This is a genomic window from Microbacterium sp. sgz311019, assembly GCF_056135325.1.
In genome coordinates this window covers 168,680-225,465 of the sequence record NZ_JBWAXO010000007.1, presented here as the reverse complement: position 1 = coordinate 225,465, position 56,786 = coordinate 168,680, and the positions used below count along the sequence as shown (strand labels likewise).

Below are 56,786 nucleotides of genomic sequence, written 5' to 3'. Positions count from 1 at the left end.
TGCCGTTCACCGCCTCACCGCAGCAGCCGGAGGCCGTCGAGGTGCGCCGCCCGTCCGACATCCTCGTCGCCCGCATCGCTGCCAAGGACGCGTTCACGGGGCTCTTCATCGCGCTGGCGACCGTCGCGCTCCTGGTCGGAGGGCTGAGCATCGCCAACGTCATGGTCGTGTCCGTCATCGAGCGGCGATCCGAGATCGGCCTGCGGCGGGCGCTCGGAGCGCGATCGCGGCACATCGCCGCACAGTTCCTCGCCGAATCGGCGCTGCTCGCGCTGGGTGGCGGTGCGGCGGGCGCCCTCCTCGGCGCCGGCATCACGATGGTCGTCGCCACCGTGCAAGCCGAGACTGCCGTCGTCCCGCCGCTCGCACTCCTCGCCGCGCTCGGGGCGTCGCTCGCCGTCGGGATCTGCGCCGGCGTCTACCCGGCGGTGCGAGCGTCGCGGCTGCCCCCGGCCGAGGCTCTCCAGGCTCCCGATTGAGCGGTCGGACGCATCAGATCGGGAACGCCTTGATGCGCTGGAGAAGCGCGGGGCCGGTGCGGTCCAGGATGCGTCCGCCGACCGTGACACCCGCGACGACCACGCCTGCTCCGATGACGACGCCGACGACCAGTGCGAGGGCGCCGAGCGGGACGGATGCCGTCGCGATCGCCAGGATCGCCAGCACGGAGGCCGGTGCGGCCAGCACCAGGCATGCCCCCATCACCACGAAGACGATCAGACCGCTGGCGACGCTCTGCCCCGGCACCGTCTTGAAGGGGCTGTCACCCGCGCGAGGAACCGGCACCACGACGAGCGCCGACGACACAGCACAGGCGCCGTACCCGACGAGGAGCAGTCCGAGCGCACCGCCGAGCACCGCGAGGAGGCGGTCGCCGGTCCCCCCGATCGCCGCTGCCACGACAGCGACTGCGATGACGGCCGGCACGCCCACGGATGCGGCGCCCAGCACGCGACCCCAGCGGTCGGCGCGGCCCGTCATCCCGGAGGACAGGACCGCGGCGAACGCGGTGCCGTCGTACGAGACATCGGCATAGCCGGTGATCGCCAGGATGAGTGCGACCACGACGGCGGAGATGCTGAAGAGCAATCCGTGCACTCCCCCGGCGAAGGCGAACAGCAGCGGGAACAGCGGGATGAAGATGAGCTGGCGCAGGTACCGCGGATCGCGCAGCCACGACGTCAGCGAGCGCGCCCACGTCGCACCGACCCCGCCGGTGGGCATGGCGCCGAACAGGCCGAGGGCGCCCGACCTCGCCACGCGCGGCGCCTGATGCGCCAGCGTTCCGGACGAGGCGCGCAGCGCCCACTCCCACGCGACCCACAGCAGCGCCAGGGTCGCCGTCGCGATCGCCAGCTTGCACAGCGCGGGCAGCCATTCCCCCGCCGCGACGTCACCGGGAACACCCCACGGGGCGCCGATCGGCGTCCACGCCAGGATCGCGCCGGCGCGTTCGACCCCGGCCGAGAGCCCCCCGGCGGCGCCGAGCATCCCGAAGATCCCGGTCATGATCGGCCCGGCCATGATCACGAGACCCAGCATGACCGTCCCGATGATCTCGCGGCCGCGCCGCCGCCCCGCGAACCCGGTCGACAGCGTCGTGATGAACCGGCTCGCGACGACGCATGTCAGCACGGCGATCACCACCGCGGGAACGGCCGAAACGGCGGCGGACGGCCAGCGGAACCACAGGACGATCGTCGCCAGAGCCGCCACGGCCGTCGCGATACCGGGTATGCCGGTGAGTCCGGCGCCCGTCAGGACCACCATGACCTGACTCCTCGCGAGGGGGAACGGCGCCAGGCGTCCCGCATCCACCATCGCATCCGTCCCCGCGATGAGCAGCGGGCCGAGCACCCAGCCGAGCACGAGGACCGAGCCGCCGACGACCGCGACGGTGCGGGCCGTGGCGAGGTCACCCAGGACACTCACCGCGACGAGCCCGCTGACCACGATCGCAAGCAGCCACAGCGCACCCACGATCCCGAAGATGAAGCCCACCAGCTGCCACGGGCTGCGGGCGAGGGTGTTTCCGAGGAGGCGGTATCGGAGTCTCAGGACTGTCGCAACCACTCCGGCCCCTCTGAAGTGTGCCGCCCGCCGACGAGCGTGAGGAACCGGGCCTGCAGGCTCTCGCCCGCGCGGACCTCCTCCACCGTTCCCGCGGCGCGCACGCCGCCGGCGACCATGACGGCGACGTGATCGCACATGCGCTGGACGAGGTCCATCGAGTGGCTCGAGACGACGACGCTGCCGCCCGAGGACGTGTAACTGCGCAGCACGTCCTCGATGTTGGCCGCAGAGACGGGGTCGACGGACTCGAAGGGCTCGTCGAGCACCAGCAGGCGGGGCGCGTGCACCAGGGCACACGCGAGGGCGACCTTCTTCGTCATGCCCGCCGAGTAGTCGGCGACCATGGTCCCCGCCGCCTCGCGGAGATCCATCAGATCGAGCAGGTCGGCGACGCGCGGCGCGATCTCCGGACGCGGGATGCCGAACATCATGGCCGTGTAGGTGATGAGCTGCTCACCCGTGAGCCGGTCGAACAGGCGCACCCCGTCGGCGAGGTTGCCGATGATCCGCTTCGCCTCGACCGGGTGCTGCCAGACGTCGATGCCATGGACCTGCGCAGTGCCGGCATCCGGGCGCAGCAGGCCCGTCGCCATCGAGAGCGTCGTCGTCTTGCCGGCGCCGTTGGGGCCCACGAGTCCGAAGAACGAGCCCGTCGGCACCTCGAGATCGAGGCCGGCGACAGCGACCTTCTCGCCGAATCGCTTGACGAGTCCGGACAATCGGAGGGCCGGGACGCCCGGAGTCTGCTGCACAGTCACGACCCTAACGATTCCCGAGAACGGGCGGCGCGGATGCTGCGCCCACGGCGCGGCGACACCAGACGCTGACCGGCACGGCCCGATCGGCGAGGGATCCGACGGCGAGCGGGATCTGCCGAAGACCGCCTGTCATCGTGCCCCCGGCGGCGATATGCTCGCACGTGAGGTCGGTCTCGCCCGCTTCGCAGGGGGATGTGATGGGTGAATCAGCGATAGCTTCATCGCCCCGTACCGCGGGGCCCGTCCCGTCTGCGGCTCGCGCCGCGCACGGTCGCCGTCTTCCCGAGCCCGGGGACGCAGCCGAGCGCGAACCGGCCGCACAGCATGCGCCGTCCGGCGACGCGGGCTTCTCGCGCCGTGCCTCGAGAGCGCTCGACGCCTCCTTGAACTGGCCGGGCGATCTGCTGCGGATCAGCCGCCCGCACGAAGCGTCGGAGCGGGAGGCGGACCGGGTCGCCGACGCCGCGATCGCATCCCTCGCGACGGGCCGCACGACGGCGATCGACGAACGAGCCGAAGCGACGTCGGACGGCACGCTGGATGCGGCATCCAGACGCATGTTCGAGCCGCATTTCGGGGACCTGTCCGCTGTACGCATCCACACCGACGCGGCGGCGGCGGAATCCGCCCGGAACCTCGACGCGAACGCGTTCGCGGTCGGCGACGACATCTCCTTCGCCAGCGGAGCATTCGCGCCCCGCACGCCCGACGGGCAACGGCTGCTCGCCCACGAGCTCGCGCACGTGAAGAGCCGCGTCGCAGGGCCGCGAGTCCTGCATCGCGACCTCGCCGGGTACACGAGCGAGCACGTCGAGGTGGAGTCGAGCATGATCGACCCCCTGGCTCCCACACCCCCGATCCTCGACGTGACCTCCGCCGATGCGGCGGCGCTGTCGTCGGCGCTCTCCGCCCTCATCACGGCGGGCAAGATCGGCAGCGCGACCCGCGGAGACCTGCGCAGGTTCTGGTCGACCGGCGCGACCCTCTCCGACGTCGAGGCCGCGTTCACCGCAGCCGGCTTCCCCCGGGCGCACGACATGGCCGTCTCCCTGCTGGACGGCACGCGCATCGCGATCTATTCGCGCAACGAGCGGGTGTACATTCCGGGGCTCATCTGGGACACGAACATCTCGAACACGACCCAGAACGTCTCGGTGCAGACGCACCGCGGATTGACGAACGCCGAGCGGACCGCCGCGCAGGAGGTGTTCGGCACGAGCCTCAACTACGACGCGATCGTGCTCGACGAGGACCCGGTCATGGCCATCGGCGGCTTCGCCCGCACCACGCCGTGGGAGATCAACTTCCCGGTCGGCACGCTGTCGGGCGGCCTCCCGCTGAACTGGCTGCTGCACGAGATGGGACACACCTGGGAGTACGCGCACGGCGTCAGCCTGAGCACCACGCTGTATCACGCGATCCGGGGCGTCTACGCCTACGGCGGCGAGACCGAGCTGGCCGCGCGCACCGCGAGGGGCCAGGGTCTCGCCTCCTTCAACACGGAGCAGCAGGCGGACATCGCGAAGGACGCCTACTACGCGATCCACGGCACGGGGACGCTGTCGGTCTACCAGCCGTACATCGACGAGTTCCACGCCGGCTATCGCCCCTGACGCGGCTACGGCACGCAGCGGTCGTGCGCGTACGGGAACGGGCTGGGCAGCAGAGCGGGGCCCGCCGCCGACGCGTTCAGGACGTCGCTGACGTAGATCAGCCTCGCCCGGTAGGCGCCGGCCGGCTGCGTGTCGGTCACCCGGACGCCGCAGTGGAACGGCCCCGTCAGGGACAGTCCGCGCACACTGAGCCACGGACCCAGACGGCCGTAGATCCGCACCGCCTCCACGTTCGTCGGGGTGAACTGGGCGACATCCGTCGTCTTCGCCCCGTTCCGCTCGAGGACGGCGGTGTTGTCGTGGATCGTCAGGTTCAAGAAGCTGCCGACGTAGATCGCGTGACGCGACCGATTCCAGAAGAACGGGATGCGGCAGCGGATCGTGTTGTCGCTGACGGTGACGGCACCGGCGTTCTGGGTCGCTCCGTTCGCCGCGCCGAGTCCGACGTGGATGCCTTCGATGACCGCGTCGATCAGGTTGCGGCGCACGGTAACGATGCCCGCCCGGTCGCCGCCGACCACGATGCCCTGCGCCATGGCGCGGTTGTTGATGCGCACCCCGGTGAAGAACCGCGCGTTCGACTGCGACAGCGCCAGCGACTCGGGCGCCAGGATGGCCCGGCGGATGAACTTCTCCATGCCCTGACGTGGGGTCAGCCCGGCGAGTGCGGCGGCGGAGGTGTGCGAGCTGAACTGATCCGCGATGTTCTGCATCTGCGACGGCCCGGCCAGGGCGAAGCTGGCCCCGTTCGGCAGCTGGCGGATGCGCCCCGCGCCCTTCCCGCCTGCCGGAGCCGCCTCCGCGGCGGCTTCCTCCGCAGCGGGCTTGGCGACGCGGCTGCGCGCCGTCCTCGCCGGGGCGGCCGCCTTCCCGCCCGTCTTGCCGCGCGCCGGATCGACGGGCTGCACGCCCCCGGCGACGGCCTCGACGTGCGAGCCCATGAAGCGCGCGACTTCTTTGACCACGAGTGGCAGCAACGACAGCGGGCCGTTGGCGGTGCTCGGCGCGATGAGCCGGATCTCGTTGTCGGAGACATCGACTTCGTCCGCACTCAGCACGAGCACGCCGATCTGCTGATCTCCGACCTCCATCTTGTTGCCGACGACCCGGATCCGGCCGTTGAGCTGATCGGTCGTCGGCGCGCAGTACACCGCCGACTGGGTGCGCCCGACGTTGTCGGGGCAGGCGAGCTCGCAGCTGCGGACGGTCACATCCGTGCACCCGAGGAATGTCACCGCGCCGAACAGGTGCTGCTCGCCCGGCCGGCCCTTCACCGTGTCCGGTGCGGCGCCGCCTTCGGCGCGAAGATTCTCGACGGCGACGTCTCTGCAGTCGACGAATCGGAACGCCGTCTCATGGCCGCTCACGCGCAGCACCGTTGCGGGCCCGACGCCGCTGACCACGATCCGCTGCTTGCCGGTGATCACGACCGGGCTGCCGAGTGCGAACGTCCCCGCGGCCAGGCACAGTCTGCCGCCGGTGTCGGGGAGACGATCCGCCGCCGCCTGCAGGTCATGGCCGGGAAAGGCGGTCACCGTGCAGGTTCCGGGGCGCACATCCGTCAGCGGCACGAACGTCGGCCGGCAGTCGGACAGCACGGCCTTCTTGGAAAGATCGACGACGGCAAGCGATGCGACGGCGTGCCTGACACCGTCGGGCGGGGCCGCCGTGAGCGTTTCGACGGCGGCTGCGGCGCTGCCGCGAATCCGCACCGCCCACCAGTCGCCGGCGAGGTAGTCGCCCGGGTGTGCCGTGAACGCCACGCCGACGTCGGTGCCGGCGAGGGTCGCGGCCACGCCGCCCGCCGCGCCCACCACCTGGCCATCCCAGCGGCGCAGGCAGAGACCGGAGGGACTGCCGGTGACGGAGGCGGCCGACGACAGTGTGATGACGCTGCCGCCCGCGCCGGGTGTGACGGTCGTGGCCATGAAGAGAGGGCCGTTGTCGGCGCGATCGAGCCGGCGGATGAGCGTGCTCACCTCGACGAGGTCGTTCGGCACGAACGTTGTCGAGGGCGACGGCGACAGGGTGACCTGCGTGCCCGCGACCTTCGCGGCGACAGCGGCCGCGCCGTTCTCGTAGGACCAAGCGAAGCGGGCCGTCGCCTCGGTGCCGGAGTCCAGCACCTCGATCCGCAGCAGTCCGTCCGGCAGCATGCCGCGCGGATCATCCGGAGGGGCGCACGGATCGGCCGGAACCGCCGGCGTCGTGCGCACGACGTCGAGCAGGCCGGTGCTGATCGCCGAGGGGAGGTCCGAGGCGGCGCCGCTGCACGTCGTCGACGTGGTCGGCACGGCGTGCACCCGCCATGCGACCCTCGTCCTCGTCACGGTGTCGACTCCGTCGAGAGCCGGATCGAGGAGGTCCGGATCCTCGGCAGGCTGCACCTCCTGGACTGCGGCGTCGAGGTAGACGAGCACCGTCCCGTCGGCCGGCAGCGCGGCGATCTGCTCCTGATCGACGTAGGCCGTGGCATCCGGATTCACGGCGTGCAATCCGCCGACCCACATCTCCCCCGCGCCGATTTGCAGCGTCCCGTCGACGGCGAACGTGATCTCGAACCCGGTGCTGCCCTCCTCTACGCCCGCTTCGCCGATGGTGGCGACGGTGAGACTCTCCCGCTCACGCTGATCCGCATCGACGTTCAGGTTCCAGTCTCCGTCGAGGAGCACCCGGCCCTGCTGCATCCGGGTTCCGATCCACGGCGTCCCGTTGGGGCGCAGTGGCACTGAGGTGAAGTCGCCGGTCACGTCATTCCTCCGGGGGTGTGATTGCCAGATGAGGGTGCACGGTGAGCACCGTCATGTCGGGGAGCCGTTGCGCGAGCCGAAGAGCGGACGGCCCGCGGCGGGCGTGCTGGTAGGCGCCGATCTCGCCGCCGTCGCTCGCACTGCGGAGGATCCGGTCGGCTCCGCGTCCGGACGGCGCCGACAGGAGGGGCGCGTAGTAGCCGACCGATTCGACTCCGGTCGAGACGAGGCCGGGCAGGGGTCCGCTCAGGCACTCGTACGGAACGGGATGCGTCTGGGGCATGTCGTGCGGGCCGAGATGGCAGTACCGCAGGCATCCGGACGATGTGACGATCGAGCGGATGCCGTCGATGAACAGGCAGTCCGTGGCCTGGATCGTGTCGACCGCCGCCACGCCGGCGAACGTGCACCCGCGCGCCGTGAGCTGTGGCGGGAACCGGTCGACCGCTGCGATGGAGGGCACCGCGACCGGAGGACTGCCGGCCGCCCCGCACGGTGCGAGAGGGACACCTGCGCCGTCGACGATGCAGTCGGTCAGCCGGATGCCGAACGCCGACAGATCCGCTCGGACCGGGCCGAGGTGCGAGCGCGTGGCGGAGAGCCGGACGGTCCACGCATCATGTGCGACCGAGAGCGTTCGTCCGGCCGCGGGATTCATCGTCACCGAGGTCAGCGTCAGCGCGGCCAGCTCGCTGCCCGCGGCGAGATCGCCTTCCAGGTAGCACCCCACCAGTTCGACCGTCGCGGCGGCGAGTGCGAAGGTCAGAGCGCCCTCGACGACGGGGGTCAGCCCGGTGGGCGCGATGATGCGCCACCTCAGAGCCGCCGGCGCGCCGGTGACTGCGCCGGGAGAGGCGAGCCGATCGTTGGTCGCGAGCCTGATCTCGACGTCCGGGCTGTCGGCGGTGTCGGCGGGGCGCGCAGCCGGGGTCGGGAGCGCCAGCGCGGCGGCGACGGCCGCAGACAGATCGGCCACGACGAGCTGGCCGGGCGCGTGCGGCGCGCCGCTCGGGTCGACCACGATGACGGTGCCCGCGCCGTCGTCGGGCTCGGCCGTGCTCGCCAGGGCGCCGATGCGGCCGGGCACCGGCCGGTAGAAGGTCGCACGGATCGTGCCGGTGATCGCGGACCCGACGGAGATGACCCCCCGCGACGGATCGACGAGCACCTGGCCTGCTGCCGGCGTCGGTGCTCCGACGTCCGGCAGCCCCGTCAGGCCGATCGACGACCACGGGATGGGCACTCCGTCGACCGTCAGCGACAGCAGCGCCGGGTCGGTGACGGGGTCGTCGGCGAGCGGATGATCGGGGCCGAGCTGCCACACAGCGCCGTAGGCGATGGATGCCGGCGCCAGCGCCTCGATCAACCGCCAGGTCGCACGCAGCGGCAGATCAGCGGGTGCGCGCGGCGGACGGTACGCCGGAGGCGAGCCCGGTGCACGCTCGTCCTCGGCATCGCTCGCGATCTCCAGCGGCTGCGGGCGGAGGTAGAGCGGAGCCGGAACCCCGAGCGGGTGCAGGGCGAACCGCCCGGCGATCGGCAGGGGGCACACCTGCACCCCGTCGAAGCGGAGCACCTGCCAGGGGAAGACCGTGGCGGTCGCCGCCGCCGGGTGGTGCGGCCCACCGGGAGTCGCACTGCGCCGCGCCGGATCCAGCTGACTGCCGACGAGAAGGTGCTCGCCCGCGCGCAGGGAGATCGACGCCGTGCGCCGTACCGGGTGACGGAGCTGCTGGCACCACACGGTCGACTGCCATCCCTCGCTGACCCGTGACGGCCATCCCGTCACGACCTCGGCGAAGTCTTCGAGGGCCGACGGGGTCCCACGTCGGCGATGCAGCGCGGTGGCGGATCCGATCTCGGCGCGTCCGGCGTCCGGCGGCAGACCGAGCAGCTGGCCGATGTAGGGCAGCGCCCAGTCCGCGGCGCTGTCGGGGAAGGCATCGTCGAGCACCCGGTCGACATCGGTCGCCAGTTCGAGCCATTGGCGCTCGATCGCCGCCAGCAGCGCGAGCACGATCGGGGTCTCCTCGCCGACCTGCGCGGCCAGCAGCGCCGGCGGCAGCATCGCGAGGAACCGGCGGGACGGCACGGCATCGGGACCGGTCACGCGCTCACCCCCGCCACGGTCGTGCTGCCGACGTACAGCAGCTCGTAAGGCAGCGCCGGCAGGCGGCCGATCGTCTGGTCGCCCGCGGTCGGCGTACTCGCACCTCCGGTGAGCGACAGGCCCGACACTCCGCGAACGCCGGCGACGGGCTGCACGATCTCGATCACGTCGCTTCCGTCCAACGGAGTGCCGAGCTCCCGGGGCAGCGCGGCGAGCGGGCCGGACGGGCCGAGTAGGGCATCCGAGACGGCTGCGCTCACGGCGCTCGGATCCCGCCGAGGTTCGACGGCGACGGTGCACTGCACGGTCACCGCGCTCGCGACGGCGGCGCACACGCACAAGGGCACGGACGTGTCGCGGCGCGCATCGAGATACCCCCGCAGCGCGACGAGCTCGGGTGGGGTGGGCGGACGCACTCCGCGGGTGGCGGCGCGCAGCACGGCCACGTGGATGCCGCTTCCGCCGCAGGGGCATCCCGCGGGCCCCGCGCCGCGCCACGACGCGCTGTGACTCGTACCGGGGACGGTCAGCGCGAGATCGGCGAGATCGGGCAGGGCGACGACCCGATCGAGGGCACGGATGCGGGCAGCCGCGGCTCGGCGCATCCGGAGCGGATCCTCCTGATCCGCCGCACCCCACGCCGCGCCGACACCGGCGACCTTCCGCACTCCGTTGATGCTGCCGGCGAGCGTGGTGATCTCTGTGCCGTCGAGCTCGCCGGCAAGCCCGCCGCCCACGCGCCAGCGCGCGCTGACCTCGCCCCGCGGAAGCATCCCGTGGACACCGTCGCCGAAGGTGACGACCAGTCGCCCGTCGGCCGCGAGGCGTGTGGTGTACACGGGCTCGTCCGCGCCCCTGCCGTAGAGGCTCGAGACCTCGTCGAAGCGGACGCCGTCGACCGCGACGACGAGGCTGTCGGTGACCGTGCCGTCGCCCGCGACATCGCCGGTGACAGGTCCGCTCACGATGGCCGTGCCGCCGACGGGCGTGAGGGGACCCGACGTGGTCGTGCCGTGCTGGATGGGCACGAGGTTGCCGGTGGCAGCGCCGCTGCCCCTGCTGCGGTCGGCCGAGCCCGCTCGCGCCGTCGTCAGGGTGACGATGCGCCCGCCGTCATCCTGCGTCGAGTCGGCCGAGCTTGCCGAGCATCCGCTGAGCTCCCAGGTCATACCGGCCGCGACGTTCGTCTGCAGCGCGATCCGGTCGGGCAGCGTCTCGAGACGCGGGTGGACCCGCGCGGCGGTGTCGGTCGGCCCGAGCGCCGGGAGGTCGTAGTGCTGCGCGGCGTGGCGGGGATCGGTGAGCAGCACCGTGAGCGGCCCGCCGCTGAGCGCATCCGGCAGCTGGTCGGCCAGGCCGAGCTCGGCCACCCGACGCACGGTACCGGGCGCGACGTGCCAGTCGAGGGGCGTGATGGATGCGATCGTCGTGACCAGGCACTGCCCGTGGGAGCCGCCGAAGAGGATGAGTGTCTGTCCGAGGCTGGCCTCGCTCGCGTCCTCGACGTACACCGACGTCTGGCTGTACGGCGACATGGCCTCGCCGCTCGGGTAGGGAGCGGGCTTCGACTGCGGGGTGCCTCCGCTGTCGACGTAGCTCACCATGTCGAGTCGGCTGGGCACGCGAAGCTCCGCACGGACCCGGTAGGCGCCGTAGCTCACCCCGCTCATCTGCGGCAGCAGGCTGTCCAGCGCGCGGTCGAACGTCAGCAGCTGAGCTCCGAGGTCGTCGGCGCGCTTCGTGACGCGTGCGAGCCCCTTGACCTGCTGACCGGTGAGCCCGACGTAACTGAAGCCGTAGATCAGCGACAGCAGCCAGGCGAGCCACTCCGCCCAGTCGTCCCCCAACGGGCCCGCGCCGCCCTCTTGGACGAATGCGACACGATCGGAGGCGACGAATCCGGGGTCGGTGAGGAAGCGCAGCTCATGCCCGGCGGGGGCTGTGGGCACCGGCACCCCCGTCACCGTCAGCCGAGCCCATTCGTCGCGCAATTGGGTGTCCGTGGAGACCTCGTACGTCTGCGACGGATGCGCGGGCGTGCCGGGGGCCTGAACCTGCGTGCCGGCGGGGACGAGCGGCGCGGCGCCGGGCGCGGTCTCGGTGCGGATCCACCCGTGCGCGGCCGTGCGCTGCGCCGGCCGATATCCGACGAGTTCGACCACCCTGCGCAGGTCGGTCCAGTCCTGTGCCGTCCCCAGATAGCCCTCACCCGAGGTCAGTTCCGCGTAGGCGCAGACGCCGTCCGCGACCCGCGCCCACAAACCGGCGATCTGCACGATCGTGGGGTCGCCCGCGACGTCGAGGGCGTCTCCGAGCGTGCTCCCCGGTCGGGCCGGGTCGGGCGTCTCGGCCAGGCGGGCGAGCAGGTCGTCGCGCAACGCCGTCCGATCGCCGAGCCTGCGACGCATCCGGGACAGCCCGGGCAGCGGGTCGGGAGCGGGCGGAAGAAGCTGCGGTGCGATGATCGGTCGCGATTCCGGCGTGGTCATCAGCGGCCCCCTTCGATGGAGAGCACGATCCGACCGCGGTCGGGGTAGTCGCTGTCGTCGTCGCATACCGCGACCTCGCTCGGACCCATCGCCAGTACGACATCCAGCGTGCCGGCGGGGTCGCTCAGGCGGCGCGCCTCGGTGACCGAGACCGCATCCACCTGGGGCAGCGCGCCGACCGCCGCGATGACCGTCGACAGGTACACGCTCGAGCCCATCGGGTGGGCCCCGGGCGCGAACAGGCCCGGTGCGTCCGGCGCGCCCGGTCGCAGCGCCGCCAGGATGGCCGCGCGACTGGCCGCGGGGTCCGAGCCTGGGTACAGGCACACGGTCAGGGCGATGAGGATGCCGACAGGGGTCGCGACGACGCTCACCACCTCGGTGCCGCACATCCGGACCGCGTCGAGGGTCGACTGCACGCTCGAGGCCACCGCGGCCTGGGCCACGAGATCGCCGCCCGCGCCCTCGTCCGTCTCCGGTGTCTCGTAGGCGACGACGCCGACCGGCCACGAACCGGACCACGACCGGGTCGCACTCGCGCGGATCACCGTCGGCACGTCCACGGCGAACGCCGGCAGGTCGCTGATGAGCACGGCTCGACGGGGGTCGGCCGAGTAGGCCTGCGGAGCATCGCGTCGCACATCGTCCAGCGACTGAGCGGCGACGCCGCCGCTGCCCGGCGTGATGTTGCGCGCCCGCACCGGGTCGCCGTCGGCGTCGGCGACATCGATCCAGATGCAGGGATCGCCGACCGCTGTCGACGAGCGGACGAGCCTGTTCGTCGTGTTGGCCGCGGCATTGCCGTCGGGCCCCGCGCCGACTTGATAGCGCGCGTTCACGGCGCTGCCGGACGGCGGCGTGAGGCCGAGGACGCCGGTGCGGAACCGCAGCCGCGCCGGCAGCTCGTCGTCGGCGTCGACCACGACGCTGAAGCCGCCAGCGGGCGCCCGCAGCAGGCTCGTCACGCGGGCCGCCGGCACGATCGACCCATTGGGCAGGGTGACCTGGACGTCGAGCTGCCACGGCCGCCCGCCCGGACGATGCGAGAGCCCCGGATCAGCCTCCGGACCGGCCGCGACCATGAGGTAGTCGGCGACCTGCTCGGTCGCAGGATCCGCCGGGAGGCCGGTCACCCGGTCGACGGCGGCGAGCGTCGCCGGTCCGTCCGTCAGCAGACCGTGGTGCGCGCTCACGAGTCCGAGCCGCGCGACGCCGACGCGTGCACCCCCGCGCGCCTCCACGCTGCACGGCACCGGGGCGGTGAGCGCGTCGGCCTCGTTCCAGAACACCCGGACGAGATCCACCGTCGGATTCAGCGGATCCGTGAACGGCGCGATCGACGTCACCTGCACGACCTGCGCCGGGCGGCTCGCGAGAGGCTCTCGCGGCCAGGCGTCTGCGGCCGTCTCGACCGTGCCGGCGGCCCACTGGGCCTGCCTGGTCGGATCATCGACGGCGACGACCTCGAAACCCAGCAGCGACCCGGCGGGCAGCCACTGCGCGAGAGTGACCGCCCCCGACACGGGCGGTCTGACGAGCACGGCGCTCGTCGCACCTACGGCGAGCTCGGCATCATCCTCCGTCCAGTCGTACAGGGCGATCTCGGCCTGGCTGGAGTACACGCGCATCGACGACTCGAGCGTGAAGCAGGTCGCGAGCGGGGTCACCGCGGTGCCGGCATCCGTCGCCACATCGCCGGCCTCGACGTCCGCGTGCGGATCCTGACCTGTGACGTGGCCGACGACGACCTGCACCGTCGTCGCCGCGCTGATCGCGGGCTGCACGGGGAAGTCGACGGCGCGCGCGAGCCGGGTCACATTCGCACGGCGCCGTGCCGAGGCCAGCCACATCTCGGTGGCGGTGCGGTCCAGACGGTAGTGGAGCAGGTCGCCGAGGTGCGCGAACAGCTCGATGAGCGCGATGTCGAGATCCGCGATGGAGGTGTCGGCGGTCGGATCCTCGAACTGGAGCCGCTCCAGCAGCGTCGCCCGCAGCGCGGTGTAGTCGCGGGCGAGGGTGTCGTAGTCGGGCGCGGCGAGCCGCCTCGGAGCAGCGGGCACATCGACGCAGTCGCCCACATCGCCGCACTCGGGGCGCAGGTGCAGGGAGACGAACACCCGGAGCGGATCGACGGAGAACCCGAGACCCGCCAGTGCGGCCGGGTCCAGACGCAGCTGGTACGCGCCGCGTCCAGGCAGCACGTCGTCGAGCGCGAGGGTGAGGTGCGAAGGAATCGGCGTGCCGTCGGCGTCGACGGATGCGGCGACCGACGCCACACTCTGCACGGTCGGCCGCGGGGCTCCCGGTGCCGGGCGCAGCGACCACAGCGCGGCATCGAGCAGCGCGCCGGGTGGATCGCCGTAGAGCCACACGTCGATCATGCGATTCGCCCCCGCGAGCCGGCAGGCTGCGGCGCGCAGGCCGATCACGCCGTTGACGTCGTCGAACAGCGCCTTCGGCCGCTCGACCGGGGTGGCGACCGGCTGCTCCGGCAGCGTGTACTGGTCGGGCGTCGTCACGGGGCACCTCCGGGCAGGACGGTGACCACCGTGCGCGGCTCGCCGGCCGGCAGCGGTCGGTAGCTGACCTCGGCCGAGAGGGTGGATTCCTCGATCCCGACGGCGACGTCGAGCACCTGGATGCGATCGCCGAGCGCATCCATCAGACTGCCGCGGATGCGGGCGACCACGGTGGGCTCGAGACCCGGCGACAGCGGCTCGAACAGCGTCGACGCACCGAGACCCGCGCCGAAGCCCGGATGGTGCAGGCGCTCGTTCGGACCCGTCAGCAGGACGATGCGGACGAGGTCGTCCAGATGCTCGACGTAGGTCGCGGGGGTCAGACGCCGACCCCCCAGTCGCCACGGTTGACGAACGATCATCATGCCCCCGATGCCGCACTCTGCCCGGGGACGAGCACCACGGGCCCCTGGGGCGCACTGGCCGGGCTCATGCACATGCCGACGCTGTTCACGGTCAGGATGGGCGTGCCACCGGCCGTGCAGACGCTGGATGCCGTCATCCACTGCACGGTCAGGCACGGACTCGGGTTGGGGCCGATCGTGAAGGGGCAGCCCGCGATGGTCACCGTGTCGGACTGCGTGCAGATCGTCGAGCCCGCCGATGCCGCGGTCTGACTCGGCACGATGGTGCCCTGGCCGCCGTGCGGGCAGGTGATCGTGGCGCTCGTCGTGAGCAGCGGCGCACTCATTGCGTCACCTGAAGCGATCCGCCGTTGACACTGACGATCGTGCTCTGCAGCTCGATCTTCGCGCCCTGACCGTTGTCGAGCGTGATGCCGTTGGCGTCGAGGGTGATCTTCGCTCCGCCGGATGCGGCCAGGGTGATCGAGCTGCTGTCATCCGACACCTCGATCTTGTGACCGTTCGGTGTCACCAGCAGGATCGTGCCCGGCCCTGCTCCGCTGACGCCGTGCCCGCTCGCCCAGGAGGCGCCCGACCAGATGGGCGGGCGCCCGAGGTCGCCGCCCGGCCATTCGATCCAGACGGAGGCGCCGACGGGCGGCACCAGTGCGAGGCCGACGCCGTCTCCGGCGTACGGCAGCGCGGGCAGCGCCCAGCCCGTGCTGCCGGCGAGCACATCCGGCACCTGCACGTTGATGCGGCACAGGCCGTCGGGATCGTTGTTGTCGAGAACGATCCCGGCGAACTTGCCGAGATACCGGTCAGCCATGAACGGGCCTCCGCTCCCTGGGGCAGGTCACAGTGACACCGCCGCTGAGAGGGCGCCCAGCAATCCGCCTGCGCCGCCAGGAGGGTCCTGATCGCCGAGGGCGTTCCGGGTCAGAGCCAGCGCCTGAGTGTGCCCGGCCGGTGAGATCGTGTGCCGCACCGATTTGACCAGCCACTTCCCCGACACGAGATCGCCGAGCCCGCGCACCTGCACCGTGCGCCGCGCCCGCACGAGGGGCATGGCGGGTCCTGTCAGCGACACCGACAGCGACGCGCCGAAGGCACTCCGCTCGGCCAGCACCCGTGCAGCGACGTCCGCCGGCTGGCTGCCCGCCACGTCGGTCGGGTCCCGGAGCACCGAGACCGCTCCGCCGAGGGACTGCGTGCCCATCGCGTTGCCCCGGCCGTCGTTGCCGGTGACCTGCTGGTCCCCGGATCCTTCCGTGCCGTGGGTGAAGTTGACGCGCTGGCCCGAGACGAGCTGCACCTGGACGGTCGCGGTGCCGCCGAGGTCGCCGTAGCCGAGGTCGAGCGTCCCCGAGACGTCGGCCGTCGGGTCGATGTGATCGAACACCGCTGTCTGCACCCCGTCGACGTTGTCGACGTAGACGTCGAAGTCGTTGCGGCCGGCCAGCGTCTTCAGGTACGACCAGTCGGTCGCGCGCTGGTGCCGCGTCAGCCTGTCGCTGCTGTCCGGCGTCGGGGTCGAGCCTGCTCTGACAGGCCCGATGGGTGCGAGCAGCTGCATCGCGACGTCGGCATCGCTGACACCGGCCCAGTCGTGGTCCTTCTCCTCGCGGTCGAGGTCGGCGCTCACGTCGAGTCCGGCGATGGTGAGCGTCGACAGGGCCCCGGCGGCGAGACTCCATGACGCGCTCGTGACGCGCGCGGGAACGACGAGCGCGTCGGAGCCGCGCGTGATCCTGACCTCGAACGGCGCGAAGGGCTGCACGAGCGGATCGATTGGCGAGGTCCAGTGGCTGGTGGCGTCGGTCTCGACGCTGACGACGATGCTGACCTGCGTCTGGCTGCCGATCGTCTCCGACACGTCGACGCTGCGCACGCGGGTGAGATCACCGTCGGCGAGCGGGCGCCCGCCGACGGTGACGCTGACACGCGACTCAGGCATGGGGCACACCGATCGTCGTGCCGGGCTCGGTGGTCGCCAGCGCGTCGGACTGCGGGTTGGTGTCGGCGATCCGCCACCAGCCGGTGCTGTCGCCCAGTGTGGTGTTCGCCAGCAGGTCGAGACGATCGCCCTCGCGGACGACGTAGCGCACGGCCTCCGGCAGCTCCGGCGCGATCCGGGGCACGCCGAGCGCGCGCATCGTGCCGTCGTCCTGCGGCACGGCGATCGTGGCCTGGCCGGTATAGCGAGATGTGGTCACAGCATCAGCTCCACCCCTTGGGCCACTCCGACGACGGCCAGCGCGCTGCGCGCCGCCTGGTAGGCGTTGGCGAGGAAATTGGCCATCTTCACATCGGACGGCAGGTCGGATGCGCGCAAGACGGTGACCGAGATGTCGACGTCGGCCTGCACCGGCAGCAGGGACGAGTTGAAGCCCTTCTCGCGCGCGCTGAAGCTGTCGATGCGGACGGGCACGATCCGCGCAGGACTCCAGGCGAGCACGACCAGCGGCAGTGACGGAGCCGGGATCGGCGCGGAGGATGACCCACCGCCGCCGGCCAGTGAGCCGACCGCCCCTGCCACGGCCCCGACGAGGGCGCCGAGCACGCCCGCGGACCCCGCCGGTTCGAGCATCGCCTCGAGCGTCGCCAGCAGCGGCTGTACGCCCATCGCACCGGTGATGGGCTTGTCGACGGCGTCGATGCCGTCGAGCTCGATCTTCATCGTGTACTTCTCGACCGGCGCGTTCGCGACTCGGAGAGCGGGACCGCCCGCGGTACCCGAGCTGACGGTCAGCGTCCGCGTGATCTCGGACGGGTTGTACTGGAACGGAACGAACGTCGGGACGAGACCGATGTCCGGGTCGCTGAAGGAGACGAGCATCCCACGCATCATGAGGGGTCCTCCTTCCGCGACTCGCCGAGGGGCGATGCGTTCGTCGCGGCGCGCACCGCATCGCGCACGGCGCGGGCGAGGGCCGCTTCCGCACCGACACCGAGAGCTCGTCCGGCAAGACCCGCTTCGATGGCGGGACGCAGCAGGCCCGGCTCCGGCATCCGCTCCACGGCGATGTCGAGACGGTCGATCCTGATCGGCGAGCTCATCGCTGCCTCCAGGTGCGGCCGTTCTTGCCCATCTCGCGCTGCACCGCACGGGACAGGTGGGCCTCCGTCACGGCGGTGCCGTCGGCCGTCGCGAACACGAGGGCGGCGAGCGCGGCGGCGCGGATCGAGGCGCCCGACAGGTCGGCGACGGCGAAATCCTCCAGGCGCACGCCGTGTTCGAGGCGACGGTCCGGCAGCAGGCTCTGCCAGATGGCGAGCCTCGCGTCGCGATCGGGCAGGTCGAACCGGACGGAAACGCGGATGCGCCGCTGGAACCCCTCGTCGAGCGAGGCCGGGCGGTTGCTCGTCAGGATGACGAGTCCCTCGTGCAGCTCGATGCGCTGCAGCAGGTGGTCGATCTCGAGATTCGCATAGCGGTCACGGGCGTCGTTGACCTCGCCCCGCTTTCCGAACAGCCCCTCCGCCTCGTCGAACAGCAGCACCGCTCCCCCGCGCGCCGCCTCGGTCAGCACGCGATCGAGGTTGCGCGAGGTCTCGCCCAGCCACTTGCTGACGACGTGGGCGAGGTCCACGGCCCACAGATCCCGGTCGAGCTCGGCGGCGACCGCCTCGGTGGCCGCCGTCTTGCCGGTGCCGGACGGTCCGTGGAAGAGGGCGATGACCGCGCGCCCCCTGACCGCTCCCGCAGACAGCTCACTGGTGACCGCGGCACTGTGCCGGGCGTGCGCGAGCGTATCGGCGAGTCCCGCCCTCGTCTCGGGCGAGAGCACGAGGTCGTCGAGACGCGACGACGGCGGCAGCAGGCGCGCCATGCCCTCGATGCGGTGCTGCGGATGCGCGCGCACGACCTCGTGCAGATCGGCCACGGTCACGTGCCGCTGGGCGGTCGCCGCGGCGATCTCGGCACTGCGGTGCAGGGTCTCGATCGTCGTCTCGGGCAGCCGCATGCGGGCCGCGAGCTGCTCGGATGCCGACGTGTCGAGACCCGATCGCGACAGCACCCGACGCCAGGCCCGCTGCACGCTGTCGTGGTCGATCGGGGGCACATCGACCGTCTGCCACCCCGGTGCGACCGCAGCACCCGCCACGGCCAGTCGCACCTGCGCGGCAGGATGCTCGCCCTCGCTCGCGGGCAGCACATGGCCGAGGCGAGCGAGCAGTTCGAGCTCGGCCACGGGGCGCTCCTCGGCCGCGTCGCCCGCCCGTTCCAGCGGCTCGAGGTGACGGCCGAGGGCGGCGGCGGCCGCGGCCGCGACGGTCGCGGCATCCGCGGGATCCTCGGTGCGGAGGCAGACGCGGTGGCCCTGCGCGAGGAGCGTCACCGTCCGGGCGACGGCATCCCGCAGTCGCGGCGCCACACCGTCGACCGTCGTGGGCTGCGGACGATGTCCGGAGAGGACGAGCGCCGCCGTCGCCGTCAATCGCACGGGGCTCTCGGCGTCGCGGACCGGGCGGAGCACTCCCGCCGCCACCAGACCGGTCTCGGTCGGGAGCGCCAGTGGGATCTCGTACCCCCGCGATCCCAGGAGCAGCCGGATGACCGCGAGGCTCGGGTAGCGCCGGGCGATGTCGTCGTGGAGGTGCCCGAAGGCGGCGGCCAGTCCCGGGTCGGCGGCCGACCACCACGCGGCAGCGACGAGCGCCTCCTCTGCGGCCGTGCCGCACAGCCTCGAGAGCAGGTCGCCGCCGCGGCCGCCGAGTCCGACCCGCTCGCGCGCGACGGCCGAGCGGGCACGGGCGATCGGAGCGTCGGATGCGAGGTCCGCCAGCGCCTCCTGGAGCATGGCCCGATAGCTGAGCAGGATGGTGTCGGTGGTGATGCGCTCCTCCGCCGTCCGGTTCGACTCCTCCGGCACGGCGGTCACGCTCAGAGCGGTCATGGCGCCACCGCCAGCTGCGTCGGCGCACCGGTGACGGTGCCGGAGGTGAGGCTCACCGGGATCTGCTGACCGGCATAGTCGCCGACGCCCGCCGGCACCACGGCGCTCACGGTCGCCGCAGTCACCCGTGTGTACCCGACGGACATTCCGAGGAAGTTCACCTCTCCGACATCGAGCACGTGCGCGACGGTGAGGGTCACGGACTGCGTGGGATGCAGCGGCCCGCTCGCGGAGATCACCGCGGGCGCGACCGTGAAGGCGATGGATGCTGCGCCCGCCGGCAAGCCGTTCGCGACGTTGGCGATGCCGATGACGCGACGACCGGGCACGAGCTGCCCATTCGGCAGTGTGACGGTCACACCGCCTGACGCCGGAAGCGGAACGAGTCGCCACGGGCCCGTGCTGTGGGTCGTCCCCGGGTTCGGTCGCCCGTCGGTCGGGTCGTCGGGGTCGCCCGTCGCCCGCGACATCTCGATCGTCACGTGGTCGGACAGGCCGGTCACCGCGATGAACACCGGGCTTCGTGCATCGCCCCGCGCCGGCACGATGCCGCTGATCCTCGGGCCGACCGACGGGATCACGGCGACCACGGGTTCGAGCACCGGCGGACCGGGGGCGAACGGCACCGGAGACGGCACGATCACGAGGCTGACCTCGTATGCGACGGACAGGCGCAGCGACTTCAGCCCGCTCCCCCACAGTCCGGTCAGCGTCTCCAGGGGCACCTGGTCGAGGGTGATGCGCAGCGGCTCGACGAGACCGTCGAGTGCGTCGGTGAGGTCGGAGACCGTGCGATCGGGCGAACTGACGACCGTCTGCGGTCCGAGGATCGCCGACTCGTGCATGACCACCATGACGGCGGTGAGCGCGTCGTGGACGGGCTCGATCTCGTTGCCGTTCGCGGTCATCTCGCCCGGGTCCGCGGACAGAAGGTAATGCAGGGTCAGCGACAGCGGCGGCTTTCCCCGGCGGGTCGTGAAGCCGGTCTGCGGCGGCTCCATGTTGAGGAAGGCGGGGGCCGGGGTGATACGGTAGAGGAACCAGTTGAGCCGCGGGGCGGTCGCGGGGCGGTCCAGCGGCCCGCTCGTGACGCCGATGCTCGTGGGCACGGCATCCTTCGTCATTGCGAGCAGCACGGTGTCCACACCGGAGAGCACCGCGGGCGGGGTCGGGAACACGCTCATGCGGTCGCCGTCCGGCGGGCCGTGAGGCCGTGGGCCCAGGGGGCGAGCAGCGCCAGCGGATCGGGCGCTTCGGCGGGGGCAGCGACATGCACGTGGATCTCGCCGATGGACACCGGAGGAATCGGCTCGGCGACAGGGGCCCGATACACCGCCGCGATGACGTTCACGGATTCGTGGTCTGTCGGTGGCGCCGGCAGCTCGCTCGAGGTCTCCGTGGCGTCGGGCTCTGAGCGCTCCGGCTGCCGCCGCACGATCGGGACGTCGACGGGCTCGCGGACGACGCGTTCGGTCAGCGTCGCCAGCGGAGGCACGGGCGCCGACGGCGAATCCTCGACGACGGCCGTCGGGGCCGTCGTCAGGTGCGCGGATCGCGGCGAACGGAGGGCGACGGAGTCCGCAGGCAGATCCGGCGCGATGACCCGCGTTCGGGGCGAGGCGGGCGCCGACGGCGTCTCCAGCGGTGCAGCGACCGGCATGGCCCACACCGGTCCTGTCTCGACGGAATCGGATGCCGCTCGCGGCTTCGCCGGCTCCGTGGGAATCGTCCCGCCCTCGGCACTGCTCGGCGACGCAGGCACACGGCCCTCGGCCGCCGGGACGCGTGCGCGGGTTCGCGCGGCGATGTGCGGCGGCTGCCCCGCTTGCTGGACCGCCTCGGCGCCCGACGGAGCCGTCGTGTCGAGGGAGGAGGGAGGCTCGGGGAACAGCATCCGTCCGGGCATGATCGCCGGGCGCCGACTGCGTGCGAGCAGCGCGCCGACGGCACCCCCCGCGGAAGCCGACCCGCCGTCGGTCATGATCGGCCGCCGCGAACGAGAGTGGCGAGCCGGCTGCGCCGTGCCTCGGGCAGCGCCTCGATGGTCGGCAGATCCCAGCCGTAGCGCGAGGCGAGCAGATGGACTTCGATGTCGGCCTCGGCGATCGCCGCGGCGACCGCGGACGTGACGAGGTGCTGCACGTCGACGAACTCCGCGATGCTCGCGCCGCACTCGGTGCACGCTCCACGGACCACGCCGTTCAGCGACTGCTCGGCGTTCGCCAGAGCCTCGGGATCACGAGCCCGCCCGTCGGGCCCGATCGCGCATCGCACGGCGACCACCGCCCCCGCGGCCGCCGTCGCGGCCGGCAGGTCGAGCAGATCCTGCGGTGTCGGCTCGCGCAATCCCGCCCCGGGACCGCACCACGCGGAGCGCGGCGCATACTGCGGAACATCGCGCAGGCCGAGCGGCAGTGCGTTGAGCACACCGCACACCGGACACGCGCGGACGAGCTCCAGGTCGTAGCCCAGCATCACGTGATGCGCCTGCAGCAGCAGGCGGTCGATCACCCCCAGGGGAAGCGTGACGGGGTCGGCGACGCCACATCCGGTCAGAAGGGCGAGAGCCTGCTCGAGTTCGGAACCGGCGGCGTCGAACTCGCGGAGCAGCCCCAGGCGTGACGGGCGTGCGCTCAGAGCGGGAAGCCCACGACTCGTGCCCACGGCCTCAGACGCTCAGCTCTTTCGGCTCGACCACCGACGTGTCGCGCTCCCAGCCTTCGGTCTCCAGCTTGATCGACTGGATCGCCGTTGCCGCGGTCGAAGCGTCGAGCGCGGGCAACGCCGTGTACTCGCTGACCCAGCAGCGGTAGAGGTGGTAGCTCAGCACCTGCTGGCCGGCCTCGTTGAAGACGTCGACGGTGATGTCCTTGCGGAAATCCGGCAACGATATTCCGGGCGAGGTCAAGCTGCTGACCTTGTTCGCCCACGCTTCGAAGGCGGGGTCGTGCGTGACTCCGCGCTCGAGCGTCACGGACGTGTACGTCGTGAGACCGGGGCTGCGACGGTCGTGGGACGGGTCGCCGCCCACCCGGTGCGACACGGGTGCCGTCGTCCTGGTGAGCGGGCTCATCTTCGACAGCCCCGCCACATAGACCCCGTCCCACTTCACGCGGAACATGTGCGTCTTGTAGGGGTCGTACCGCGTCGGGTTGACGGTGAACTCGGCCATGTCAGGCTCCCGCGTTGATGATCTGGGTGATGGTGATGACCACGAACTCCGCCGGCTTCAGCGGTGCGAAGCCGACGACGACATTCACGCGGCCGGCATCGATCTCGGTCTGTGGGTTCACGCTGCTGTCGCACGTGACGAAGAAGCTGTCGGACTCCGCGCGCGACTCCGACTGCTGGAAGGCGCCCTGGCGGAAGAGGCCGCGCATGAATCCGCCGACGGCGAGCCGCAGCTGCCCCCACAGGACGGGATCGTTCGGCTCGAAGACCGCGAACTGGGTGCCGAGGTAGAGGCTCGACTCGATGTAGTCGGTGAGGCGGCGGATCGGCACGTACTTGAACGGATCGCCCCGGAGGTCCGAGCCGGCGAGCGTTCGCGCGCCCCACACCACCAGTCCGGCACCGGGGAAGCTGCGCAGCACGTTGATGCCGAACGGGTTGAGGTCGCCCGACACCTTGTCGCTCGTCGGCTGTGTGACCCCGATCGCCCCCGCGACGCCCGCCGCGAGGCCGGCGGGAGCCTTCCACACGCCGCGCTCGCTGTCGGTGCGGGCCATGACACCGGCGATCGCGCCGCACGGGGGCAGGCCGGACGGCGTGGAGTCAGGCGTCACCAGACGCGGCCAGTACAGGGCCCCGTGCGGACCCTCCGCCGCGAAGTGCCCGGCGGCGGTGAGGGCCGTCGCATCGGTCACGCTCGGGTCGGGGTCCACCAGGAGGAACGCGTTCTGCTCCTTGCAGTAGGCGAGTGCGGTGCTGACCGCGTCGATGTCGACCGTCGTGACCCCTGGCAGGCACAGCAGATTGAAGCGCGGGAAGTTCAGAACGTCCAGCGCGAGCATGCCCTCACCCGGGGTCGCGGAGACGATGCTGTTCGCATCGACCGCCGCGCCGTCGGAGCCGGATGCGAGCCCGGTGGCCGCAGCGACACCGGGACGATCCGCGGCGCTGCCCGAGATCTCTGTACCGCCCGAGGCGAGGCCCATGGTCAGCAGCGTGCTGGCGTCATTGGCGCCCGACAGCATGACCGTCACCGCGCTGTCCGGACCGGGCGTGTTGCTCTCGAGCTTCAGCCTGCCCCCGTCGTCCGATGGGGTCACGCCGATCGCCGCATTTTGGACGGCCGTGACGAGGTCACCCGTGTTGTGGGAGTCGCCGGGTGCGCCGCCGGGGAACAGAGTGATGTCTGTCGGTGCGCCGCCGTCGACCGCGATCCGCAGTGTGCGGCCGGCAAGCCCGGTGACGCCGCCGGAGAGGTCGTTCTGGCTCTCCGACGTGCCGGGCGAATCGGTGGTCTCGGCGCCGGTCACGGTCGCCGACACCAGCGAGCTCGCCGCGAGCGCCGTCGCCACGTACTGCGGGCTGTGCGGCGACATCGAGAGTTCCTTGAACGTCTCGCTCGCGAGCACCGAGGCGGAGCCGACACCGGGTGCGTAGCTGGTGAGCACGAGGTCGAACCGGTCGTCCGGGTTCACCGTCGACGCCGTCACCTCGACGAAGACTCCCGACTGCGATGCGCCGGTGCCCGTGCCGTTCGCCCACGCTCCCCGGCTCTTCGCCGTCAGCGTGACGGTGACGCCGTTGTTGGGCCCGAAGGTCGCTGTGGCTGCATCCGCGTTCGACGCGAGCGCCCGGACGACGATCGCCTGGCTGCCGCCGTTGGCGAAGAAGTGCGCCACCGCGTACCCCATCGGATGATCGGTGGCATCGACGGGATCGCCGAACGTCCGCACGAAGTCGGCGTAGCTGCCGATCGCCGTCGGTGTGTCCGACGGCCCTTTCCGGGTTGCGCCCACGAAGGCGGTGACGGAGGTGGACACCCCGGAGATGACGTGCGAGCTGGACATCTGCTCGACGATGTACACCCCGGGGTACGTGGTCTGAACCGGCATGGAACGCCTCCATCGACGGGAGTGGCCTGAGGCGACCCAGCCTTCCGTACGGTGCGCGACCAGACCGTGGCGAGACCGTTCGCGTCGTGTGTCCGCGCGTGCATCAGGGCGTTCGCGGACCGTTCGCGGTACGTGATCGCGAGGATCTCACGCGTTCACCGTCGCCGGGTCGCCATCGCCGGGTCGCCATCGCCGGGTCGCCGTCGCAGACGTCGATCAGTTGGCGATGTCCCGCGTGCTCAGCAGCGGGCGCACGAGTGCTTCCATCCGCAGGCCCGGACGAAGCCGCAGCTCACGCCACAGGAGGCTGCTGTAGTCGGCGTAATGCTGGGCGGCCGCGGCGTGATTGCCCAGGGCGATGTGCGCTTGGACGACCAGTCGATGCGCGCTCTCCCGCAGGGGCTCGTCTCGGGTCGCATACAACGCGATGGCGAGGGCGCTGTGCGGCTTCTCCTCGTCGAGCTGGGCCACCGCCAACGCCTCGAGGCAGAGCAGGCGAAGCTGACGGAGCTCGTCGCGGACGGGCGTGAGCCACGCGTCATCCCAGTCGGGAAGAAGGTCGCCGCGAAGCAGCGCGAGCTGCTCGCGATCGGCGAAGGTGCACTCGCCGGCCACGACCCGCTCGACGAGCACGCGCTGGCGCCACAGGTCCACGTCGACGTCCGGTGCGAGCGCGAGCGTGTGCCCGTCGCGCATGATGAGATCCGGCGCCTCCGCCTGAAGAAGGCAGAGGACCCGGCGAAGGCTCCCCGTCGCGCGGGCCTGCGTGGAATCCGGCCACAGACAGCCGGCGACGTGATCGCGCGTGTGGCTTCGGTTCTCGACGGCGAGGTAGGCGATGAGGCGTCGGGCAGGCCTTCCCGTCTCGACGCTGCCCATCGGCAGCTGCAGCCGGAAGTGATGAAGCAGTTCGATGCGACACTCGGGCACCGCCGAACGCTCGGAGAACAACGACTGTACGACCGCCACTGCGCACCCCCCGCGCCAGGTCCCCGGCGCGCCTGCATCCCCCGCCGAGACAAGTCAACGAGAGCACCGTACTCGCGCGCGGGGCCACTCCGAAAGGTCGATGACGAACAGAGTCGAGAAATGCGAACGCCTCGCGGGGGCATCAAGCCCGGCGAGGCGGTTCGTCGCAACCGAAGACACGCCGGGATTCGAACCCCAAGCCAAGAGGCTCATGCCCCCGGCTCCCGCGACCATGCGGAATGACGCATCCGATAGGAGCACGGTAGCGAACGCGACAGCACGCCGCAAGCGACCCTGTCAGTCCGGCAGCGCGTGCTCGGCCCGCGCCCGTGCTCAGTCTGTGATCGGCGACGCGTTCGCGCTGTGGAGGTCCGTGGGGCTCCGACGGAGGCCCGCGAGTCCTCCGATGAACAGGGCGACGCCGAAGGTGAACTCCTCCGCGCTGTCGCGATCGCTCTCCGGTGAGAGGCCGGCGGCGGGCACGACCACGCCGAGGCTGTCGTACTGCATCCGCTGCTGTTCGTGCGACACGTGCCCGATCACGAAGTGCAGGAGGGCGGCCGCGGCACGCGCGGCGAGGTCGGCCGCGTACCCGTCCGCGATGATGGCCGCCGTGAGCCGGTCGCGGGCGGTGGTGCTGCCCAGGCCGAGCGCGAGGGTGCTGGAGACGACCTCCGCACCGTCGCGGTACGCGAGCAGCGCGTCGCGGAGCGCGGCTGCCTCACCCCGGGTGTGCGACTTATCGGTCCGCTCGCTGCGTGAGGCAGCCTGGGCGACGATGCGGTCGGCGAGCTCGGCGAGCAGGCTCTGCTTGTTCGGGAAGTGCCAGTAGAGCGCGCTGGGCTGCAGGTCGAGGGCGCCCGCGAGTCGGCGCATCGTGAGCTCGGGCAGCCCGTCGTCGTCGAGGATCCGCAGCGCTGCGCGGGCCACATCGTCTCGCGTGTGACGGCGTCCGCTTTCCATCCCGGCCATCCTCCAACTATAGTGAACGCCGTTCAGGTGAACGGTGTTCAGGTCGATGCCGTCGACCGACCATGAAGGAGACGCAGATGACCGATCAGCCCCGTTCGCGACGGATGGATGCGACGGACTTGGCTCGCGTGGCCGTGTTCGCCGCGATCGTCGCGGTCCTCGGTCTCCCGGGAGGCTTCACGGTGTTCGGCGCGGTGCCGATCACCGCGCAGACGCTGGGCGTCATGCTGGCCGGCGCGATCCTCGGGCCCTGGCTCGGCGCCCTGTCGATGACGGTGTTCCTCGCACTCGTCGCCGTCGGACTGCCGCTGCTGGCCGGCGGACGAGGCGGGATCGGGGTGTTCTTCGGACCCTCCGCCGGGTATCTGGTCGGATGGATCGTCGGCGCCCTCGTGGTCGGCCTCATCGTGCACGCCGGCGGTCGTAAGCCCGTGACGTGGCGCACCTTCGCGGGCGCGGTCACGGGTGGGATCCTCGTCGTCTACGCGCTCGGCATCCCGGTGCAGAGCCTCGTCACACGCCTGCCCCTGGCCGAGACCGCGCTGATGAGCCTCGTGTACATCCCGGGTGATCTGGTCAAGGCCGTGATCGCGACCGCGGTCGTCATGACTCTCGTGCGCGCGTACCCCCGGGCATTCCGCCGGACGTGGCCGGCGAAGGTCGCCGCATCCGCGCCCGCGGAGCCGGCGCGCGTGCCGTGATCGTCCCGGTCCGCGGCGGCACCGAGGGGATCCTCGAACGCCTCCGGGCGATGCGTGCAGCGGGAGACGTCCCTCTGGTCGGTGACGAGCGCTGGCCGCATGCGCAGTGGGACGCCGTGCGATCCCTCGCCGCCGACGCCGAGCCGCCGGTGGAGGCCGCCTGGGCCACGTTGACATCGGGCAGCAGCGGGTCGCCCCGGATCGTGCTGCGCACCGCCGCGTCGTGGTCGGCGTCGTTCGCCGCGGTCGGCGAGGCGATGGATGCGAGCCCCGACGACACGGTGCTGCTCCCGGCGCCGGCCGCCGCATCCATGACTCTGTTCTCACTCGCCCACGCGCTCGAGGGCGGACCGCGCCCGCTGCTCAGCGCCGAGGACCGGAACGCCGCGACCCTCTTCCACGGGACGCCACAGGCTCTGCGCGCCGTCCTCGACGCCGGGCCGCCCCCGCTGCTGCGGGTCGCCCTGGTCGGCGGCTCTCACGTCGATGACACCGTGCGCGCGCAGGCGCATGCGGCCGGTATCCGGCTCATCGCCTACTACGGTGCCGCGGAGCTCTCGTTCGTCGCGATCGACGAGGGAGACGGCCTTCGTGCATTCCCCGGGGTCGAACTGCGCATCCGCGGAGGCGAGCTGTGGGTGCGCTCCCCGTTCGTCGCCCTCGGCTACCTCGGCCACGGCGGCCCGCTGCGGCGTGACGGCGACTGGGCCACGGTCGGCGATCGCGCGGAGGTGATCGACGGCCGGCTGCGCCTGCTCGGTCGAGCGGACGACGCCATCCTCAGCGCGTCCGCGACGATCGTGCCCGAGGAGGTCGAGGCGGTGCTGCGATCGGTTCCGGGTGTCCGCGACGCCATCGTGTTCGGTCTGCCGCAGGATCGCGTCGGCGCCCTGGTCGCAGCCTTCGTCGAACTGGATGCCTCAGGCGCATCCGCCCAGATGGAGAACCTCCGCGCGGCCAGCTCGACTCGCCTCGCCCCCGCGCACCGCCCCCGGCGGTGGTACCAGGGCGAACTCCCCCGCACCGCCTCGGGCAAACCCGCCCGGGCCGAGGCGATCCGTCGAGCGCTGGCCGGGGAGGTGGATCGACTTGCCGTCTGACCGGGCTCCCGTCGTCATCGCCGCGCGGCGCACGCCGATCGGCACCCGCGGCCGCGCTCTCGCCGAGCTGGACCTCGCCGCGCTGGCCGCTCCCGTCATCCGGGAGGCCCTCGCGGATGCGGAGGCGATCCTGGGTGCGCCGGTCACGGTCGCCGACGTCGTTCTCGGCAATTGCATGGGACCGGGCGGCAATCCGGGTCGCGTGGCGGCTCTCGCCTCCGGCCTCGGCATCCTCGTTCCGGGCGGCACGGTCGATCGTCAGTGTGGGAGCGGCCTTGCCGCGATCCTCGATGCGGCCGCAGCGACGCTCGGCGACGAGCGGATGCGCATCGCCGGTGGCGTCGAGAGCGCGTCCACGGCTCCCGTGCGCTCGATGGGTGGCGTCGCCTACGCCAAGGCGCCGTTCGCGCCGAACGGATTCCCCGACCCCGACATGACGCGCGCCGCCGAGGATCTCGCCGCGGAGGACGAGATCCCGCGATCCCGGCAGGACGCTCATGCCGCGCGCAGCCACGCCCGCGCGCGGGCCGCCCGGGCCGCCGGCCGCTTCGACGACGAACTCGTGCCGTTCGCCGAGCTCGATCACGACGACGCGATCGGCGCCGCCGAGCGGCTGCTCCCCCGTCTCACCCCCCTCTTCCCGGGCGGGTCGCTCACCGCCGGGACGGCGACGCGCATCGGCGACGGCGCCGCGGCCGTCCTCGTCGTCCCCGCGGGCACGGCACCCGGTCTGGCGCTGCGCGCCTCTGCCATCATCGGCTGCGACCCCGCACTGCCCGGCATCGGGGCCGCCCCCGCAGTGCGGGCCGCCCTCGCGTCCGCCGGCACGCGAGTCGAGGACATCACCGCGTTCGAGATCGTGGAGGCCTTCGCCGCACAGAGTCTCGCCGTGCTCGATCGGCTCGGCATCGCCGAAGACGATCCGAGAGTCTGCGCCGACGGTGGCGCGCTCGCCCTGGGGCATCCGTGGGGAGCGAGCGGAGCGGTCGCCGTCGTGCGCCTCTTCAGTCGGCTCGTGCGCGGCGGCGCACCCTCGGGGACGCTCGGGGTCGCCGCAGCATCCGTCGGCGGGGGCCTCGGCATCGCCGCCGTCCTGGAGGTGGTGCGATGAGCATCCGGCTCGAGGCCGTGTCGGTGCGTCTCGGGGATGCCGACGTCCTCCGCGACGTGTCCGCCGACATCGACGCACGCACGGTCGCCGTGATCGGCGAGAACGGGTCGGGCAAGTCCACGTTCGCCCGGCTGATCGGCGGTCTCGTCGGTCGCACCGGCGGCACGTTGCGGATCCTCGGACTCGACCCCGCAACGCACGCCAAGCAGCTCCAGCGGCGGACAGCGCTCGTGTTCAGCAACCCGGATGCGCAGATCCTGATGCCCACCGTCGCCGAAGATGTCGCGTTCTCTCTGCGCGCAGACCGCCTGCCGACCGCCGAGGTGCGGGAGCGCGTCGCCGCCGCGCTCGACCGATTCCGTCTCACCGAACTCGCCGACCGCCCCTCTCACGACCTCTCCGGCGGACAGAAGCAGCTGCTCGCCCTCTGCGGCGCCTTCATCCGCAGACCGGAGCTCGTCGTCGCCGATGAGCCCACCGCCTACCTCGACGCCCGCAACGCGCGGCGCGTCGCCGATCATCTGTTCGAGGACACCGGGCATCGACTGGTGCTCGTCACGCACGACCTCGAGCTCGCGCGGCGATGCGACATGGCCGTGCTCTTCGCCGGGGGACGCCTCGTCGCCGCTGGCGAACCCGCGGCGATCGTCGCCGATTACGAGGCGATGCTGCGATGCTGACCCTCTATCGACCGGGTGACGGGCCGCCGCATCGCATGCCCGCGGGGCGCAAGACCCTCCTCGTCCTCGCCCTGGTGCTCGGCGTCTCCTTGCTGCCCTCGTCGTGGTGGGCTGCCGCGGTCGCGGCCGCCGTGACACTCCTCGCGTATGTGCTCGCCGGTCTGCGCGACGGGATGCTCGGCATGCACGAACTCGCGCGCCAGGTTCTCGCCCTGCGCTGGGTCCTCGCGATCACGATCGTCAGCCAGCTCATCTTCCTCGGCCCCGAACCCGCGGTCGCGAACACGGCCCGCGTGGCCGCCGCCGTCGTCCTCAGTGCGCTGCTCGTGCTGACGACCCGGGTCACCGCACTTCTGGACGCTGTCGAGCGCGGACTGCGCCCGCTCGCGCGTCTGCGGCTCGACCCGCAGATGGCGGCCCTCGTGCTCACCGTGACCCTGACCACGATCCCGACGCTCGCCCGGCTCGCCCGGGAGGTCCGCGACGCGCAGCGCGCCCGCGGCGCCCGCGGAAGCCTGCGCGCGTTCGCCGTGCCGTTCCTCGTCCTCGCGTCCCAGCACGCGTTCGAGCTCGGCGACGCCCTCACCGCCCGGGGCATCCGATGATCGATCGCCGGCCGCGTGTGCTCGGAGCGGTCGTCGACGAGCAGACCCGCTGCGTCCACTACTCGACGCCGCTCGACATCGTCGCGATCGAGTTCGCCTGCTGCCGTGAGTTCTACCCGTGCCACCTCTGCCACGCCGAGACCGCCGATCATCCCGCCAGGCAGTGGCCTCTCACGGAGCGCGACGAGCGCGCCGTGCTCTGCGGTGTCTGCGGGCGTGTTCTCACCATCGCCGAGTATCTCGAAGCAGATCGCTGTCCGGCCTGTCGCTCGCCCTTCAACCCGCGCTGCACGCTGCACACCCACCTCTACTTCGAGGTGGAGTCGCCGGCGACTCAGGCGGCCTCCTGGAGGCCTGCCGAGATCAGGTCGGCGAGTGCAGGCAGGTCGGCGGCATCCGACCCACCGGCGGACGTCTCCGACGGGCCGGGAGCCGCGTCGGCCTCCGCGGCGATGTGATCGTGCAGAGCCGGAGTCATGATGATCGCGACCCATGCGGTCGCCGCGGCCCGCAGCCGATGTGACGCGATCGGGTGAAGGATGCTCGCCCGCAGGACATGCTCGACGAGGCTCAGCAGCTGCCCGCGGTAGTCGCGCAGACTCGCGTGCACCTCGGGATGCGTGCGCTGTTCGCGCCACACGATGACACGTCGCACCGCCGACTCGTCCTGAAGCCGGCGCAGTACCCGCGACACATTCAGGAGGGCACGCGCCGGGTCGCCGCGGGCGATGAGAGCGGTCGCATCGATGGGATCGAGCTCGAGCCGCTCCCCGACCAACGCCCGCAGGAGGTCGGTCTTGGTGGGGAAGTAGTAGAACAGCAGCCCCTTCGGCACACCGGCGGACCCGGCGATCGCCGCCGTCGGTGTGGCGTCGAAGCCGCGCTCGGCGAACAGGCGCTCCGCAGCATCCAGAATGAGCGTCCTGCTCTCCCTGCTTCGAGTCATCGTCGCATCCTCACACGTGCGACCGGGACGCCGGCCTCAGCCGTCGTCCCAGTCTCTCGAACAGATTCAGTGCGGGAGTGAGCGGTCATGCGCGTGCATGGCCGGTCTGATCGCGACCGCCGCAACGATCACGGCGATGATTCCGCCGACCCAGCTGACCCAGGCAGGCCCCATGGTCGCCCCGCTTGCGTACTGGCCGATCCACGGAGCGATGATCAGCAGGACACCGAGTGCCAGCTGCACGTACTCGGTCGCGACGAGACCCGGCATTGCCAGGTTCACGAGGCCGGAGGCGATCAGCAGGATCCCGAGTGTCAGCATCCACGCCATCGAGGCACCGACCTGTGGCATGACGAACGTCGACACCGCGACGAGGAGTCCGACGCCCACGGCCACCCAGTCCTCCCAGCGCATCCATCTCTTCATTCGACTCTCCCTCCTTCACAAGGTGATGGCTCCCGATCGGGGGTCGATTCAACGGTAGATCTGACTGACCGCCCGGTCAAGACCGTCCCCAGCGACGCCGGTCGCAGTCGCCGCCTCAGTCCGCGTTCTCGGGAAGGGCGACCTTCGGCTTCGCCCACGAGCGACCGAGAGTGTCCTTGAGGATGTCGTACTCGACATCCACGTGAGGTTCGATCGCGCTGTACTTGTCATTCGGGGCGCCGATCACCAACTGGAAGCCGAGGCCGCGCCAGGCGCCGATCGCGCGCTTCGTGAAGTGGGCATCCGCCTTGATGAGCGCTTCGTCCATGAACACCGGCGCGTAGCGCGGACGCTCGGAGCCCGCATCCCCCAGCTGATAGCGGAGGGCCGCGCCCACGATGAACGCGATGAGCTCTTGCGACTCTCCGCCGGACTTCTCGCCGATGTGGTCGTAGAGCGCGACGTGGTCCTTGGTGGATGCGTCGACCCGCTCGGCGCTGACCCGCACGTGATTGCGGACGTCGATGAGGTCGCCGAAGTCCGGGGCCGACCGGCGCATCCGGCCGATGAGTCGCGCCATGCGTCGGTACACGTTCTCGCGGGCGTCGTCCGTCGACGCGTTCTCGATGAGGCCGCGCACCTCGCGCAACTCGCGACGGAAGCGCTTGCGCGCCTCGGACTGGTTCTCACGCGTCGTGATCTGCAGGCGGTGGTCGTCGTCGTAGAACGGCAGATCCTGCATGATCACGTTGATCGGCTCGATGCGATCGCGGATCTCCCTCAGCGACCGGCTGAGCGTCGAGTCGAGGCTCGTGAGGTCGTTGCCGGAGAGTTTCAGCAGGCTGTCCCGCCACTCCGCCTCGAGCTCGTGGAGGCCGCTCGTCTCGAGCGCCTCGAGGATGCGCTCGAAGTCGCCCACCGATTCGTCGGGGTCCGGGAGCAGGTTGGGATTGGGCCACCGCTCGAGGAAGCCGCTCATGAGGCGGCGCACGTTCTCGCGCTGCTCCTGGTGGGATGCGACGGCGGATGCGCGGTCCTCGTCGAGGCGGTGCGCGGCGGTGGCGAGAGCCGCGTCGAAGCGGGTCAGCACAACGGATGCCGCCGCAGCCGACACCGCCGCCTCCCGGAGCGTGAAGCGGGCGTCGAGGAAGGCGCGCTGCTCGTCGGTGAGCTCGCGCCCCGCATCCATCGCCTGGTCGGTGGTGGTCTGGCTCGCGTCGACCTCGTCGGTGACCTCGGCCCAGCGTGTCTCGAGCTGTTCGCGATCGCCCTCGGCGCGACCGATCTCCTCGCGAAGGCGTGCCGTCTTCGCCTTCGCGTCGGCGATCTGCGTCTGCACGCGCGCGATCTCGGGATTGGCGGCGGCGACCTCGTCGAGCACCGCCGCCCAGCGGTCACGCTCGGACCTCACCGTCTCGACGTCGACCTGCTCCCACGCGATGTCGACGAGCCTGCCGTAGACGGCGAGGCGCCCGTCGATGGAGTCGAGCGCCTCCTCGGCGGTCTGCGCGGCGGTCGATGCGGCGGTGAACCGGTCCCGAGCTGCCTCCAGCCGGGCCGCGAGCTCGCGCAGGCGGCGATCGTTCGAGAATCCCAGGACGTTGTCGCGGCCGTGGCCGCCGTGTGCACCGCGGCTGCCCTGTGAGATCTGGCCGGCGATCGTGAGGGCCATGCGGTGCTGCGAGATCTCGGCGACGGTGTCGACGCAGACGAAGCCGAAGCGCTCCTCGAGCCGCTCCTGCAGCCACCCGGTGAAGGGGGTGCTGCGATAGTCGAGGCGGCCGGGGAGGGTGCGGGCATCCTTCCCGCCGGAGGCGTCGAGTCCTGTGTGGACGCCCTCGTAACGCAACCGCACGGGCACGCGCACCGAGTCGATCGCGGCGCGGAACCGCGCCAGGTGCGCCGTGTCGATCATGAGGGTCGTGGCGAAGCCGCCGAGGGCCAGGTTGAAGGCCTCGCGCCACGGCTCGAACTCGGTGCGCACCTCGATCAGCTCGGCGACGAACGGCAGCTCGTCGGGCTCGAGCCCGGCCGCGCGTGCGACGAGCTCTCGCGTCTCATGCAGAGGGCGTGGGATGCTGTCGTGCCGGCCGGCCGCGCGGCGCACCTCCGCCTCCAGTTCGGCGACCTCTGATGCGGCCGCCTTCCGCTCGGAGACGGCATCAGAGTAGGCGTCACGGGCGGTGCGCTTGGCGTCCGCATCCGCGAGCTCGGCGCGCGCATGCGAGGCGAGCGCCTCGAACTGCTCGCGCGTCGACACCTCGACGCCGATGCGCTGCAGGTCCTCGTCGAGGCGGGCGCGATTGCGGGATGCGCCGTCGACCCGCGCCTCCGCCCCGCGCAGCTCGCGCTGCGCGGTCTCGAATCGGTCGCCGCCGGAGAGTCGCAGGACATCGGCGAGCCCGTCGCGCTCGGTCTCCGCGGCGTCCGCCAGCGCACGCTTCTCGCGCAGCAGGATGTCGATGGCGCGGGTGCGATCGCGCAACTCCGCCTCGGCGTTGCGCAGCAGGTCGAGCCGGCGCTCCGCGCGCCACAGGCTCGCGAGCGACGTCGGGTCGGAGAAGGAGCCGATCGCGTCGATGATCTCCACGCGCTCGGCGGCCGCGGCGATCTTCGTCCGGAGGTCCCGGAGGGGCTCGAGGGCGCTCACCTGCTGCCTGGCCGTGAGCATGCGGGTGCGCGTGCTCTCGAGCTCGTCGAAGTGGGCGACGACCGCGTCGGCGGTGGTCATCGTCTCGGGCTCTTCGAGCACGAGACGCTTGTACAGGTCGTCGACGGTCGTGATCTGCTGGCCTGCCTGGATGCGGGCGAGCAGACTCATCGCCTTCGCCCCGGCACCCGCGGCGCCGATGCCGAGCACCGCGTGCAGGCGTGCCGAGAACTCGCGGTCGGTGCCGACGGGATCGAGGCCGGCGGCCCGAAGAGAGGTGTCGGTCAGGTGCGCCGCGGCGGCCGCTTCGAGGGAGCGGAGGTCGAACGCGCCGTGGACCGTCGCGCGGACACGAACGGTGTCCTCCAGGACCCGCGCGGCAGCCGGGATGTACCACGCACGCACGGCGGTGAACCGCGACCCGTCGTGGTCGAGCCACGTCATGGCGACGGCCGTCCATGTGTCGGTCCCGTCGCCGCGGAGCACGCGCATCTTCGTGCCGTCCTCGGTGCGCGACTCGTCGAGCTTGCCGCGCGCGTACGAGAGGATGTTGCGCTGCTCGTCGCCGCGCGGCCGCCCCGTCACTCCCCCGTTGGATGCGCCGTTGAACGGCGTGGTGTGCGGCATCATCAGGGCGATGTACGCATCCATCAAGGTCGACTTGCCCGACCCGGAGCCGCCGCACAGCAGGGTCGCCGCGGGCGAGAGGCGCACCCGGTGCGCGCCGTCATAGCCGCCCCAGTTGACGAGCTGGAGATCCTCGGCGAGCCACTGCTGGCCGCGGGATGCCGCCGGGATCAGTCCGAACAGCGTGTCGAGCATGGTCACAGCGCCATCTCCTCCTGTTCCAGCTCCGCGAGATCGTCCCGCTCGTCGAGGTCGTCGTCTTGGGCGTCGAGGTCGAACGCGTCGACGGCCGCGGAACGATCGCGAGCCGTCTGCGCCCGCAGCCAGGTGCGCAGCTCGCGCAGCTTCTCCGCGCTCAGCACGATCTCGACGAGCGGCGAGATGCGGAACCGACCGGTCGTCTCCTCGTCGACGATGCCGTCCTTCGCGAGTCGCTGCACGGCGGTGCGGATCGCCTTCTGGCGCCGCGCCGTGTCGCCGTCCGCATCCGCGAAGTAGCTCAGCACGGTCTGCTCGATGTCCTCGATGTCGACGCGGGCGGAGGGCTCCCCCGCAGCCGATTCGCGCTGATAGACCGTGCGCAGGTGCACCAGCACGAGCGTCTCCGGGCGCGAATACGCGAGGTCGCGCAGCAGAATCGGCACATCGAGCTCGTCGGAGCGCACCTGCTGCTTGTATGCGATGCCGCGGTCGTGATCGATCACGACACGGACGAACATGTCGTTCAGGCGCGACTCGATGATCTGCTGGTTGTCCAGCAGCACGGTCCACACGTCGCGGTGGCGGTCGGCGTGCACGAAGCGCCGCTGCACGATGAGTGCGAGAGCCCGCCGCACCTCGGGGTCGAGCACACCGCGATCGCCCGGGAACAGCTCGTCCGGGTCCTCCTCCATAGCCACGGGATCGATGAACGGCTCGGCGCGTCCTGCTGTCGTGTCAGTCATCGTCTGCCTCCTTGGCGCTGCGGGCGGTCACTGATCCGAAGGCGAATCGCCGGCTCGAACCGTCGGGGCGCAGCGCCTCGACGACCGAGATCGTGTCGCCCTCGGTGATCCCCGTGCGGTGGGCGATCTCGAGTAGACCGAGAAGATCCACGGGACGCCGCGTGTCGTCGGGGCTGCCGGCGAAGGCGTCCCCCAGGTCGAACTCGTCGCCGAGCGTCGCGACATACGCCTCGAGCTCGGCGTACCGGGGACCGCCCCACGCGCGGGTGTCGGCATCCACGAACTCCGCGTCATCGACGCGCGACAGCGGCACGGGCGCATCGGACGGACGGATGTCACTGACGGACTGGCGAAGATGACCGATGTCCGCGATCGGAAGGCTCCGCACAGGGTCGACCGGCGCATCCGGCGATCCGCTGCGCGTCCAGGCTTGAAGTCCTGACATCACGTCGCGCAGCAGCGCATCGACGTGGCGGTCGCGCACCGGGTCGTGGGTGCGAACCTGACCGGTGATGACATGGGAGGCGCGTCGCTGGGCGGTCAGCACCTCCTGCACGCCCACCTCGACTCGGCGCCCGATGGCGTCGAGCTCGGCACGCTGTTCGGCGTCCATGAGGCGTGCGAAGGGCTGTGCCAGCACGGTGTGCAGCTGCTCGGTCAGGTCGTCGATGCGATCCGGATCGCCGAGGAGGCGCAGTGCGCCCGCGAACGCGCGACCCTCAGGAGTTGACTGCATGACATGCTGGCCGCGCTCCAGATACTCGCGCAGCACCTCACCCGTCGGTCGCACGTCCCGACGCAGGTCTGCGACGACGTCGCGCTGCATGGCCTTGATGGACTCGGCGACCCGGCTGAAGTCCGCGGGCAGCTCCCGCGCCAGGTGAAGGACGTTCTCGGCCTCCTCCAGAAGCTGCTCATCGTCGATGGGCTCCGCTTCGCCCCGCGCCAGCCGGGAGATCTCCGCGTCGAGCGCATCGCGCTCCTGGATGAGCCGCTCGAGTCGCAGTGCCGGGTCGGCCTCGGCGTCGGCGGCGAGCCGCTCCACCGCCTCCAGCAGCGTACGCACGCGCGAGTTCGACACCCGCGTGCGGCCGCCGCCCGTGCGGCCGGTGATCTCGAGCGCACCGACGGCGTGGGCGCTCAGCCGATAGACCTCGGTGTCGCCGTCGATCTGCGGCACGAGCCACCCCACGCGCACCCAGTAGCGGCAGATCTCACGCGCCGTACCCGCCGGCAGGCCGCGCTCCTCTTCGTCGTAGCCGCTGGCCCGCAGCTCGTCGAGGATCTCCGCCACCTCGGCGTGCGCATCCGAGACCGCCACGGTCGGCCGGTCCACGGTGAACACGATCGACAGGACAGCGACGACGAACGGCGCGTAACGACCGTGGAGGAGATCGAGGGTGGGGGTGCGAAACGCTGCGAGGGCCCGCAGATACGCAGCTTCGGCACGCGGACTTCCCATCGCCTCCACACTACGGGAAGCCGGGCGGCGGCCACCGTCGCCGGACGCGAGCGAGATGCGCGCAGGTTCGGGTGGGCCCGCGGCTACTTCAGGTTCAGTGTCGCGTCGGCCGTCGTCCAGTCGGCGGCGATCGCCTGTTGCGCCTGGGCGAGGGTGACCCGGCCGGAGCACACGGCGCGGTGCAGCGTGTTCTCCACGGCGTCCTTCGGGTTCGTGGTGCCCGGGGCGCCGGCGCGGTTCGGCTCGGGCCACAGGTTGCTCACCGTGTTCGTGCCGCCGAGCTGCAGGCTGACCAGGTGGTCGTACTCGGTGGAGTGCTCGGAGGGCAGACCATATTCGGCGAGAGCCTGCTGCTTGTACTTGTCCGTCAGTGACGCGGACGGGCGGACGCCGCCCGTGTAGCCGGTCTTGCAGATGGTCTGCTGGACGTCTGCCTGGGTGACCGCCGGGTCGATGGCACCCGGCGTGCACGAGGCGTCGGGAAGCACAAGACCTGCCGTCTGGTTCACCTCGCGGACGTGGCACTGCCCGGGGTGCAGCGACTCGTCGTCGACCACCGTCCCGGGTGAGGAGACGGCGCGCAGGCCGGGGGTCGCCGACGGTACCGTCGCGGCGACGGCACCGTCGGCGGGCGTCGAGGTCATGCCGAGCGCGTGGGCGGCCGCGGACGTGGCCTTCTGCTGCAGCACGTGGGTCAGGGTGGAACACCCGCACACCGAGAACGTGACGGCAAGAGCGACGGCGACCGCGGTGACGGCGGTGCGGATGGTGCGGGACATGGTTCTCCTCCTGGGCATGGGCTCGGGCTGACGCGCCCATCCGCGGCAGCACCCTGCCGGCAGAGACCATCTCGTCGGGCGACGCGCGGGAGATCACCGCCTGCGCGACGGTGATGCCAGCGGGGGGTTTCATGCGGCGGCCTCAGTCTTCCGTGACCCGTCGTGCTCACCCGGCTTTGATGTCTCCCGGCGCGCCGTCACCGGCGTCGAGGAGGCGTCCGCCGCGGTACCGGCCAGGATCGTCCCAGCTACGTGCGGCATCCGGACTCGCCGAACGGTCACAGAAAGCGCGGCGGCGGCCCTGGCCAACGCATCCGTTACGCACCCTTCTCCGCCTGTTGCTGCGTCGGGAGGTTCCTCCGTTCCGCACGACTCAACTGCGTCGCACCCGGCAGCCCCTTGGGTGGGCGACCGCTGTACCAGAGACCGGTCTTCTCGTACCACTGCACTTTCCGGAAGTGGTCATCGAGCGCCGTGCGGACCGCACCCCTGATCACCCCGTAAATGATCCACACACCGAGCGCAATCATCCCGACGTAGAACCCGCCGACGACAAGCACGCCGACTATCCCGAACGATGTCTCCACGCTGCTCCGATCTGACGGCCGAACGCCAACTTAGTCTGGCGGATGGACGAAGTCGAGGATCAGTCGGCGATGGCTGCTCCTGCTGATGTCCGCTTGCGTCAACGTGCTCGAGCCAGACACGATCTTGGGATGCCCGTTCAGGACCTGCTCGCCAGCCTCGAAGAACTGCCGGCAACCGATCTGCGGGACTCGTACATCCGCTGGGTCCGCTCCACAGGGGACGCGGCTCTGCGGCGCGAGGGAGGGCCAGAGCATCTGACGGCATCCTGCTTCGTGTTCTCGCCCGAGTTCGACCGGGTTCTGCTCTGCTTCCATCGCAAGGGCCAGTTCTGGTTGCAGTTCGGCGGTCACATCGAGCCGGAGGATGCGTCGGTGGCCGATGCCGCGCGGCGAGAGGCTCGGGAAGAGTCCGGAATCGCCGATCTCACGTTGCTCTCCCCCGCGATCCTCGATCTGGACCGCCACGATCTGCACGCGGGGTTCTCGTGCGCCGCGCACTGGGACGTCGTCTACGCCGCCGTGGTATCCCCGGACGCCCATCTCAGGGTGAGCGAAGAGAGCGAGGATGTGCGTTGGTTCGCGATCGACGCGCTCCCCGAGAACGTCCCGCCGGGCTGGCAGTCACGGGTGCAGCAGGCTGCGCGCGAGGCCTCCCGGCGTCAGCTTCGCTGCACGTGACCCGGCGACGCAGTCCTGGCGCGCGCTGTGCGTTCGCGGATCTTCAGCGCCTTCCGCGTCGATGGTCCGTCGTGCGACTCCCGAGGCTTCAGGGTTCGGGAGCTGACGAGAATACCGAGGAGCACGATCGCCGCGCCGACCGGCTGATTCCAGCCGAGGTGCTCTCCGAGCACGACCGTGCCCAGCGCGATCCCTACGACCGGCGTCAGGTACGTCACCGTCGAGGCCGATGTGGCCCCCCACGCGGCGATGATGTTGGTGTTCCAGACGTACGCGAGCCCCGTGCCGAGGACACCCAGAGCGAGCATCGCGAACACGATCCCTGGTGAGATCGCCACTGGTTGCAGCGCGGTGAATGGTGCGAGCAGGAGCATCACGCCTGCGGCGATCCCGACTTGGAGGGTGGCCACCGGGATCGCGGCGAGCTTGCGCGGCGAGATGAACCGTCGCAGGTAGACGAACGCGACTGCGTAGCATGTGGTCGCCGCGAGACACGCGAGCTCACCGACCAACTGCGTACCCCACCGCAGACCCTGCTGCCAGGGCTCGAGCACCAGCAGCACGCCGAGGAACCCGAGCAGAAGTCCGCCCGCCCGGGCGCGATTCGGGCGCTCGGCCGGCAATGCGACCAGGGCGACGAGCATCGTCATCAGCGGAGTGGTCGCGTTGAAGATGCTCGCCACACTCGACGGAACGTAACGCTGTGCCCATGCGAACAACAGGAACGGGGCGACACAGAGCAGGAGTGCGACAACGAGCATGTGCAGCCAGATGACTCGGTCTTTCGGCAACGACTGACGGGTGATCAGGCTCACGACCACGAGCGCCATGGCCCCGCTCACCACGCGCGCGAGGACGATCTGGGCGGGCGAGAGGCCCTGCAGCCCGACGCTCACGAAGAAGAAGCTCGACCCCCAGGTGAGCGCGAGGAGGACGTACTGGACCAAGACCATGTTCTTCACGACGTGCTCCGCGGTAGCCGACTGATTGCTCTGCCCATGCTCCCGGGAGACGAGGTCGATCTCCGGCGGATTCCGGACATCGCAATGCCGGCCGCCCGCCCGTTCTGGTCCGAGGGAAGCCGCCACCCAGTGGTGCCGTCGCGGTGACCGGCTCTCCACCCGGGTCCTGCCGAACCGCGCGTCTTTGAGGGGCCATCTCGCGAGCAGTCGATCGGTCCCCCGGGGGCGCGGCTCCACAGTCCTTGTCGGCGTGCCGGCGGCGGATTGGCCTGGAACCGACCATCGGGGGTCAGCCGACGGTCGTGAGGGCGGTCGAAGCGTGAATTGGCGAGTTAGCCTGGAGCCCATGCCGGCGTCAGACAATCCTGCAGCGTTGGCCGAGTACGACCCGCGCTGGCCGCCGCAAGCGGAGCGGGCGCTCGCCGCGATCCGCGAAGGACTCCACGACCTCCCCGGTATGTCACAGGCACGGTTCGATCACATCGGGTCGACCTCCGTCCCCGGTCTCGCCGCCAAACCGATCATCGATCTGCAGGTGAGCCTTCGCCCGCTCCCCGTGGATGACGATCTCATCCAGCGTCTGGGGCCGCTCGGCTATCGCCGCGCGACGGGTTCGCGGCCGGACTCACCTGGCGTCTACCGGGACCTCCCACGCGGCTCGGCAATAGTCGCGGACGAGGTCTGGTCCAAGTCGCTCTTCGTCAATGAGGATCCAACGGTGATTCTGCACATCCGACGAGCCGATTCGCCGTGGGCGAGCTACACCGTGTGGTTCCGGGATTGGCTCAGAGCCCATCCCACCGAGCGGCAGGAGTACGAAGCGGTCAAGCGTCACCTCAGCGCGCAGAACGCCGGGAGGGCCGACTACGACGACTACACCCACGGAAAGACCGCCTTCTTCGATCGGGTCCAGGACGAGTTCGAACGCTGGGCCGCGCAGTAGGCGGTGCTCCTTGCAGCGCATCGATCGGGGCGCCGTTCCATGGTGTCGGCTTTCATGCCGATGCGCGGAGTGTGCTAAAGATGCGGGATGGATACGGACCGGTTGGCGTCCCTGTGGCCGGCCAGCGGGCTGAGTGTCCGAGCGGGCGATCTCGAATTGCGGTGGATCGACGACGACCTTCTCACCGGCCTCGCCGAACTCGCAGGACGCGGCGTTCACGACCCGGACAAGATGCCCTTCAACGTGCCCTGGACCCGGGGAACGCCTGCGGACGTCGCTCGAAGCGTGTTGGCGTTCCAGTGGGCGGCGCGACCACAAGTCTCGCCGACCGGGAAGTTCACGCTCGAGTTGGGCGTGCTCGTCGAGGGGGTACCGGTGGGCATCCAGGGCGCGTCGGGCGCGGACTGGAGTGCCTGCCGCTCTGTTGAGACGGGCTCTTGGCTCGGCCGCGAGTTTCAGGGCAGAGGCATCGGCACTCGCATGCGCGCCGCGATCGCGTGGGCCTTCTTCGACGGGCTGGCGGCTGTCGAGCTGACCTCTGCGGCGTTCACGGATAACCCGGCCTCGGCGGCGGTGTCCCGCCGGATCGGATACGTCGAGAACGGTACACAGCTTGTCACTCGAGACGGCGTCGCGGCCCGGCAGACGCGCTTTCTCCTGACCCGCGCCCGGTGGGAGCAGGTCAGGCCGCAGCATGAAGCATTGCTCGGTGGTCCGATCGAACTCATCGGCTTCGACGAGCTTCGCGCGCAGCTCGCCAGCTGACACGGATTCCGGCGCGGGTCGCCCGCGATCGCAGTCGCGCGCCTGGCGGCCGGCCTCACGAGGTGAATCACATCCTCTAGGGGCCCCCGCTGCTGATCGAGTGGGGAGATTGCACAACGCGGCATCCAGATCAGGGCGTGAATGACAAAACCCCCGATCTACCGGGGGTTTTCGTCTTGCTGGGGTACCTGGACTCGAACCAAGAACAACTGAACCAGAATCAGCCGTGTTGCCAATTACACCATACCCCAATGGCTTTCAACCGAAGTCGTGCCGAGGATCGAGCTTACCCGATCCCCGGCACACGGCCAAACCGAACGCGCCGCTCGGGCGCGTCAGCCCAGGCTCCGCACGAGGGCGCCGAGGCGGCGCACCGTCTCGGCCTTGCCGAGCAGCTCCATCGACTCGAAGAGCGGCGGCGACACGCGACGACCGCTCATCGCGACGCGCAGCGGGCCGTACGCCACGCGGGGCTTGAGTCCGAGACCGCCCTCTTCGACGGGGTTCACGAGCGCGCCGACGAGCGCCTCCTGAATTCCCGCCGCTGTGAAGTCCGCGTCCGCCACGAGCTCGAGCGCGCCGACGGAGGCAACGAGCACCTCGCCCGCGTTCGCGGGCAGGGAGCCGAGAGCATCCGCCTCGTACGCGACGTCGTCCGTGAAGAGGAAGCCGAGGAGGCCCGGGAGCTCGCCGAGCAGCTGCACGCGCTCCTGGACGAGCGGCGCTGCGCGGAACGCCAGAACGAGCTGCTCGTGGGTCGGCTCCGCCTTGCCCGGGCCGAAGACGTCGGCATCGACGAGGTACGGCAGCATGCGCTCCGCGAAGTCCTTCTCGGAGAGGATCCGGATGTGGTCGCCGTTGATCGACTCGGCCTTCTTCTGGTCGAAGCGCGCCGGGTTCGGGTTCACATTGACGATGTCGAACGCCGCGACGAGCTCGTCGCGCGAGAAGACGTCGCGGTCGGGTGCGAGCGACCAGCCGAGCAGCGAGAGATAGTTGAGCAGGCCCTCGTGGATGAACCCGCTTTCGCGCAGCAGGAACAGGTCCGCCTTGGGATCGCGCTTCGACAGCTTCTTGGTGCCCGTCTCGCCGAGGACGAGCGGCATGTGCGCGAAGCGCGGGATGAACGTCGTGACACCGGCATCCACCAGCGCGCCGTACAGGGCGAGCTGGCGCGCGGTGGAGGGCATGAGGTCCTCCCCGCGGATCACGTGCGTGATGCCCATGAGCGCATCGTCGACGGGGTTCGTGAACGGATACAGCGGCACTCCCCCGGCGCGCACGAGCACGAAGTCCGGGAACGACCCGGCGGGGAACGTCACCTCGCCGCGGATCAGGTCGACGTAGGTGAGGTCGTCCTCCGGCACGCGCAGGCGCCACGCGGGCTCGCGGCCCTCGGCGCGGAACGCGGCCTTCTGCTCGTCGGTCAGGTGGCGATCGAAATTGTCGTAGCCGAGCTGCTTGGCGCGCCCGTTGGCCTCGTTGCGCGCGTCGATCTCCTCGGCGGTCGAGTACGACTCGTACACGGCACCGGATGCGATGAGCTTGTCGAGCACCTCGCGGTAGATGTCGTGCCGCTGCGACTGGCGGTACGGACCGTGCGGGCCACCCTTCTCGACGCCCTCGTCCCAGTCGATCTCGAGCCAGGTCAGCGCGTCGACGAGCTGCCGGTAGCTCTCCTCGCTGTCGCGCGCGGCATCCGTGTCCTCCACGCGGAAGACCATCTTGCCGCCGGTGTGCCGGGCGTACGCCCAGTTGAACAAGGCCGTGCGGACCATGCCGACGTGCGGCAGACCGGTGGGCGACGGGCAGAACCGCACGCGCACATCGGCGCCGCTCGCGGTCGTGGTACGGGAATCGGGTGCAGAAGCCATCCTGTCCAGTCTATTCGGCGGGGCCCGTCAGCCCGCGGGTGTCATGCCGGCCGACGCGGCCTCCAGAGCGCGCAGGAGCGCCGCGAGGGTCGTGCGCACGGACGGCACGCGATCCGCGCCCTGCGCGGTCACCACATGCAGCGTCCGCTCATCGCCCGGCGGGAGCGCCCGCGTCACGATCCCCGGCATGGGCGGGAAGGATGCGACGGCCAGCCGCGGCAGCGTCGCGACACCGATCCCCTGCGCGACGAGACCCTCGACGGCGGCGACGTTGTCGGTCTCGAACGTGATCCGCGGTTCGAACCCGGCGCGGTCGCACACCTCGAGGAGGTGGCCGCGGCAGCGCGGGCATCCCGCGATCCAGTCCTCGCTCGCGAGCGATGCGAGATCGATGGATGCGGCGGCCGCCGCAGGGTGGCCGACCGGCAGTACGGCGAGCAGCTCGTCACGGCCGATCGTCTGCACGGCCAGCCCGCGCGCGCTGAGACGGTGCGGGTCGTCGCGGTCACCCGGATAGCTGAAGGTGAGGGCGATGTCGACGCGGTCGTCGCGGACCGCCTCCACAGCCTCGGGCGGCTCGGCCTCCAGGTAGGTCACCGTGATTCCGGGGTGGTTCTCGGCGAGGTCGGCGAGCAGCCGTGGCACGAGCGTGGGCGATGCGGACGGGAAGCCGGCCAGACGCACACGGCCGGACCGCAGCCCGCGCAGCTCGGCGAGCTCACCGGCCGCCGCATCCAGCGCCGTCGTGACGGCGGGAGCGTGCCGGGCCAGCACGCGCCCGGCTTCTGTGAGACGCACGCGCCGTCCCGCCCGCTCGACGATCGGCACGCCGAGCCGCTGTTCGAGCCGGCGCATCTGCTGACTGAGCGCAGGCTGGCTGTATCCGAGCGCCTCCGCCGCGGCGGTGAGCGACCCTTCATCCGCGATCGCCTTGACGACGCGCAGCGTCTGGACATCGAAGTCCAGGTCATCGAGATCGGCCATATAGTGATCATAATCGCTAGTTATGGAAGACATGATCATCATGCCGTAGACGAATCACTCGCCCGCGGGCACCCTGGAATGGTGACCACGCCCACCCTCCACCGAACGCGCATGCCGGACATCGGCCACGCGTTCGTCGGCGGCGCCGGGTATCTGTCGGCGTGCACGACCGGGCTCCCGCCCCAGGCATCGCGTGACGCCGTCATCGCGGATGTGCTGGCCGCCGCATCCGGCCGCCCCGATCCGATGGCCTACTCCGCCGCGGCCGAGCGCAGTCGTGCGCACTTCGCCCGGCTCGTCTCGACCCATCCCGATCGCGTCGCGATCGGATCCCAGACATCCGTCCTCGCCGCTCTCGTCGCGACCGCCCTCCCCGATGGAGCCGCGGTCCTGTGCGCGGAGGGGGACTTCTCGTCGATCGTCCTGCCGTTCGTCCACGCGGGTCGCGGAATCACCGTCCGCACCGCTCCCCTGAACGAGCTCGCCGACGCGGTCTCCCCCGACACGACCATGATCGCGTTCTCCGCCGTCCAGTCGGCGACGGGCGAAGTCGCCCACCTCGACGCCATCGCGCAGGCGGCCGCCGCGACCGGCGCGCTCACCCTGTGCGACGCGACGCAGGCGGTCGGGTGGATGCCGGTCGACGCATCCGACTTCGATGCCGTCGTGTGTCACGCCTACAAGTGGCTGTGCGCACCGCGCGGCGTCGCATTCCTCACGCTGTCCGACCGCCTCCAGCGCCTCGCACGGCCGGTGTTCGCCGGCTGGTATGCGGGCGATGACCCGTGGTCGTCGTGCTACGGCCACGAGGTCGAGCTCGCCGCATCCGCTCGCCGCTTCGACGTCTCCCCCGCATGGCAGGCGTTCGTCGGGGCCGAGCCGTCGCTCGCTCTCTTCGCCGACGCGGACCGGAACGAGCTCTACGGCTACACCACCGGGCTCGCGGCGTCCTTCCGCGAGCGGTGCGGCATCCCCCAGCCCGAACGTCCTTCCGCGATCGTGACGTGGGCGGATCCGACCGGCTGCGACCTCGCCCGCCTCACCGCGGCGGGGATCACCGCCTCCGGACGTGCGGGGCGCGCGCGGGTCGCGTTCCACGTCTTCAACGACGCGAGCGACGTCGCCCTCGCGTCCGCCGTGCTCGGGTTCTGACTCAGCGTCGCCCGAGGGGCGAGAGCGCGATGACCGCCGCCACGATGACGAGCGCGCACAGCGCCAGTCCGCCGTAGCCGATCCAGCCGAGGATCGCGCCGGCCGCGGCCGCGCCGATCGCGGCCGAGAGCGCCATGATCGAATCGCTGCGCCCCTGCCGCCGCGGTCGCTGAGAGGTCACGGTGGCCTCGGTGAGCAGTGCGGCGCCGGACACGGTCGCCGCGCTCCAGCCGAGGCCGAGGAGCACGAGCGCGAGCATGACCCCGCCTTCGGCATCCGAGAGCAGTGCCGCGGTCACGAGCGCCGCGATCAGCAGGCCCTGACCGAGCAGGATGACGCGCAGCCGGCCCCAGCGGTCGGCAAGGATGCCGAAGACCGGCGACAGTCCGTACATGCCGAAGACGTGGATCGCGATCGTGACCCCGACGACGGCTGTGACGGTATCCGCGGACGCCATATGCGCGAGGTGCACCGGCGTCATGGCCATGACCGACGCCATGACGACGTGCGAGCCGGCCACGGCGAAGATCGCGTAGCGCGCAGCCACGGGCCGGTCGACCTCGATGATGTGCTCGGCGCGCGCCTCGCCCGTCCTGGCCAGCTGCTGCGCGATGCGAAGCGGGTCGGGATGCAGCGCCACGAGATAGAGCACGACGGCGCCGAGCTGCGCGGCGCACGAGAAGAGGTACGAGCCCGTGTAATGCGGCATGCCGAGCGAGCGTCCGACCACCTCGCCGACGGGCAGCAGCAGCGGGCCGACGACGCCGCCGACGGTCGTCGCCCAGACGACGATCGAGAGGTCCCGGCCGCGACGCTCCGTCGTGGCCAGATCGGTGGCCGCGAAGCGCGACTGCAGGTTGCCGGCATTGCCCGCGCCGATCATGAGCACCCCGACGAGCAGCAGCGGGAAGGAGCGGATCGCCGCCGCGGTCACCACGATCACGATGCCGGTGAACGCGAGGAGGTTGCCGAGGCTGAGCGAGAACCGTCGTCCCCGACGCGCGGCCAGGCGGGCGAGGGGGATCGCGGCGATGGCCGCGCCGAGCGTCACCGTGGCGGTCGCGAACCCCGAGAGGGAGTCCTGCCCGGAGATGTCGGCCGCGAGCAGCGCACCGAGCGACACGGTGGCACCGAACGCGACGCTTCCGAGCACCTGGCCGGCCGCGAGAGTCGCGACGGTCCGCCGCTGGATGCGTGCGACACCGGTGGCGGTCAGCGGCGCGGCCAGGGTGTCAGGCATCCCTTGCCGGGTTCCGCAGCGTGCCGAGGCCGGTGATCTCCACCTCGACGGTGTCGCCGGCGACGAACGGACCCACGCCCGCCGGCGTGCCGGTGAGGAGGACGTCACCCGGAAGCAGCGTGAACGCAGCGGACGCGTAGGCGATGATGTCGGCGACGCTGTGCACCATGTCGGTGAGCGGCGCCTGCTGCTTCACCTCGCCGTTCACGCGCGTGGTGAGGACCTTCCCCTCGACCTCGAACTCGGTCTCGATGGCGGGCCCCAATGGGCAGAAGGTGTCGAAGCCCTTCGCGCGCGACCACTGTCCGTCCTTGCGCTGCAGGTCGCGCGCCGACACGTCGTTGGCGATCGTGTAGCCGAACACGTAGTCGAGGGCCCGCTCGGCCGGAACGTTCTTGGCGATCCGGCCGATGACGACGGCGAGCTCGCCCTCGAAGTCGGTCTGCTCGGACTGCGTCGGGCGCACGATCGTGTCGCCGGGGCCGATGACCGAGGTGTTGGGCTTGAAGAAGAGCAGCGGCTCGGCCGGTGCCTCGTTGCCGAACTCGGCGGCGTGCTCGCGGTAGTTGCGGCCGACCGCCACGACCTTCGAGCGAGGGATGACCGGCGCCAGCAGCGCCGCGTCAGACAGCGGCACGCGCTCCCCCGTCGTGTCGTACCCGGCGAACATCGGGTCGCCCGCCAGGACGACCAGCTCGTCCTCGTCGACGATGCCGTAGCGGATGGAGTCCTGATGGCTGAAGCGCGCGATCCTCACCGCTCCAGCCTATCCAGGGGCGGCTAAGCCGAAGGGCGACGATCCCGCGGGATCGTCGCCCTTCGATGCCAGGCGTGCGCTCAGGCGTCGAGGCGCAGCATCCATCCGTGCCGGTCTTCGACGCGTCCGTACTGGATGCCGGTCAGCTCGTCTCGCAGCGACATCGCGAGCTCGACGGACTCGGGGCCCTCGTGGACGATCTCGAAGTCGTCGGCCAGCAGCGTGCCGATCGGCACCACGACCGCGGCGGTGCCGCACGCGAACGCGCCGACGATCTCGCCGGATGCCGCACCCTCACGCCACTCGTCGATCGAGAGCTTGCGCTGCTCGACCGTGAGCCCCCTGTCCTTCGCCAGCTGGAGGATCGATGCGAGGGTGATGCCCTCGAGGATGGAGTCCGACTCGGGGGTGATGAGCCGGCCGTCGCGTGTCACGAGCACGAGGTTCATGCCGCCGAGCTCCTCGATGTACTGTCCGTCGAGGAAGAGCACCTGCTGGCAGCCCTTCTCGTACGCCTCCGCCTGCGGCAGCAGACTCGAGGCGTAGTTGCCGCCGGTCTTCGCGGCGCCCGTTCCGCCCTTGCCGGCGCGCGCGTACTCGCGCGACAGCCAGATGTTCACGGGCTGCACTCCGCCCGGGAAGTACGCCCCGGCCGGCGACGCGATGAGGTAGTAACCGACCTTCTGCGCGGCGCGCACGCCGAGGAAGGCCTCCTTGGCGAACATGAACGGACGCAGGTAGAGACTCGTCTCGGGAGCCGACGGCACCCAGTCGGCGTCGACGGCGATGAGCTGACGCAGCGACTCGATGAAGATGTCGGCGGGCAGCTCGGGCAACGCCAGGCGACGAGCGGAACGCTGCAGTCGCGCCGCGTTGCGGTCGGGACGGAAGGTCCAGATCGAGCCGTCCGCGTGGCGGTAGGCCTTGAGGCCCTCGAAGATCTCCTGGGAGTAGTGCAGGACTGCGGCGGCCGGGTCGAGCGGAATCGGTCCGTACGGCTCGACCTGCGGGCGGTGCCAGCCGCCCTTCAGCGACCAGCAGAGGTCGACCATGTGGTCGGTGAAATGCTGTCCGAACCCCGGGTCGGCGAGGATCGCCTCGCGCTCGGCATCCGGTGTCGCGCTCTCGTTGCGCGTCACTCGCCAGATGAGCCCTGCGGAGGAGGGAGCCTGGAGGGGGAGGTCGATGGCCATTGTCGTGTCCTGTCTGCGCTCAGGGGGCGCGGGGATGCGTCGCGGCGTCGTGTGCCGTCATGCCCAGGCTACGCCTGGAGGCGGGCGGCGATGGCGTCGCCGATCTGCGAGGTCGTGCGGGGTGAGCCGTCCCGTGCGGCGATGTCGTCCTCGACGGCGCGGGTCACGCGCGCGGCCTCGTCGCGCAGCCCGAGATGGTCGAGCAGGAGCGAGACGGAGAGGATCGCAGCCGTGGGATCGGCCTTCTGCTGCCCCGCGATGTCCGGCGCCGATCCGTGCACGGGCTCGAACATAGACGGGAACGCGCCGTCCGGGTTGATGTTCCCGGAGGCGGCGAGACCGATGCCACCGGTGACGGCGCCGGCCAGGTCTGTCAGGATGTCGCCGAAGAGGTTGTCGGTGACGATGACGTCGAAACGGCCCGGGTTCGTGACCAGGAAGATCGTCGCCGCGTCGACGTGCAGGTAGTCTACGGTCACATCCGGGTGCTCCTGCGCCACGGCATCCACGATCCGCTTCCACAGGCCGCCGGCGTGAACCAGCACGTTCGTCTTGTGCACGAGGGTCAGCCTCTTCGAGCGTCGCTCGGCGAGGTCGAACGCGTAGCGCACGACGCGCTCGACGCCGAAGGCCGTGTTCACCGAGGTCTCGTTCGCGACCTCGTGCGGCGTCCCGCGGCGGATCGCACCGCCGTTGCCGACGTACGGCCCCTCGGTGCCCTCGCGCACGACGACGAAGTCGACGGCGCCCGGCGCGGCGAGCGGTCCCGGCGCACCCGGGTAGAGCGTGGACGGTCGCAGGTTCACGTAGTGGTCGAGCTCGAAGCGGAGCTTCAGCAGCAGGCCGCGCTCGATGTTGGCGTCCTTCAGCCGCGGGTCGCCTGGAACGCCGCCGACGGCGCCGAGCAGGATCGCGTCGTGGTCCTTGATCGCCGCGAGGTCCTCGTCGGTGAGCGTGTCGCCGCTCTCGAGATACCGTCCGGCGCCGAGCGAGAACGCCGTCTTCTCGAAGCGGATGCCGCTGTCCGCGGTCGCCGCATCCAGCACCTTCTCCGCCTCGGAGACGACCTCCGGGCCGATGCCGTCACCGGGGATGACGGCGAGCTTCACGACACGGGATGACGCTTCCGGCACGGGACACTCCTCACGATCGGCGCCCGAGATGGCGCACAGGGATCCAGGCTATCCGTCGGCGGGATGACGCGCCGCCCGCGCGACGGAACGTGACGGCGGTGGCGCTTACCACGTCTCGACCGCCCGCGCCACCCCATGCGGGAACGAGCTGTCTTCATGGTTGTGTGGCTGGACGAGCCGGGTCCACATGACGACCCGGCCGCTGGAAGGAGAATGACATGACCATGGGATTGGGTGTTGTCCTCGTGGTGATCGGTGCCATCTTGACGTACGCCCTGCACATCACGGTGTCGTGGGTCGATCTCCAACTCGTCGGATACATCCTCATGGTGGCCGGCGCGATCGTGTTCGTCGTCGGCCTCATCAGGTTCTTCATGCACCGCCGCGCGGTGGGGACGACTCGCAGCTACGTCGATCCCGCCACGGGTGACCGCGTCTCCCGTGTGGAGCGGGTCCTGCCCCCCGACGAGGTCTGATCGGCTCGATCCTCGGCCGCGGTCGATGTCTCAGGGACGGTCTGTGTTGACAGACCGACCGCGTCCGAGGGTCGTCGCCGCCACGATGGCGGCGGCGAGCACGAATGCGGCGCCGATGAGCGAGGTCGCGGCGATTCCCGCGTCGAAGGCGGCGGCGGCCGCGGAGTGCAGCACAGCACCGGCCTGGCCTCCGACCTGGTCCGCGACGTGCATCGCACCGGCGAGCGTCTCTCGCGCGGCGAGGGCCGCCGCATCCGGAATCCCGGTCGGAACCACCAGATTCGACCGATACATCGCCGCGAGGATGCCGCCGAGGATCGTCGTGCCGAGCACGGCTCCGATCTCATAGGCGGTCTCCGAGATGGCGCTCGCGGCGCCCGCCTTAGCCGCGGGCGCGCTCGAGAGCACGAGCTCGTTCGACACCGTCTCGGCCATGCCGATGCCCACGCCGAGCAGCACCGACGCCGTCACCACGAGGGCCAGTGCGTGGTCATGGCCGACGAACGACATGAGGATGTACCCGAGAATCGACACTGACAGCGCGCCGGGAATCAGGATGCGGGGCGCCAGACGCCGGGAGATCGGAACCACGATGAGGCCCGCGATGATCATCGCCACGAGCCCGGGGACGAGGGCGAGGCCCGCCTCCATCGGTGACAGGCCGAGGACGAGCTGAAGGTGCTGGGCGATGAAGTACTCGAACCCGACGAAGGCGATCACGCTCAGCAGGTTGACGAGCAGTGCCCCCGTGAAGCTGCCGACCGCGAAGAGACGTACGTCGAACATCGGCGCCTCCCTGCGCAGCTGGCGCCGGACGAAGAGGGCTCCGCATCCGAGGCCGGCCGTGCCGAGGGCGATCCAGCCGATCGTCGGCCCGTCGACGGCGATCTGCTTGATCGCGTACACGACGAGGACCATCGTCGCGATCGACATGAGGATGCTGAGCGGATCGATGCGCCCCGGGTGCGGATCTCGACTCTCAGGCACCAGGAAGGGCGCGAAGACGACGAGGGGCACCAGCACCGGGACGGCGAGAAGGAACACGGAGCCCCACCAGAAGTGCTCGAGGAGCATTCCTCCGACGATGGGCCCGAGGGCGGCGCCGGCGGAGAACGCGGCCGCCCAGATGGCGATCGCGAGCCTGCGCTGATCGCGGTTCGTGAAGATGCTCCGGATGAGCGACATGGTCGACGGCATCAGCACGGCGCCGAAGACGCCCATCGCGGCACGCGCGGCGATGAGCCACTCGGCCGTCGGGGCGAAGGCGGCGAGCACCGAGACGACGACGAATCCCGTCGCGCCGATGAGCAGGAGCTTGCGGCGGCCGTACCGGTCGCCGAGCGTTCCGGCCGTCACGAGGAAGGCGGCGAGGACGAGCGGATAGACGTCGATCATCCACAGCTGCTGGACCGCCGTCGGCTCGAGGTGCAGCGCGATCTGGGGCAGTGCGAAGTGCAGCACCGTCGCATCCACCGCGACGAGCAGCACGGGCAGCATGAGCACCGCCAGCGCCGCCCAGCCGCGCCAGCCGACGCGCTCCGGCACCGGCATCGTCATGGGGGCGGGGGTCTGGACGGACATGTCTTCCTCATGCATTTCTATACCGTCTGGTCGGTACACTAACTCTGTTAGGCTAGCAGAATGAGCCGGCCCCCACGAGCGCGTGAGATCGTCCTCGACGCATTCGAGCGCATCCTCATCGAGGACGGCGCACGAGGCGCCACGTTGGATGCGACCGCTCGCGCCGCGGGCGTCTCCAAAGGCGGACTGCTCTATCACTTCGCGTCGAAGGACGCCCTCGAAGGCGCGCTCATCGACCGGCTGCGCGTCCTCGTCGCCGCGGACATCTCGTCCATCGAGAGCGCTCCGGAGGGCGTCGTCGCCACCTTCGTGCGCGCCTCCGTGATGGAGGACGACGACCTGGATCGTGCCATCATCGCCACCTCGCGCCTCGCGCAGAACGGGCATGCCGCGGCCATCGCCGCGCTGCTGGAGATGCGGGAGAGCTGGGAGGCCGTTCTGCAGCCGCACACGAGGGATGCCGCGGCCCTCGATCTCGTCATGCTCGTGAGCGACGGCCTGTACTTCAACAACGCCCTCGGCGGCGACACCCCGCTCACGATCGTGCCGCAGGGCGCGGCGCTCGACGCCCTCGTCGCCCTCGTCGCGAAGGTCGCGGAGCCGGACGCCGCGAGCTGAGGGTCAGCGGAGCGCGTCGAGGCGTCGCTCGAGGTACCGGCGCGCGGCCGGGTCCGTCTCACGCGCGAGGGCCTCGGCGTAGTCCGACCGCGCGGCCGGCTCGTCGCCGCACCGCGCATCCAGCTCGGCGCGCGCGGCGAACGCCTGCGCCGCGAGGACGCCCGTGAACAGGCCGTCGTCGGCGTCGAGCTCGAGACGAGCGGAGTCCGGTCCGACCTCCGGGGTGTACCCGCGGGCGACGAGCCGCGCGAGCCGCGCCGCCGGCGACGGCCACACGGCGACGAGTCCGTCGTAGAGCTGCGCGATGGAGGGCCAGTCCGTCGCCTCCCACGTCGGCGCGATGTCGTGGAGCCCGGCGATGCCGGCCTGCAGTGCGAACCGCCCGATGCCGCCCTGGAGCGCCCGGGTGGCGAGCGACTCCCCCTCGACGATGAGCGCCCGGTTCCAGGCTGTGCGGTCCGCCGTGGCGAGGTCGACGAGTTCGCCGGCGGGATCCAGGCGCGTGGTCTGCCGCGCCTCGGTGAGCAGCAGCAGGCCGAGCAGACCGGATGCCTCAGCCTCGCCCGGGCGCACGCGAAGCGCGTCGCGGGCCAGGTGGACGGCATCCGTCCGCAGTCGCCCGCTCGTCTCCGCCGTGGGCGCCGCGTACCCGGCCGTGTAGACGAGTGAGATCACGACCAGCGCGTCGGGCAGACGCTCCCGCACCTGCGCGTCGTCCTCCATCGCGAAACGGATCGACGACTCGTGCAGCCGCTTCTTCGCGCGGGTGAGCCGTGCCGCCATCGTCGCCTCGGAGACCAGCAGCATCGCCGCCACATCGCGCGTCGGCACGCCGCACACGAATCTCAGCGCGAGCGCGAGGCGCGTCTCCTCCGCAAGGTCCGGATGGCAGACCATGAGAATGAGCTCGAGCCGCTCGTCGCCCGTGAAGGCGAACGCGGACATGTCGTCCTCCCCTGTGCGCCCCTGCACCGATCGCGCCGCGAACGCCAGGGCGGGAAGAGCCCGCTCGACCGTCCGGGCACGTCGCACGTAGTCGATCGCGATGCGACGTGCGGCGGTGGTGATCCAGGCAGACGGATTGTCCAGCCGGACCCCGGAGCGTTCCTGGGCGAGCGCGCGCAGGAACGCATCGTGCACGGCGTCCTCAGCGAGCTGGAGGTCGCCGATGTAGGCGGCCACCGCACCGAGGATGCGACCGGCATCCATCCGATACGCATCCTCGATGCGGGAAGTCACATCTCATTCAACCGCAGCGTCCATCGCCAGCGGGATCTCGCCCGCGGACATGGGCACCTGCGCGATCGGGTACAGCTCGAGCCACCCGCCGGTCGGGACGAGCGCGGCCAGCTCGCGCGCCTGCTCTGCGCTGTCCGCCGTGAACGTGTAGAAGCCGGTGACGACCTCACGCACCTCTCCGAACGGTCCGTCGGTGAAGACCGCGCCCGTCGCGGAGGGGACGATGCGCGTGGCCTCGGACTGCGGACGGAGCGGGGCGGATGCGGCGATCCGCTGACCCGCGGCGATCACCGCCTCCTGGAAGACCCTGTGACCCGCAAGATCCGTCTCGATCTGCTCGGGCGTGAGGACCGACGGGTCCCACTCGGGCTCACGGATCACGATCAGGTATTCGGCGGACATGGTGCTCTCCTTCGTCGCGGTGCCGTTCGGGTCCCGCGGGATGCGGAACAACGACACGACGTGGACGACCTGCCGGAATCGACAGCCTCGAGCAGATTCTTCCGGATTTCTTCCGGTCAGTCCTCGGTGATGGCGATCTGGGCGAACAGATCCGCGTCGATGGCCTCGCGCACCTCGTCGAGCAGATCCTCGCCGACCGGCGAGTCCACCGTCAGGACGGACAGCGCCTGGCCGCCCGCGGCGCGCCGGGCGATCTGCATCCCCGCGATGTTGATGCCGGCGTCGCCGAACTTCTGGCCGTACACGGCGACGATTCCGGGACGGTCGGTGTAGAGCATCACGACATGGTGCTTCTCGATCGGCAGCTCGAGCGCGTAGTCGTTGATGCCGACGAGCTTCTCGATCTGCTTCGGGCCCGTGAGCGTGCCCGAGACTGCGAGCTGCGACCCGTCGGACAGGGCGCCCCGCAGCGTGATGACGTTGCGGTACTCGGGGCTGTCGGCGTCCACGATGAGACGCGTCTCCACCCCGCGCTGGTCCGCGAGCAGGGGCGCGTTCACGTACGACACCGTCTCGCTCACGATGTTGGTGAAAAGCCCCTTGAGCGCGGCGAGCTTCAGGACGCTGACGTCGTAATCGCTGAGCTCGCCGTGCACCTCGACGTCCAGGCTCGTCAGCGGCGACCGGGCAAGGCCTGCGAAGATCTGGCCGAGCTTCTCGACCAGCGGGATGCCGGGGCGCACGTAGGGATCGATGACCCCGCCCGCGACGTTGACGGCGTCGGGCACGAGCTCGCCGCCGAGCGCGAGCCGCACCGAGCGCGCGACCGAGATGCCCGCCTTCTCCTGCGCCTCGTCGGTGCTCGCGCCGAGGTGGGGGGTGACGACGACGTTCGGGAGGGACAGAAGAGGCTGCGCCGTCCCGCCCTCTGCCGGCGGCTCCGAGGTGAACACGTCGAGGCCGGCGCCGGCGATCTCGCCCGTGGTGAGCGCCTCGTGCAGCGCCGCCTCGTCGATCAGCCCGCCGCGGGCGACGTTGACGATGTAGGCCGTCGGCTTCATGGCACGGAATTGCTCCGCGCCGATCATGCCCGTCGTCTCGGGCGTCTTCGGCATGTGGATCGTGACGAAGTCGCTCTCGGCCAGAAGCTCGTCGAGGGTCACGAGCTGCACGCCGAGCTGCTGGGCGCGGGCGCTCGTGACGTACGGGTCGTACGCGACGACGCGCATGTCGAAGGCCTGCAGGCGCGCGGCGATGAGGGCGCCGATGCGGCCGAGGCCGATGATCCCGACGGTCTTCTCGAACAGCTCGGTGCCCGTGTACGCGCTGCGCTTCCACTGTCCGGCGGCGAGCGACGCATTGCCGGCGGGGATGTGGCGGGCAAGGCTCAGGATGTGGCCGATCGTGAGCTCGGCGGCGGAGATGATGTTCGACGTCGGCGCATTGACGACCATGACGCCTGCGGTCGTCGCCGCCTTGATGTCGACGTTGTCGAGCCCGACGCCCGCGCGCGCCACGACCTGCAGCTTGGGAGCGGCGGCCAGCGCCTCTTCGTCGATCTTCGTCGCCGAGCGGATCAGCACCGCGTTCGCGTCCGCGAGGGCCGTCAG

52 protein-coding genes, 1 tRNA gene and 1 pseudogene (2 of these 54 running past the window's edge) are annotated in these 56,786 nt (G+C 71.0%); 14 read left to right on the top strand and 40 right to left on the bottom strand.

The annotated features are described in order from the left end of the window. Positions 1-479: the 3' end of an ABC transporter permease gene (locus AC0NZN_RS13260; RefSeq protein ID WP_474592772.1), read on the top strand. The gene continues 724 nt to the left of window position 1, outside the view; only the last 479 of its 1,203 coding nucleotides appear in the window; its start codon lies beyond the left edge, outside the window; the stop codon is at positions 477-479. Between the two features lie 13 nt (positions 480-492). Here the strand turns inward: AC0NZN_RS13260 and AC0NZN_RS13255 are convergent, their stop codons facing one another. Together AC0NZN_RS13255 and AC0NZN_RS13250 are read right to left on the bottom strand one after the other, a co-directional pair. Beyond that, a complete protein-coding gene (locus tag AC0NZN_RS13255) occupies positions 493-2,073 on the bottom strand; it encodes a hypothetical protein (protein WP_474592771.1) in 1,581 nt (526 codons plus the stop codon). Further along, positions 2,055-2,831 (bottom strand): ABC transporter ATP-binding protein, encoded by a 777-nt coding sequence (locus tag AC0NZN_RS13250; protein ID WP_474592770.1) that lies wholly within the window; start codon positions 2,829-2,831, stop codon positions 2,055-2,057. The genes AC0NZN_RS13255 and AC0NZN_RS13250 overlap by 19 nt, the downstream gene beginning before the upstream one ends. A gap of 197 nt (positions 2,832-3,028) precedes the next feature. Between AC0NZN_RS13250 and AC0NZN_RS13245 the strand changes: the two genes are divergently transcribed. Continuing rightward, positions 3,029-4,444, top strand: a complete 1,416-nt coding sequence (locus AC0NZN_RS13245) for an eCIS core domain-containing protein (RefSeq protein WP_474592769.1) — start codon at positions 3,029-3,031, stop codon at positions 4,442-4,444. 5 nt (positions 4,445-4,449) lie between these two features. Here the strand turns inward: AC0NZN_RS13245 and AC0NZN_RS13240 are convergent, their stop codons facing one another. The 19 genes from AC0NZN_RS13240 to AC0NZN_RS13150 all read right to left on the bottom strand — a co-directional run bounded on the left by AC0NZN_RS13240 (position 4,450) and on the right by AC0NZN_RS13150 (position 26,561). Then, positions 4,450-7,194 (bottom strand): hypothetical protein, encoded by a 2,745-nt coding sequence (locus AC0NZN_RS13240; protein WP_474592768.1) that lies wholly within the window; start codon positions 7,192-7,194, stop codon positions 4,450-4,452. Between the two features lies 1 nt (position 7,195). Continuing rightward, on the bottom strand, positions 7,196-9,304 hold the full coding sequence (locus AC0NZN_RS13235; protein WP_474592767.1) for a hypothetical protein: 2,109 nt from the start codon (positions 9,302-9,304) through the stop codon (positions 7,196-7,198). Next, complete coding sequence (locus tag AC0NZN_RS13230) at positions 9,301-11,793, bottom strand: hypothetical protein (RefSeq protein ID WP_474592766.1); 2,493 nt, start codon at positions 11,791-11,793, stop codon at positions 9,301-9,303. Before AC0NZN_RS13230 ends, AC0NZN_RS13235 begins: the two co-directional genes overlap by 4 nt. Continuing rightward, the gene (locus AC0NZN_RS13225; protein ID WP_474592765.1) at positions 11,793-14,312 is read right to left on the bottom strand and encodes a baseplate J/gp47 family protein; all 2,520 of its coding nucleotides are present in this window, start codon (positions 14,310-14,312) and stop codon (positions 11,793-11,795) included. The genes AC0NZN_RS13230 and AC0NZN_RS13225 overlap by 1 nt, the downstream gene beginning before the upstream one ends. Continuing rightward, the gene (locus tag AC0NZN_RS13220; protein ID WP_474592764.1) at positions 14,309-14,674 is read right to left on the bottom strand and encodes a GPW/gp25 family protein; all 366 of its coding nucleotides are present in this window, start codon (positions 14,672-14,674) and stop codon (positions 14,309-14,311) included. Before AC0NZN_RS13220 ends, AC0NZN_RS13225 begins: the two co-directional genes overlap by 4 nt. Further along, a complete protein-coding gene (locus AC0NZN_RS13215) occupies positions 14,674-15,003 on the bottom strand; it encodes a hypothetical protein (RefSeq protein ID WP_474592763.1) in 330 nt (109 codons plus the stop codon). Before AC0NZN_RS13215 ends, AC0NZN_RS13220 begins: the two co-directional genes overlap by 1 nt. Further along, positions 15,000-15,485, bottom strand: a complete 486-nt coding sequence (locus AC0NZN_RS13210) for a phage baseplate assembly protein V (protein WP_474592762.1) — start codon at positions 15,483-15,485, stop codon at positions 15,000-15,002. The genes AC0NZN_RS13215 and AC0NZN_RS13210 overlap by 4 nt, the downstream gene beginning before the upstream one ends. A gap of 27 nt (positions 15,486-15,512) precedes the next feature. After that, on the bottom strand, positions 15,513-16,613 hold the full coding sequence (locus AC0NZN_RS13205) for a hypothetical protein (protein WP_474592761.1): 1,101 nt from the start codon (positions 16,611-16,613) through the stop codon (positions 15,513-15,515). After that, a complete protein-coding gene (locus tag AC0NZN_RS13200; protein ID WP_474592760.1) occupies positions 16,606-16,872 on the bottom strand; it encodes a hypothetical protein in 267 nt (88 codons plus the stop codon). The genes AC0NZN_RS13205 and AC0NZN_RS13200 overlap by 8 nt, the downstream gene beginning before the upstream one ends. Next, the gene (locus AC0NZN_RS13195; RefSeq protein WP_474592759.1) at positions 16,869-17,507 is read right to left on the bottom strand and encodes a hypothetical protein; all 639 of its coding nucleotides are present in this window, start codon (positions 17,505-17,507) and stop codon (positions 16,869-16,871) included. Before AC0NZN_RS13195 ends, AC0NZN_RS13200 begins: the two co-directional genes overlap by 4 nt. Continuing rightward, positions 17,504-17,716: a hypothetical protein gene (locus AC0NZN_RS13190; protein WP_474592758.1), complete on the bottom strand. Its 213-nt coding sequence runs from the start codon at positions 17,714-17,716 to the stop codon at positions 17,504-17,506. Before AC0NZN_RS13190 ends, AC0NZN_RS13195 begins: the two co-directional genes overlap by 4 nt. Continuing rightward, complete coding sequence (locus AC0NZN_RS13185; RefSeq protein WP_474592757.1) at positions 17,713-19,557, bottom strand: ATP-binding protein; 1,845 nt, start codon at positions 19,555-19,557, stop codon at positions 17,713-17,715. The genes AC0NZN_RS13190 and AC0NZN_RS13185 overlap by 4 nt, the downstream gene beginning before the upstream one ends. After that, the gene (locus AC0NZN_RS13180) at positions 19,554-20,741 is read right to left on the bottom strand and encodes a Pvc16 family protein (RefSeq protein WP_474592756.1); all 1,188 of its coding nucleotides are present in this window, start codon (positions 20,739-20,741) and stop codon (positions 19,554-19,556) included. Before AC0NZN_RS13180 ends, AC0NZN_RS13185 begins: the two co-directional genes overlap by 4 nt. After that, positions 20,738-21,538: a hypothetical protein gene (locus tag AC0NZN_RS13175; protein WP_474592755.1), complete on the bottom strand. Its 801-nt coding sequence runs from the start codon at positions 21,536-21,538 to the stop codon at positions 20,738-20,740. The genes AC0NZN_RS13180 and AC0NZN_RS13175 overlap by 4 nt, the downstream gene beginning before the upstream one ends. Next, positions 21,535-22,221 carry a hypothetical protein gene (locus AC0NZN_RS13170; protein WP_474592754.1) on the bottom strand — a complete coding sequence of 229 codons (687 nt, stop codon included), beginning with the start codon at positions 22,219-22,221 and terminating at the stop codon, positions 21,535-21,537. Before AC0NZN_RS13170 ends, AC0NZN_RS13175 begins: the two co-directional genes overlap by 4 nt. Before the next feature lie 4 nt (positions 22,222-22,225). Next, complete coding sequence (locus tag AC0NZN_RS13165) at positions 22,226-22,729, bottom strand: phage tail protein (protein ID WP_474592753.1); 504 nt, start codon at positions 22,727-22,729, stop codon at positions 22,226-22,228. 1 nt (position 22,730) lies between these two features. Continuing rightward, positions 22,731-24,620, bottom strand: coding sequence for a phage tail sheath subtilisin-like domain-containing protein (locus tag AC0NZN_RS13160; protein WP_474592752.1), 1,890 nt, complete (start codon positions 24,618-24,620; stop codon positions 22,731-22,733). Positions 24,621-24,836: 216 nt separating this feature from the next. Continuing rightward, complete coding sequence (locus AC0NZN_RS13155; RefSeq protein WP_474592751.1) at positions 24,837-25,550, bottom strand: AfsR/SARP family transcriptional regulator; 714 nt, start codon at positions 25,548-25,550, stop codon at positions 24,837-24,839. Positions 25,551-25,922: 372 nt separating this feature from the next. Beyond that, positions 25,923-26,561 carry a TetR family transcriptional regulator gene (locus AC0NZN_RS13150; RefSeq protein WP_474592750.1) on the bottom strand — a complete coding sequence of 213 codons (639 nt, stop codon included), beginning with the start codon at positions 26,559-26,561 and terminating at the stop codon, positions 25,923-25,925. Positions 26,562-26,638: 77 nt separating this feature from the next. Between AC0NZN_RS13150 and AC0NZN_RS13145 the strand changes: the two genes are divergently transcribed. The 6 genes and pseudogenes from AC0NZN_RS13145 to AC0NZN_RS13120 all read left to right on the top strand — a co-directional run. Continuing rightward, the gene (locus AC0NZN_RS13145; protein ID WP_474592749.1) at positions 26,639-27,262 is read left to right on the top strand and encodes a biotin transporter BioY; all 624 of its coding nucleotides are present in this window, start codon (positions 26,639-26,641) and stop codon (positions 27,260-27,262) included. After that, positions 27,208-28,362 carry a class I adenylate-forming enzyme family protein gene (locus AC0NZN_RS13140; protein ID WP_474592748.1) on the top strand — a complete coding sequence of 385 codons (1,155 nt, stop codon included), beginning with the start codon at positions 27,208-27,210 and terminating at the stop codon, positions 28,360-28,362. Before AC0NZN_RS13145 ends, AC0NZN_RS13140 begins: the two co-directional genes overlap by 55 nt. Then, complete coding sequence (locus AC0NZN_RS13135) at positions 28,352-29,473, top strand: thiolase family protein (RefSeq protein ID WP_474592747.1); 1,122 nt, start codon at positions 28,352-28,354, stop codon at positions 29,471-29,473. Before AC0NZN_RS13140 ends, AC0NZN_RS13135 begins: the two co-directional genes overlap by 11 nt. Beyond that, positions 29,470-30,153 carry an energy-coupling factor ABC transporter ATP-binding protein gene (locus AC0NZN_RS13130; RefSeq protein ID WP_474592746.1) on the top strand — a complete coding sequence of 228 codons (684 nt, stop codon included), beginning with the start codon at positions 29,470-29,472 and terminating at the stop codon, positions 30,151-30,153. Before AC0NZN_RS13135 ends, AC0NZN_RS13130 begins: the two co-directional genes overlap by 4 nt. Continuing rightward, entirely contained in the window at positions 30,147-30,758 is a 612-nt protein-coding gene (locus AC0NZN_RS13125) for an energy-coupling factor transporter transmembrane component T (RefSeq protein WP_474592745.1), read from the top strand. Before AC0NZN_RS13130 ends, AC0NZN_RS13125 begins: the two co-directional genes overlap by 7 nt. Continuing rightward, positions 30,755-30,985 (top strand): annotated as a pseudogene (locus AC0NZN_RS13120) (CHY zinc finger protein); the annotation flags it as partial. The gene AC0NZN_RS13125 and the pseudogene AC0NZN_RS13120, both read left to right, overlap by 4 nt. 107 nt (positions 30,986-31,092) lie before the next feature. Here the strand turns inward: AC0NZN_RS13120 and AC0NZN_RS13115 are convergent. The 7 genes from AC0NZN_RS13115 to AC0NZN_RS13085 all read right to left on the bottom strand — a co-directional run bounded on the left by AC0NZN_RS13115 (position 31,093) and on the right by AC0NZN_RS13085 (position 39,179). Then, a complete protein-coding gene (locus AC0NZN_RS13115; protein ID WP_474592744.1) occupies positions 31,093-31,704 on the bottom strand; it encodes a TetR/AcrR family transcriptional regulator in 612 nt (203 codons plus the stop codon). Between the two features lie 66 nt (positions 31,705-31,770). Beyond that, on the bottom strand, positions 31,771-32,130 hold the full coding sequence (locus AC0NZN_RS13110; protein ID WP_474592743.1) for an SPW repeat domain-containing protein: 360 nt from the start codon (positions 32,128-32,130) through the stop codon (positions 31,771-31,773). Positions 32,131-32,245: 115 nt separating this feature from the next. Then, positions 32,246-35,608 (bottom strand): ATP-binding protein, encoded by a 3,363-nt coding sequence (locus tag AC0NZN_RS13105; protein WP_474592742.1) that lies wholly within the window; start codon positions 35,606-35,608, stop codon positions 32,246-32,248. Continuing rightward, entirely contained in the window at positions 35,605-36,351 is a 747-nt protein-coding gene (locus AC0NZN_RS13100; protein WP_474592741.1) for a DUF4194 domain-containing protein, read from the bottom strand. Before AC0NZN_RS13100 ends, AC0NZN_RS13105 begins: the two co-directional genes overlap by 4 nt. Beyond that, positions 36,344-37,813, bottom strand: coding sequence for a DUF3375 domain-containing protein (locus tag AC0NZN_RS13095; protein ID WP_474592740.1), 1,470 nt, complete (start codon positions 37,811-37,813; stop codon positions 36,344-36,346). Before AC0NZN_RS13095 ends, AC0NZN_RS13100 begins: the two co-directional genes overlap by 8 nt. Positions 37,814-37,896: 83 nt before the next feature. Continuing rightward, entirely contained in the window at positions 37,897-38,592 is a 696-nt protein-coding gene (locus AC0NZN_RS13090) for a hypothetical protein (protein ID WP_474592739.1), read from the bottom strand. 317 nt (positions 38,593-38,909) lie between these two features. After that, the gene (locus AC0NZN_RS13085; protein WP_474592738.1) at positions 38,910-39,179 is read right to left on the bottom strand and encodes a hypothetical protein; all 270 of its coding nucleotides are present in this window, start codon (positions 39,177-39,179) and stop codon (positions 38,910-38,912) included. A 42-nt stretch (positions 39,180-39,221) separates the two neighbouring features. Here AC0NZN_RS13085 and AC0NZN_RS13080 point away from each other — a divergent pair, with 42 nt between their 5' ends. Then, positions 39,222-39,857 (top strand): NUDIX hydrolase, encoded by a 636-nt coding sequence (locus AC0NZN_RS13080; protein WP_474592737.1) that lies wholly within the window; start codon positions 39,222-39,224, stop codon positions 39,855-39,857. Here AC0NZN_RS13080 and AC0NZN_RS13075 read toward each other — a convergent pair. After that, positions 39,839-40,810 carry a DMT family transporter gene (locus AC0NZN_RS13075; protein WP_474592847.1) on the bottom strand — a complete coding sequence of 324 codons (972 nt, stop codon included), beginning with the start codon at positions 40,808-40,810 and terminating at the stop codon, positions 39,839-39,841. The genes AC0NZN_RS13080 and AC0NZN_RS13075 overlap by 19 nt on opposite strands. Positions 40,811-41,165: 355 nt before the next feature. Between AC0NZN_RS13075 and AC0NZN_RS13070 the strand changes: the two genes are divergently transcribed. Both AC0NZN_RS13070 and AC0NZN_RS13065 read left to right on the top strand, forming a co-directional pair. After that, positions 41,166-41,762 carry a GrpB family protein gene (locus AC0NZN_RS13070; RefSeq protein ID WP_474592736.1) on the top strand — a complete coding sequence of 199 codons (597 nt, stop codon included), beginning with the start codon at positions 41,166-41,168 and terminating at the stop codon, positions 41,760-41,762. Positions 41,763-41,849: 87 nt separating this feature from the next. Next, on the top strand, positions 41,850-42,527 hold the full coding sequence (locus AC0NZN_RS13065; RefSeq protein ID WP_474592735.1) for a GNAT family N-acetyltransferase: 678 nt from the start codon (positions 41,850-41,852) through the stop codon (positions 42,525-42,527). A 179-nt stretch (positions 42,528-42,706) separates the two neighbouring features. Here AC0NZN_RS13065 and AC0NZN_RS13060 read toward each other — a convergent pair. From AC0NZN_RS13060 to AC0NZN_RS13050, 3 genes are all read right to left on the bottom strand, one after another. Beyond that, positions 42,707-42,778, bottom strand: a tRNA-Gln gene (locus AC0NZN_RS13060). Positions 42,779-42,862: 84 nt separating this feature from the next. After that, positions 42,863-44,401, bottom strand: coding sequence for a glutamate--tRNA ligase (gene gltX, locus AC0NZN_RS13055; RefSeq protein WP_474592734.1), 1,539 nt, complete (start codon positions 44,399-44,401; stop codon positions 42,863-42,865). A 27-nt stretch (positions 44,402-44,428) separates the two neighbouring features. Continuing rightward, positions 44,429-45,385 (bottom strand): LysR family transcriptional regulator, encoded by a 957-nt coding sequence (locus AC0NZN_RS13050; RefSeq protein ID WP_474592733.1) that lies wholly within the window; start codon positions 45,383-45,385, stop codon positions 44,429-44,431. Between the two features lie 78 nt (positions 45,386-45,463). Between AC0NZN_RS13050 and AC0NZN_RS13045 the strand changes: the two genes are divergently transcribed. Next, a complete protein-coding gene (locus tag AC0NZN_RS13045) occupies positions 45,464-46,537 on the top strand; it encodes an aminotransferase class V-fold PLP-dependent enzyme (protein WP_474592732.1) in 1,074 nt (357 codons plus the stop codon). Position 46,538: 1 nt separating this feature from the next. Here the strand turns inward: AC0NZN_RS13045 and AC0NZN_RS13040 are convergent, their stop codons facing one another. From AC0NZN_RS13040 to AC0NZN_RS13025, 4 genes are all read right to left on the bottom strand, one after another. Further along, on the bottom strand, positions 46,539-47,777 hold the full coding sequence (locus AC0NZN_RS13040) for an MFS transporter (RefSeq protein ID WP_474592731.1): 1,239 nt from the start codon (positions 47,775-47,777) through the stop codon (positions 46,539-46,541). Continuing rightward, the gene (locus tag AC0NZN_RS13035) at positions 47,770-48,534 is read right to left on the bottom strand and encodes a fumarylacetoacetate hydrolase family protein (protein ID WP_474592730.1); all 765 of its coding nucleotides are present in this window, start codon (positions 48,532-48,534) and stop codon (positions 47,770-47,772) included. The genes AC0NZN_RS13040 and AC0NZN_RS13035 overlap by 8 nt, the downstream gene beginning before the upstream one ends. 80 nt (positions 48,535-48,614) lie before the next feature. Then, the gene (locus AC0NZN_RS13030) at positions 48,615-49,727 is read right to left on the bottom strand and encodes a branched-chain amino acid aminotransferase (RefSeq protein WP_474592729.1); all 1,113 of its coding nucleotides are present in this window, start codon (positions 49,725-49,727) and stop codon (positions 48,615-48,617) included. A 68-nt stretch (positions 49,728-49,795) separates the two neighbouring features. Beyond that, positions 49,796-50,860: a 3-isopropylmalate dehydrogenase gene (locus AC0NZN_RS13025; protein ID WP_474592728.1), complete on the bottom strand. Its 1,065-nt coding sequence runs from the start codon at positions 50,858-50,860 to the stop codon at positions 49,796-49,798. 218 nt (positions 50,861-51,078) lie between these two features. On the opposite strand from AC0NZN_RS13025, the gene AC0NZN_RS13020 reads away from it, so the two are divergent. Then, positions 51,079-51,336 carry a DUF6458 family protein gene (locus AC0NZN_RS13020; RefSeq protein WP_474592727.1) on the top strand — a complete coding sequence of 86 codons (258 nt, stop codon included), beginning with the start codon at positions 51,079-51,081 and terminating at the stop codon, positions 51,334-51,336. Between the two features lie 30 nt (positions 51,337-51,366). Here the strand turns inward: AC0NZN_RS13020 and AC0NZN_RS13015 are convergent, their stop codons facing one another. After that, entirely contained in the window at positions 51,367-52,917 is a 1,551-nt protein-coding gene (locus tag AC0NZN_RS13015) for an MFS transporter (RefSeq protein WP_474592726.1), read from the bottom strand. Positions 52,918-52,977: 60 nt separating this feature from the next. Between AC0NZN_RS13015 and AC0NZN_RS13010 the strand changes: the two genes are divergently transcribed. Continuing rightward, a complete protein-coding gene (locus AC0NZN_RS13010; protein WP_474592725.1) occupies positions 52,978-53,535 on the top strand; it encodes a TetR/AcrR family transcriptional regulator in 558 nt (185 codons plus the stop codon). Between the two features lie 3 nt (positions 53,536-53,538). Here the strand turns inward: AC0NZN_RS13010 and AC0NZN_RS13005 are convergent, their stop codons facing one another. The 3 genes from AC0NZN_RS13005 to serA form a co-directional block, all read right to left on the bottom strand. Next, positions 53,539-54,774: an RNA polymerase sigma factor gene (locus AC0NZN_RS13005; protein ID WP_474592724.1), complete on the bottom strand. Its 1,236-nt coding sequence runs from the start codon at positions 54,772-54,774 to the stop codon at positions 53,539-53,541. A gap of 3 nt (positions 54,775-54,777) precedes the next feature. Continuing rightward, a complete protein-coding gene (locus AC0NZN_RS13000) occupies positions 54,778-55,176 on the bottom strand; it encodes a YciI family protein (RefSeq protein ID WP_474592723.1) in 399 nt (132 codons plus the stop codon). A gap of 116 nt (positions 55,177-55,292) precedes the next feature. Then, positions 55,293-56,786: the 3' portion of a phosphoglycerate dehydrogenase gene (gene serA / locus AC0NZN_RS12995; RefSeq protein ID WP_474592722.1), read on the bottom strand. The gene runs 111 nt beyond the window's last position; the window shows 1,494 of its 1,605 coding nt (coding positions 112-1,605); its start codon lies off the right edge, out of view; it ends in the stop codon at positions 55,293-55,295.

Bases quoted from the DNA above. Each gene is read 5' to 3' on its own strand.
- gltX (WP_474592734.1), bottom strand. From the start codon at position 44,401: ATGGCTTCTGCACCCGATTCCCGTACCACGACCGCGAGCGGCGCCGAT.
- AC0NZN_RS13205 (WP_474592761.1), bottom strand. From the start codon at position 16,613: ATGCCTGAGTCGCGTGTCAGCGTCACCGTCGGCGGGCGCCCGCTCGCC.
- AC0NZN_RS13095 (WP_474592740.1), bottom strand. From the start codon at position 37,813: ATGGGAAGTCCGCGTGCCGAAGCTGCGTATCTGCGGGCCCTCGCAGCG.
- AC0NZN_RS13070 (WP_474592736.1), top strand. From the start codon at position 41,166: ATGCCGGCGTCAGACAATCCTGCAGCGTTGGCCGAGTACGACCCGCGC.
- AC0NZN_RS13020 (WP_474592727.1), top strand. From the start codon at position 51,079: ATGACCATGGGATTGGGTGTTGTCCTCGTGGTGATCGGTGCCATCTTG.
- AC0NZN_RS13050 (WP_474592733.1), bottom strand. From the start codon at position 45,385: ATGGCCGATCTCGATGACCTGGACTTCGATGTCCAGACGCTGCGCGTC.
- AC0NZN_RS13185 (WP_474592757.1), bottom strand. From the start codon at position 19,557: ATGACCGCTCTGAGCGTGACCGCCGTGCCGGAGGAGTCGAACCGGACG.
- AC0NZN_RS13000 (WP_474592723.1), bottom strand. From the start codon at position 55,176: ATGTCCGCCGAATACCTGATCGTGATCCGTGAGCCCGAGTGGGACCCG.
- AC0NZN_RS13015 (WP_474592726.1), bottom strand. From the start codon at position 52,917: ATGTCCGTCCAGACCCCCGCCCCCATGACGATGCCGGTGCCGGAGCGC.
- AC0NZN_RS13100 (WP_474592741.1), bottom strand. From the start codon at position 36,351: ATGACTGACACGACAGCAGGACGCGCCGAGCCGTTCATCGATCCCGTG.
- AC0NZN_RS13040 (WP_474592731.1), bottom strand. From the start codon at position 47,777: ATGCCTGACACCCTGGCCGCGCCGCTGACCGCCACCGGTGTCGCACGC.
- AC0NZN_RS13080 (WP_474592737.1), top strand. From the start codon at position 39,222: ATGGACGAAGTCGAGGATCAGTCGGCGATGGCTGCTCCTGCTGATGTC.
- AC0NZN_RS13215 (WP_474592763.1), bottom strand. From the start codon at position 15,003: ATGAGTGCGCCGCTGCTCACGACGAGCGCCACGATCACCTGCCCGCAC.
- AC0NZN_RS13180 (WP_474592756.1), bottom strand. From the start codon at position 20,741: ATGAGCGTGTTCCCGACCCCGCCCGCGGTGCTCTCCGGTGTGGACACC.
- AC0NZN_RS13230 (WP_474592766.1), bottom strand. From the start codon at position 11,793: ATGACCACGCCGGAATCGCGACCGATCATCGCACCGCAGCTTCTTCCG.
- AC0NZN_RS13220 (WP_474592764.1), bottom strand. From the start codon at position 14,674: ATGATCGTTCGTCAACCGTGGCGACTGGGGGGTCGGCGTCTGACCCCC.
- AC0NZN_RS13165 (WP_474592753.1), bottom strand. From the start codon at position 22,729: ATGGCCGAGTTCACCGTCAACCCGACGCGGTACGACCCCTACAAGACG.
- AC0NZN_RS13195 (WP_474592759.1), bottom strand. From the start codon at position 17,507: ATGATGCGTGGGATGCTCGTCTCCTTCAGCGACCCGGACATCGGTCTC.
- AC0NZN_RS13130 (WP_474592746.1), top strand. From the start codon at position 29,470: ATGAGCATCCGGCTCGAGGCCGTGTCGGTGCGTCTCGGGGATGCCGAC.
- AC0NZN_RS13110 (WP_474592743.1), bottom strand. From the start codon at position 32,130: ATGAAGAGATGGATGCGCTGGGAGGACTGGGTGGCCGTGGGCGTCGGA.
- AC0NZN_RS13175 (WP_474592755.1), bottom strand. From the start codon at position 21,538: ATGACCGACGGCGGGTCGGCTTCCGCGGGGGGTGCCGTCGGCGCGCTG.
- AC0NZN_RS13210 (WP_474592762.1), bottom strand. From the start codon at position 15,485: ATGGCTGACCGGTATCTCGGCAAGTTCGCCGGGATCGTTCTCGACAAC.
- AC0NZN_RS13145 (WP_474592749.1), top strand. From the start codon at position 26,639: ATGACCGATCAGCCCCGTTCGCGACGGATGGATGCGACGGACTTGGCT.
- AC0NZN_RS13245 (WP_474592769.1), top strand. From the start codon at position 3,029: ATGGGTGAATCAGCGATAGCTTCATCGCCCCGTACCGCGGGGCCCGTC.
- AC0NZN_RS13115 (WP_474592744.1), bottom strand. From the start codon at position 31,704: ATGACTCGAAGCAGGGAGAGCAGGACGCTCATTCTGGATGCTGCGGAG.
- AC0NZN_RS13065 (WP_474592735.1), top strand. From the start codon at position 41,850: ATGGATACGGACCGGTTGGCGTCCCTGTGGCCGGCCAGCGGGCTGAGT.
- AC0NZN_RS13160 (WP_474592752.1), bottom strand. From the start codon at position 24,620: ATGCCGGTTCAGACCACGTACCCCGGGGTGTACATCGTCGAGCAGATG.
- AC0NZN_RS13030 (WP_474592729.1), bottom strand. From the start codon at position 49,727: ATGGCCATCGACCTCCCCCTCCAGGCTCCCTCCTCCGCAGGGCTCATC.
- AC0NZN_RS13075 (WP_474592847.1), bottom strand. From the start codon at position 40,810: ATGGTCTTGGTCCAGTACGTCCTCCTCGCGCTCACCTGGGGGTCGAGC.
- AC0NZN_RS13045 (WP_474592732.1), top strand. From the start codon at position 45,464: ATGGTGACCACGCCCACCCTCCACCGAACGCGCATGCCGGACATCGGC.
- AC0NZN_RS13150 (WP_474592750.1), bottom strand. From the start codon at position 26,561: ATGGCCGGGATGGAAAGCGGACGCCGTCACACGCGAGACGATGTGGCC.
- AC0NZN_RS13010 (WP_474592725.1), top strand. From the start codon at position 52,978: ATGAGCCGGCCCCCACGAGCGCGTGAGATCGTCCTCGACGCATTCGAG.
- AC0NZN_RS13090 (WP_474592739.1), bottom strand. From the start codon at position 38,592: ATGTCCCGCACCATCCGCACCGCCGTCACCGCGGTCGCCGTCGCTCTT.
- AC0NZN_RS13125 (WP_474592745.1), top strand. From the start codon at position 30,147: ATGCTGACCCTCTATCGACCGGGTGACGGGCCGCCGCATCGCATGCCC.
- AC0NZN_RS13190 (WP_474592758.1), bottom strand. From the start codon at position 17,716: ATGAGCTCGCCGATCAGGATCGACCGTCTCGACATCGCCGTGGAGCGG.